Annotated in this window: 49 protein-coding genes and 1 pseudogene (1 of these 50 running past the window's edge); 27 read left to right on the forward strand and 23 right to left on the reverse strand. The window is 57.5% G+C overall.

Annotated features, from left to right (window positions below; translation table 11 throughout):
- Nucleotides 1-282 precede the first annotated feature (282 nt).
- The 3 genes from D9N14_RS04925 to D9N14_RS04935 all read left to right on the forward strand — a co-directional run bounded on the left by D9N14_RS04925 (nucleotide 283) and on the right by D9N14_RS04935 (nucleotide 2,999).
- Nucleotides 283-1,323, forward strand: coding sequence for a tyrosine-type recombinase/integrase (locus tag D9N14_RS04925; RefSeq protein ID WP_290577553.1), 1,041 nt, complete (start codon nucleotides 283-285; stop codon nucleotides 1,321-1,323).
- Entirely contained in the window at nucleotides 1,323-2,663 is a 1,341-nt protein-coding gene (locus D9N14_RS04930) for a hypothetical protein (protein ID WP_290577555.1), read from the forward strand. Before D9N14_RS04925 ends, D9N14_RS04930 begins: the two co-directional genes overlap by 1 nt.
- A 111-nt stretch (nucleotides 2,664-2,774) precedes the next feature.
- Nucleotides 2,775-2,999, forward strand: a complete 225-nt coding sequence (locus D9N14_RS04935; protein ID WP_290577557.1) for a hypothetical protein — start codon at nucleotides 2,775-2,777, stop codon at nucleotides 2,997-2,999.
- A 2,023-nt stretch (nucleotides 3,000-5,022) separates the two neighbouring features.
- Here the strand turns inward: D9N14_RS04935 and D9N14_RS04940 are convergent.
- Entirely contained in the window at nucleotides 5,023-5,913 is an 891-nt protein-coding gene (locus D9N14_RS04940) for a helix-turn-helix transcriptional regulator (protein WP_290577558.1), read from the reverse strand.
- Nucleotides 5,914-6,503: 590 nt separating this feature from the next.
- Here D9N14_RS04940 and D9N14_RS04945 point away from each other — a divergent pair.
- From D9N14_RS04945 to D9N14_RS04980, 8 genes are all read left to right on the forward strand, one after another.
- Nucleotides 6,504-8,945: a TonB-dependent receptor gene (locus tag D9N14_RS04945; RefSeq protein WP_290577560.1), complete on the forward strand. Its 2,442-nt coding sequence runs from the start codon at nucleotides 6,504-6,506 to the stop codon at nucleotides 8,943-8,945.
- Between the two features lie 48 nt (nucleotides 8,946-8,993).
- The gene (locus D9N14_RS04950; protein ID WP_290577561.1) at nucleotides 8,994-9,779 is read left to right on the forward strand and encodes a DUF3450 domain-containing protein; all 786 of its coding nucleotides are present in this window, start codon (nucleotides 8,994-8,996) and stop codon (nucleotides 9,777-9,779) included.
- Complete coding sequence (locus D9N14_RS04955) at nucleotides 9,776-11,152, forward strand: MotA/TolQ/ExbB proton channel family protein (RefSeq protein WP_290577563.1); 1,377 nt, start codon at nucleotides 9,776-9,778, stop codon at nucleotides 11,150-11,152. The genes D9N14_RS04950 and D9N14_RS04955 overlap by 4 nt, the downstream gene beginning before the upstream one ends.
- Entirely contained in the window at nucleotides 11,133-11,663 is a 531-nt protein-coding gene (locus D9N14_RS04960; protein WP_290577565.1) for a MotA/TolQ/ExbB proton channel family protein, read from the forward strand. Before D9N14_RS04955 ends, D9N14_RS04960 begins: the two co-directional genes overlap by 20 nt.
- Before the next feature lie 61 nt (nucleotides 11,664-11,724).
- Nucleotides 11,725-12,135, forward strand: coding sequence for an ExbD/TolR family protein (locus D9N14_RS04965; RefSeq protein WP_290577567.1), 411 nt, complete (start codon nucleotides 11,725-11,727; stop codon nucleotides 12,133-12,135).
- 12 nt (nucleotides 12,136-12,147) lie between these two features.
- Nucleotides 12,148-12,756, forward strand: a complete 609-nt coding sequence (locus tag D9N14_RS04970) for an energy transducer TonB (RefSeq protein WP_290577569.1) — start codon at nucleotides 12,148-12,150, stop codon at nucleotides 12,754-12,756.
- Nucleotides 12,757-12,824: 68 nt separating this feature from the next.
- Nucleotides 12,825-14,180, forward strand: a complete 1,356-nt coding sequence (locus D9N14_RS04975) for a tetratricopeptide repeat protein (protein ID WP_290577571.1) — start codon at nucleotides 12,825-12,827, stop codon at nucleotides 14,178-14,180.
- A gap of 68 nt (nucleotides 14,181-14,248) precedes the next feature.
- Nucleotides 14,249-15,325, forward strand: coding sequence for a hypothetical protein (locus tag D9N14_RS04980; RefSeq protein ID WP_290577573.1), 1,077 nt, complete (start codon nucleotides 14,249-14,251; stop codon nucleotides 15,323-15,325).
- A gap of 30 nt (nucleotides 15,326-15,355) precedes the next feature.
- On the opposite strand, the gene D9N14_RS04985 is transcribed toward D9N14_RS04980, so the two are convergent.
- Nucleotides 15,356-17,386, reverse strand: a complete 2,031-nt coding sequence (locus tag D9N14_RS04985; RefSeq protein WP_290577575.1) for a spermidine synthase — start codon at nucleotides 17,384-17,386, stop codon at nucleotides 15,356-15,358.
- A 54-nt stretch (nucleotides 17,387-17,440) separates the two neighbouring features.
- Nucleotides 17,441-17,743, reverse strand: a complete 303-nt coding sequence (locus D9N14_RS04990) for a hypothetical protein (RefSeq protein WP_290577577.1) — start codon at nucleotides 17,741-17,743, stop codon at nucleotides 17,441-17,443.
- A 238-nt stretch (nucleotides 17,744-17,981) separates the two neighbouring features.
- On the opposite strand from D9N14_RS04990, the gene D9N14_RS04995 reads away from it, so the two are divergent.
- Nucleotides 17,982-18,998 (forward strand): TAXI family TRAP transporter solute-binding subunit, encoded by a 1,017-nt coding sequence (locus D9N14_RS04995; RefSeq protein WP_317622575.1) that lies wholly within the window; start codon nucleotides 17,982-17,984, stop codon nucleotides 18,996-18,998.
- 22 nt (nucleotides 18,999-19,020) lie between these two features.
- Complete coding sequence (locus D9N14_RS05000) at nucleotides 19,021-21,048, forward strand: TRAP transporter permease (protein ID WP_290577579.1); 2,028 nt, start codon at nucleotides 19,021-19,023, stop codon at nucleotides 21,046-21,048.
- Here D9N14_RS05000 and D9N14_RS05005 read toward each other — a convergent pair whose 3' ends face one another.
- The 9 genes from D9N14_RS05005 to trxA all read right to left on the reverse strand — a co-directional run bounded on the left by D9N14_RS05005 (nucleotide 21,049) and on the right by trxA (nucleotide 29,355).
- Nucleotides 21,049-21,732 (reverse strand): Fe2+-dependent dioxygenase, encoded by a 684-nt coding sequence (locus tag D9N14_RS05005; protein ID WP_290577581.1) that lies wholly within the window; start codon nucleotides 21,730-21,732, stop codon nucleotides 21,049-21,051. It abuts the gene before it with no gap.
- A gap of 46 nt (nucleotides 21,733-21,778) precedes the next feature.
- The gene (locus D9N14_RS05010; RefSeq protein ID WP_290577583.1) at nucleotides 21,779-22,912 is read right to left on the reverse strand and encodes an alpha-hydroxy acid oxidase; all 1,134 of its coding nucleotides are present in this window, start codon (nucleotides 22,910-22,912) and stop codon (nucleotides 21,779-21,781) included.
- 53 nt (nucleotides 22,913-22,965) lie between these two features.
- Entirely contained in the window at nucleotides 22,966-25,308 is a 2,343-nt protein-coding gene (locus D9N14_RS05015; RefSeq protein WP_290577585.1) for a TonB-dependent receptor, read from the reverse strand.
- A gap of 20 nt (nucleotides 25,309-25,328) precedes the next feature.
- Nucleotides 25,329-26,150 (reverse strand): energy transducer TonB, encoded by an 822-nt coding sequence (locus tag D9N14_RS05020; RefSeq protein WP_290577587.1) that lies wholly within the window; start codon nucleotides 26,148-26,150, stop codon nucleotides 25,329-25,331.
- 13 nt (nucleotides 26,151-26,163) lie between these two features.
- Nucleotides 26,164-26,646, reverse strand: a complete 483-nt coding sequence (locus tag D9N14_RS05025; RefSeq protein ID WP_290577590.1) for an ExbD/TolR family protein — start codon at nucleotides 26,644-26,646, stop codon at nucleotides 26,164-26,166.
- Nucleotides 26,643-27,071 (reverse strand): ExbD/TolR family protein, encoded by a 429-nt coding sequence (locus tag D9N14_RS05030; RefSeq protein WP_290577593.1) that lies wholly within the window; start codon nucleotides 27,069-27,071, stop codon nucleotides 26,643-26,645. Before D9N14_RS05030 ends, D9N14_RS05025 begins: the two co-directional genes overlap by 4 nt.
- 3 nt (nucleotides 27,072-27,074) lie before the next feature.
- Entirely contained in the window at nucleotides 27,075-27,725 is a 651-nt protein-coding gene (locus tag D9N14_RS05035; protein ID WP_290577595.1) for a MotA/TolQ/ExbB proton channel family protein, read from the reverse strand.
- Between the two features lie 99 nt (nucleotides 27,726-27,824).
- On the reverse strand, nucleotides 27,825-28,790 hold the full coding sequence (locus D9N14_RS05040; RefSeq protein WP_317622580.1) for an extracellular solute-binding protein: 966 nt from the start codon (nucleotides 28,788-28,790) through the stop codon (nucleotides 27,825-27,827).
- A gap of 133 nt (nucleotides 28,791-28,923) precedes the next feature.
- Nucleotides 28,924-29,355 (reverse strand): thioredoxin, encoded by a 432-nt coding sequence (trxA, locus tag D9N14_RS05045; RefSeq protein ID WP_290577599.1) that lies wholly within the window; start codon nucleotides 29,353-29,355, stop codon nucleotides 28,924-28,926.
- Nucleotides 29,356-29,554: 199 nt separating this feature from the next.
- Between trxA and D9N14_RS05050 the strand changes: the two genes are divergently transcribed.
- Complete coding sequence (locus D9N14_RS05050) at nucleotides 29,555-31,690, forward strand: TonB-dependent receptor plug domain-containing protein (RefSeq protein ID WP_290577601.1); 2,136 nt, start codon at nucleotides 29,555-29,557, stop codon at nucleotides 31,688-31,690.
- 12 nt (nucleotides 31,691-31,702) lie between these two features.
- Here the strand turns inward: D9N14_RS05050 and D9N14_RS05055 are convergent, their stop codons facing one another.
- The 3 genes from D9N14_RS05055 to nudE all read right to left on the reverse strand — a co-directional run bounded on the left by D9N14_RS05055 (nucleotide 31,703) and on the right by nudE (nucleotide 33,827).
- The gene (locus D9N14_RS05055) at nucleotides 31,703-32,344 is read right to left on the reverse strand and encodes a glutathione S-transferase family protein (RefSeq protein ID WP_290577603.1); all 642 of its coding nucleotides are present in this window, start codon (nucleotides 32,342-32,344) and stop codon (nucleotides 31,703-31,705) included.
- Nucleotides 32,345-32,453: 109 nt separating this feature from the next.
- Entirely contained in the window at nucleotides 32,454-33,275 is an 822-nt protein-coding gene (gene cysQ / locus D9N14_RS05060; protein ID WP_290577605.1) for a 3'(2'),5'-bisphosphate nucleotidase CysQ, read from the reverse strand.
- A 3-nt stretch (nucleotides 33,276-33,278) separates the two neighbouring features.
- Nucleotides 33,279-33,827, reverse strand: coding sequence for an ADP compounds hydrolase NudE (gene nudE, locus D9N14_RS05065; RefSeq protein WP_290577607.1), 549 nt, complete (start codon nucleotides 33,825-33,827; stop codon nucleotides 33,279-33,281).
- Nucleotides 33,828-33,882: 55 nt separating this feature from the next.
- On the opposite strand from nudE, the gene yrfG reads away from it, so the two are divergent.
- The 5 genes and pseudogenes from yrfG (at nucleotide 33,883) to D9N14_RS05090 (ending at nucleotide 39,383) form a co-directional block, all read left to right on the forward strand.
- Nucleotides 33,883-34,545: a GMP/IMP nucleotidase gene (gene yrfG / locus D9N14_RS05070; protein ID WP_290577609.1), complete on the forward strand. Its 663-nt coding sequence runs from the start codon at nucleotides 33,883-33,885 to the stop codon at nucleotides 34,543-34,545.
- Between the two features lie 328 nt (nucleotides 34,546-34,873).
- Nucleotides 34,874-35,281, forward strand: a complete 408-nt coding sequence (gene hslR, locus D9N14_RS05075; RefSeq protein WP_290577611.1) for a ribosome-associated heat shock protein Hsp15 — start codon at nucleotides 34,874-34,876, stop codon at nucleotides 35,279-35,281.
- A gap of 1 nt (nucleotide 35,282) precedes the next feature.
- A complete protein-coding gene (gene hslO, locus D9N14_RS05080) occupies nucleotides 35,283-36,179 on the forward strand; it encodes an Hsp33 family molecular chaperone HslO (RefSeq protein ID WP_290577613.1) in 897 nt (298 codons plus the stop codon).
- Between the two features lie 383 nt (nucleotides 36,180-36,562).
- Nucleotides 36,563-38,119 (forward strand): annotated as a pseudogene (locus tag D9N14_RS05085) (phosphoenolpyruvate carboxykinase); the annotation flags it as partial.
- Nucleotides 38,120-38,261: 142 nt separating this feature from the next.
- The gene (locus D9N14_RS05090) at nucleotides 38,262-39,383 is read left to right on the forward strand and encodes a methyltransferase (RefSeq protein WP_290577615.1); all 1,122 of its coding nucleotides are present in this window, start codon (nucleotides 38,262-38,264) and stop codon (nucleotides 39,381-39,383) included.
- A 30-nt stretch (nucleotides 39,384-39,413) separates the two neighbouring features.
- On the opposite strand, the gene D9N14_RS05095 is transcribed toward D9N14_RS05090, so the two are convergent.
- The 3 genes from D9N14_RS05095 to D9N14_RS05105 form a co-directional block, all read right to left on the reverse strand.
- On the reverse strand, nucleotides 39,414-40,445 hold the full coding sequence (locus D9N14_RS05095) for an aspartyl/asparaginyl beta-hydroxylase domain-containing protein (protein ID WP_290577617.1): 1,032 nt from the start codon (nucleotides 40,443-40,445) through the stop codon (nucleotides 39,414-39,416).
- Nucleotides 40,446-40,507: 62 nt separating this feature from the next.
- The gene (locus D9N14_RS05100; protein WP_290577619.1) at nucleotides 40,508-41,737 is read right to left on the reverse strand and encodes a hypothetical protein; all 1,230 of its coding nucleotides are present in this window, start codon (nucleotides 41,735-41,737) and stop codon (nucleotides 40,508-40,510) included.
- Nucleotides 41,712-43,124, reverse strand: coding sequence for an MBOAT family O-acyltransferase (locus D9N14_RS05105; RefSeq protein ID WP_290577621.1), 1,413 nt, complete (start codon nucleotides 43,122-43,124; stop codon nucleotides 41,712-41,714). The genes D9N14_RS05100 and D9N14_RS05105 overlap by 26 nt, the downstream gene beginning before the upstream one ends.
- Before the next feature lie 261 nt (nucleotides 43,125-43,385).
- Here D9N14_RS05105 and D9N14_RS05110 point away from each other — a divergent pair, with 261 nt between their 5' ends.
- The 8 genes from D9N14_RS05110 (at nucleotide 43,386) to D9N14_RS05145 (ending at nucleotide 50,061) form a co-directional block, all read left to right on the forward strand.
- Nucleotides 43,386-44,255, forward strand: coding sequence for a metal-dependent hydrolase (locus D9N14_RS05110; RefSeq protein WP_290577623.1), 870 nt, complete (start codon nucleotides 43,386-43,388; stop codon nucleotides 44,253-44,255).
- A gap of 197 nt (nucleotides 44,256-44,452) precedes the next feature.
- Nucleotides 44,453-45,463 carry a class 1 fructose-bisphosphatase gene (fbp, locus tag D9N14_RS05115; RefSeq protein WP_290577625.1) on the forward strand — a complete coding sequence of 337 codons (1,011 nt, stop codon included), beginning with the start codon at nucleotides 44,453-44,455 and terminating at the stop codon, nucleotides 45,461-45,463.
- Between the two features lie 12 nt (nucleotides 45,464-45,475).
- A complete protein-coding gene (locus D9N14_RS05120) occupies nucleotides 45,476-46,603 on the forward strand; it encodes a PQQ-dependent sugar dehydrogenase (protein WP_290577627.1) in 1,128 nt (375 codons plus the stop codon).
- Complete coding sequence (locus D9N14_RS05125; RefSeq protein WP_290577629.1) at nucleotides 46,600-47,115, forward strand: GNAT family N-acetyltransferase; 516 nt, start codon at nucleotides 46,600-46,602, stop codon at nucleotides 47,113-47,115. The genes D9N14_RS05120 and D9N14_RS05125 overlap by 4 nt, the downstream gene beginning before the upstream one ends.
- Nucleotides 47,116-47,226: 111 nt before the next feature.
- Nucleotides 47,227-47,589 carry a hypothetical protein gene (locus D9N14_RS05130; RefSeq protein WP_290577631.1) on the forward strand — a complete coding sequence of 121 codons (363 nt, stop codon included), beginning with the start codon at nucleotides 47,227-47,229 and terminating at the stop codon, nucleotides 47,587-47,589.
- Complete coding sequence (locus tag D9N14_RS05135; protein WP_290577633.1) at nucleotides 47,565-48,032, forward strand: methyltransferase family protein; 468 nt, start codon at nucleotides 47,565-47,567, stop codon at nucleotides 48,030-48,032. The genes D9N14_RS05130 and D9N14_RS05135 overlap by 25 nt, the downstream gene beginning before the upstream one ends.
- 82 nt (nucleotides 48,033-48,114) lie before the next feature.
- A complete protein-coding gene (locus D9N14_RS05140) occupies nucleotides 48,115-49,005 on the forward strand; it encodes an oxygenase MpaB family protein (protein ID WP_290577635.1) in 891 nt (296 codons plus the stop codon).
- A 114-nt stretch (nucleotides 49,006-49,119) separates the two neighbouring features.
- On the forward strand, nucleotides 49,120-50,061 hold the full coding sequence (locus D9N14_RS05145) for an alpha/beta fold hydrolase (RefSeq protein WP_290577637.1): 942 nt from the start codon (nucleotides 49,120-49,122) through the stop codon (nucleotides 50,059-50,061).
- An 89-nt stretch (nucleotides 50,062-50,150) separates the two neighbouring features.
- Here the strand turns inward: D9N14_RS05145 and D9N14_RS05150 are convergent, their stop codons facing one another.
- The 5 genes from D9N14_RS05150 to D9N14_RS05170 form a co-directional block, all read right to left on the reverse strand.
- Entirely contained in the window at nucleotides 50,151-51,089 is a 939-nt protein-coding gene (locus D9N14_RS05150; protein WP_290577639.1) for an alpha/beta hydrolase family protein, read from the reverse strand.
- 242 nt (nucleotides 51,090-51,331) lie between these two features.
- Nucleotides 51,332-53,140 carry an IucA/IucC family protein gene (locus D9N14_RS05155; RefSeq protein ID WP_290577641.1) on the reverse strand — a complete coding sequence of 603 codons (1,809 nt, stop codon included), beginning with the start codon at nucleotides 53,138-53,140 and terminating at the stop codon, nucleotides 51,332-51,334.
- A 91-nt stretch (nucleotides 53,141-53,231) separates the two neighbouring features.
- Nucleotides 53,232-53,588 (reverse strand): DUF2149 domain-containing protein, encoded by a 357-nt coding sequence (locus tag D9N14_RS05160; RefSeq protein WP_290577643.1) that lies wholly within the window; start codon nucleotides 53,586-53,588, stop codon nucleotides 53,232-53,234.
- Nucleotides 53,581-54,018, reverse strand: coding sequence for a MotA/TolQ/ExbB proton channel family protein (locus tag D9N14_RS05165; RefSeq protein WP_290577645.1), 438 nt, complete (start codon nucleotides 54,016-54,018; stop codon nucleotides 53,581-53,583). Before D9N14_RS05165 ends, D9N14_RS05160 begins: the two co-directional genes overlap by 8 nt.
- A gap of 86 nt (nucleotides 54,019-54,104) precedes the next feature.
- Nucleotides 54,105-57,671 carry the 3' portion of a cobaltochelatase subunit CobN gene (locus D9N14_RS05170; protein WP_290577647.1) on the reverse strand. The gene runs 729 nt beyond the window's last position, so only the last 3,567 of its 4,296 coding nucleotides appear in the window; the start codon falls outside the window, past its right edge — the gene reads right to left on this strand; it ends in the stop codon at nucleotides 54,105-54,107.

Consider the following 57,671-nt stretch of genomic DNA (forward strand, 5'->3'; position numbering starts at 1 on the left):
GGAAGCACAGTATGTACCTAACTACTAGCGGAGCTGGTGGCGGCTGAAGGGCGCAACCTGCTAACACAGATACTTTAAAAGCGCAGGCTATTAGCCTGCGTTTTTTATTACCCCTAGTCATGCCAGTGCCTTATTTGTGACCCACCAAAGAACCAAGAATATAACCTATTGAATTTTCAAGAAATATATTTACCGACCGGTGATTATTAGTCCCCTGTTGCCGTTTATTGTCAATTGCTGTAACCTTTTGCTGTATATTTAAACAGTTTAAAGGTCTTCTACATGGCAACTATCCGGGAGCGCACAACAAGCAAGGGTGAAACCCGCTATCAAGCCATAGTCCGCCTTAAGGGCTTCCCACCTCAAACAGCCACCTTTAACAGAAAGACCGACGCCAAAAGATGGGTCACAAACACTGAAGCTGCCATACGTGAAGGAAGGCACTTCAAAACTACCGAATCAAAAAAGCATACCCTAAGCGACCTGATTGAACGCTACATAAAATACGTCTTACCCGCCAAACCCAAGAGCCAGCTTAAGCAGGCAGCTCAGTTACGATGGTGGCAATCTGAAATTGGCTACCTAACGCTTTCAGAAGTGACACCAGCTCGCTTAGGCGAAGCAAGAGACAAACTGCAAAGGGGTCGCCAACCTGCGACTGTGGTGAGGTATATGGCGGCCCTCTCCCATGCTTTCACTATTGCTTCAAACGAATGGGGATGGCTTGAAGATAATCCTCTGCGCAAGGTACGCAAACCAGTAGAACCAAGGGGTCGCGTGCGCTTTCTGGATGAAGACGAACGCTCAAGGCTGCTAGCAGCTTGCAAGCAGTCAGAATGCGAAGCCCTGTATCCTGTCGCCGTTCTGGCTTTATCTACTGGAATGCGACAAGGAGAAATCCTATCACTAGAATGGTCTCAGATTGATTTAGCAAGGGGTTATATCTATCTAACAGAAACCAAAAATGGCGAACGCCGAACAGTTCCACTCGTAAGTCATGCCAAACAGCTAATTACTGACTTATCAAAAGTGAGAAGGATCGACACTAACCTAGTGTTCCCTAGCACCATCAAACCAGAAGCTCCTATTGCAATTCGCCGCCCCTGGGGGGATGCTCTGAAAGCTGCTGAAATCCAGGATTTCAGATTCCATGATTTACGCCACACCGCAGCAAGTTATCTTGCAATGAATGGGGCTTCTTTAGCTGAAATAGCAGAAATATTGGGGCACAAAACTCTTCAGATGGTTAAGAGGTACGCCCACCTTTCCGAGCAACATACCAGTCGTGTTCTCGAATCCATGAACAGGAACATGTTCAGCTAATGGACAAAGAAAGCGAAGAACCCAAACATTACAGCTACTGTGACGCTGTAAACTTTCTGTTCGAAAAGGAATCTATTTCACCAATAACCCGAGAAGTAGAGTTCGATATATGGGCATATTTGGATTATAACAACGTCCAACCTTATTTAGACAAAGAGCTTACACAGAAAACCACAGCTAAAGAATGCAACTCTTCAGGCATAACACTTAGTGCCTGCTATTTCTCTCGTGACCAAATCAACTCATTTGACCCTGACTCCAATAACAACACCGGTCGTTGGATTACCTTTCAAGACTTATCACTACGCTGGCTTCGCATATCACAAAACAAGTCTCTCGAAGCAATAAACGATCTCATTGTCAGCACCCACAACAAAACCATAAACAACAATCGGTTTCTGTTGCATCCGGCTGCACCAGACGACGAGCTATTCGCAGTTGACCCAATAACCGATATAGCGAAGAAGCCACAAGAAGGGATGTTTCAACTAAGACAAGTCGAGCGATTTGAGAAACAATTTTTTTCTTCCAAATCTATGAATTTAACCCCACCTGAATCTATCGGTTATGAAGATGCCTTCCAATCATTACATGCTAACTACGAATGTTCACGAGAGGAGTTTACTGTATGGTGCCATTGGAACAGATGGGAACTATCCCCTTACTTAGACAGTGCTTTAACAAGACCTCTTTCCTTTTGGAAGGAGGAAGTAAACTCATTATCCACCTGCCTATTAGGAACTTACTTTAACAAAAAGCAAATAGAAACATTCACGCCTACAAACCGATATCTAACCTATGAAGAACTCGTAACCAGGATCGTAAATGTCAGCAATTATTCCCAAGAGGAAGCCAAGCAGTTAATTGCAAACAAGTTTAACTATGACAAAGGCAAAGAAGAGAAACCCGATGCTTTATCGGAATCGAACACACTAGGTATGGAATGGACCTTCCGCTTTAATAGCCCGTCTCCAGAAACAGCTGTATTCTGCGCAGACAAAGTCGAATCATTCATAAGCTCGTCATTTAATACCTCTTCCAGCCCGACTGACATGCTTACAACAGAACAATTTGTTTCACCCGATGACCCTCCACATGGCAAGCGTCAGGAACAACAGCGGGAGGCTATATTAGCAGGCATACGAGCAAGGGGGCTTGACCCCAAAAAACTCCCTATGGTGCCAAATGGGAACCCAAGCATCAAAGCCGACTTAAGGAAGGAGTTATCGAACCTTGCCATATTCTCTGCCCCAAGTAGCTTTAACAAAGCTTGGGAGCAGCTGTCACAATTTGAGGACATAGCCTTTAGCGAAAGCGAGCCACCCTTCCCCCCTAAATAAACATAAGGGAAGGCTTGCAGGGGGAAGGGTCCCCAAGCCCAAAATCACCGTCATTGGTAGCAACAGACCGCTATCAAAAATGAAAATCCACAACATCATACGGTGAACATCATGAACAACACCCCTAAGCCAAGACGGCTTGCAACAGTAAAAAATACGGCTCTCAAATATCCAGATGCAAACATAACTGAAAGCAGTTTGCGCTGGCTCATATTCAATGGACATGAAAATGGGTTTAACAAGTGCATAGTCCGAATTGGTCGAAAGATATTGATTGACCTGGAGCTCTTAGAACTTTGGATGGACGAACAAGCAGCAAATGGGGGTGCAGCATGACTCTCAATATCAGCTACCCCAAACCACAATGCTTATGTGCGCGATACTTGGCCCGATTCTTACAAGGCGAAACCCTGAAACATAGAGAGGCTGACAGCGCAACAGGGAGCTACAGACTCGCATCACACGTCCACTACCTTCAGGAAAAGCATGGCTGGCACATAGAGCGTAGGGAAGTTACTGAAGCTACCAGGGACCCCACAGGGAGAGCTGCTACCTTCATGGAGTATTGGTTAGCTACCAGCTTGATTGAGTGGGCAGGCTCCCAAGGTCAGGAATATGTTGAAAAGGTCTTGGAATTGGAAGCCATCAGAATAGCGGATAGGCTGGCGGCCACCAGCCCAACCGCAGATGACAATCCTATGGAGACTGACAAACCAAAGCCTAACATGGAATCAGTCTTATGTAACGACCATAACCATGGGCAGGAATAGAGAACGAACCAAAGGGCGCAAGGATGCGCCTGGAGGTTTTGCAGGCATTCCAAGGTATGTAATGGACCACCCTGACTACAAAAGCTTAAGCGGAAACGCGGTTAAGGTGCTTATGATGCTGGCCTATCAGTACAAGGGCAAGGGTAACGGAAATTTAACGGCAGCTTGGTCAATCGCCCAGAAACATGGTTTTCGGTCTGAACCCACCTTGAGCAGGGCCATAAGGGAATTAATGGCGAAACGGTTGATTATCCGAACCCGTGAGGGCCGATTTCTGAACCCTGGTGGCCAATGCGCCCTGTATGCATTGGCATGGAAACCCATAGATGAATGCCCCGGCAAACGCCTTGAAGTCGGGCCGACAACACGACCACCACGCCAATTCAGCATCAGAGACAAATAAGACAACCCGCTTTAGAAATGGATGCCAAAGGCTTTAGTTTTGGAAGCGACAAGGACGTCAAATCCACCTATTGATTCAATGTAAACGGTTCTATCACTTCCAATTCTGAAGCCATGGGAGCTTTTACTGCTTTCATATTTGGAAGCCTTCTTATATTACCAGGGGTTACGGAGATATCATTGATACATCAGTTTCAGATTTCTATCGAAATCATTAGGCAAATCGGGAGTTAAACCATGGGTGGCCTTGGAAGTGGAAACAGAAGTCGCATCAGCAACACCATGACAACCGAAGAGTACAAGAGAATCGACATTCGGTTTTTGAAGACTCTGAATATACTTGGCAAGTACCGTAGTGGCATCCTCACCTGGTCCTGTAATGGCTCTCAAACAGGATTTATCAACTATTCCATATCACCCAGCCAGTTGAACCTCGATTATCGTTTCCGAGCTTCTGGCGAAGACTGGCAGCCAGTTAAACAACAGATCGACCTAATCCAGACCAATTGCAACTATGGAGGTTCGAGGATGTGGTTTGCCTGCCCCAAGTGTAACCGGCGCTGTGGCGTTCTATACGCAGGAGGCCACTTATTCCTGTGCCGCGAGTGTTACCGGATTCCATATACCAGCCAAACCAAAGGACCAATCGACAGGTTAATTCATAAGCTGCACAAACTGGACGACAAGCTATTCGATGAAACAGGATATCGAAAAAGGAAAGGGATGCACTGGAGCACCTTTGATAGGCTTATAAATATCCGTGACGACCTGGAAGGTAGGATCGACCAACTAATATACGGTTTGCACCTTGAAGGCATTCCCAGGGGTGGATATACCAAATAGTCCAGGCACACTGCTGTCACACTAGGGGTTAACTAACCATCACCCCCAACAAGAACCGACAACAGCCATTGCAACCCTAACTGACTGATAATATTGTAATTTATTAGCGTGGATTGCTGTGCTTTGTGGACAAAAACCGATTGAAAATCCCCGTGTCGGTGGTTCGATTCCGCCTCCGGGCACCATATTAAAAAGCCTCGGTTTGATACCGGGGCTTTTTTGTTTGCGTGACACCCGTTTGCCTGCAACCGCAATCCCATCATTCTGCAGCGGCACAGCCGTACCTTCCCACAATACAGCCCCGCTATAATGCTCTAGTGCATGGCCACTTTGCCACACCGTCTTCACATAAAACGGTGTTCCAGTTCCATGCGCACTTCCAGATCCTGATTCACCGCCTGCTGTTTGAATTCGGAAGGGGTTTTACCGGTGAGGCGCTGGAACGCAGTTGAGAAGTATGCAGAACTTTTAAAGCCGAGGCGTTCGGCCACATCCTTGCAACTGAGGTGATCTTCGCCCAGCAAGCGCATGGCGGCCTGAATGCGTTCTTCCGCAATGAACTTATGGATGTGGCGCCCGGTGGCCTGCTTGAACGAACGCGACAAATGCCCCTGGCTGATGCCGCAGAGTTTGGCCAGTTCTTCCAGGTTGGGATACCCCAACTCCAGTGACACAGCAACCCGTTCCTGGATACGGGACAACTGCCAGGGTGCCAGTGCGGAACTGACCTGATCTTTGGCGGCCGCTATATCCAGTTGTTGTGCATGACGGGCCAGCTCCACCAGCATCAATTTGCACACGGCTTCAATCACCATGTGCTGACCAAAACCGGGCTGGTCCAGTTCGGCATACAGTTTTTGCATTAAAAACTCCATGCGTTGATTGCGCATGGCCAGCAACGCTGCCAGATGCTTTTGCCAGCTTTCCAGGTTGCGCTGGGTAATGTCTTCAAAAAAATTCCGATCAAAATCGCAATGCAAAAGGCGCAACGGCTTTTCGATGGGAAACAGTCGGGCGGAATAGCCCGGTGGCAAAAATACAACGGAGCGCGTGCGCGGAAACGTGTGCGGTGTGGAAAGCTTGCCGACGCGCAAAGGGGGATGATCTTCTGACAAACGTTGCGATAATTTATAACAGGTGTAGACCGGCGTTTCAGTAACATCAAACCATTGGACGGTGGCTACTTCGACACAGACATGGGGTAACTCAACTTGCCTTTCTATGATGAATTCCATGATTTTTTAAATGCTATAAACGTAGGCAAAGCAAAACGCACGTTTAAATTCGTTGTTGTTGTAATTGTCAATTCAGTTTTACTCGATCCCACCGCAAAAAGCCAGCCGATATAACACCGAATTGTCGGCTGATGACCATATTTTACAAACTAAAGAGTTTTTCTTAGGTAGACCCCCACCCCCTCTATTCAATATATACAAAGGCCTCCAGACCAATTCGATATATACAAAGTGTTCGCTTTTTTGTTCCCCATTCGCATTTCGAATTTTTGCGCAATTTCTGTTTTTCCAATACTAAGTAGACGCCCTCCCGGGGGATGCGTTTACACATTCACCAGCGAAAGCTAGATTGGAGTTCCCCCTATTTTAAGGGATAAAAAATTAACAGCGCGATGCACAGCGTTTGACGCGCCCCCAAACAAGAACAGACGTAAAGAACTCAACGTTCTTACAAACAAATAACTGATAACAAAAAATCGAAACAGGTAGTATGGAGATTGAATATGTGTGGAACCAGAACGCGCACTGCCGTTACACCCCCAACAGCACACACCCCACCCCAAACGCACGATCACTTCACCGCTGCCAGATTGCGTTTTAACGCAAACCTGCTGGCTGTGGCGGTCTCATCCATGATGTCCGCCGGCATCAGCACCTCGGTATTGGCCGAAGAGCCGCCGGCCGCAGAAAACAAAGGGCCGGCCCTGGAAGAAGTCACCGTTACGGCCCGCCGCCGGGAAGAAAACGCGCAGGAAGTGCCGATTGCGCTGAAAGTCATGGATGCTGAATACCTGGAAAAACAGAACATTGTCGAACTGGAAAGCCTGGCCACCGCGGTTCCCGCCGTCACCATTTCCAACACCGGCACATCCTCCAACGCGCCCATCGTGGCGGTGCGCGGACAACGCCCCACTGATACCACGTTATCGTTGGATCAATCCATCCCCATTTATTTTAATGAAGTGGTGATGACGCCGTCTCAGGGCACCAACCTGGCGTTCTACGACTTGTCAAATATTCAGGTGTTGAAAGGCCCCCAGGGCACACTTTTTGGCCGCAACACCACGGGGGGTGCATTACTGATTACACCCGCTGCCCCAACCCTGGAACAGGAAGGCTATGTTCAGATTAAAGCCGGTAACTATAACTTGTGGGGGCTGGAAGGCGCATTCAATATGCCGGTCAGCGACAACCTGCAATTCCGGGTTGCCGGGTTCACCACCAAACGGGATGGATACCAGGATGTGGTATCGGACAATGACCTGAAAGGCGAAGAACTGTGGGATGAAGATTCCCAGGGTTTGCGCATCGGCATGAATCTGGACTTCGACAACTTCTCGAACCTGACCATGCTGGCCTATGACGAGAACGATATGCTGTCACGGGCACCAGTGATCTCCGGCTATGCACCCATTCAATTGGGGGGCCTGATCGAAGCGGCCTATAACCAGAACGGTGAAATGGACGCTGCCCTGGCGCGACAGAAAAACCGCTCCGCCCACGATGTTGAGATTGATCTCTTGGGCAGGGAAACCGTCGAGAACTTCTTTGCGTCCAATACCACGCAGTTTGAAATTTCCGATTCACTGTCCATCAAAAACATTTTCGGTTACCGCACGGTGGAAACCACCCGTACCGTGGATGCTGATGGCACGGCATTCCCCATCTTTTCCAACGGGATCAGCGATTACGGCGCCGAGGTAACCCGTGATCCGGAAGGCGCTGAGGTCATCGATGCAGAGCAATTCAGCAACGAGTTCCAGCTGCTGGGCAGTACCGACAAGATTGAGTGGATCACCGGCCTGTACTGGTACAAGATGAACGCCTCCCAGGATGGTTTGACTCAGGTGTTCTCCGGCAACATCCCCACGCCGGCGCCGGGAATCTTTTTGCCCGCCTTTATTTATCAGGCATCACCGGTTGGAGACGTGAACAACGAAGCCTATGGTATCTTCGGTGAGGCCACCTACCATTTTGACGAAGAATGGGCGCTGACCCTGGGTTTGCGTCAAAGCTGGGATGAGCGCAGCGTCACCGTGAAAAACCAGAAGCAGGCGCCACCGACACCACCGCTGGAGTTCAACCTGGTCACCGACCCGCTGGAATGTGCGGTGAAGGACAAAAACGGTAATACCGAACCGGATTGTGCCCGCACCGAAAGCGAGACGTTCTCCTCACCCACCGGCCGCATCGTGGTGAGCTATACCCCGGATGACAGCACCCTGATTTACGGTAGTGTCTCCACCGGTTATCGCTCCGGCGGTTTCAACCTGCGCGCCGTTGACAACGAAACCCTGAAGCCGTTCGATGAGGAAACCGTAGTCACCTACGAAATCGGCCACAAAGCCGAATGGGATTCTGTGCGCACCGCGGTGGCAGCCTATGTACAGAAGTACGACGACATCCAGAAAACGGTGGCACTGTTTACCGGCAGCAACTTCGAGACCAGCACCATCAATGCGGCTTCCGCCACGATTCAAGGTTTTGAAGCCGACGTGATGTGGGCCGTCACCAACGACCTGGTGCTGACCCTGGGTTATGCCTATACCGACGCCAGCTACGACAAGTGGATCGCCGAAGTCAGAGACCCCGACACCAACACCATGGTGGAAGTGGATGCCTCTGATGATGACTTTGGCTTTACGCCGAAAAATACCGCCACGGTTTCTGCGTCCTACACATTGCCCACCAGCGCGGAGCTGGGCGAGATGACGTTGTCAGGTTCGGTTTACTGGCAGGATGAAATGGTTAACTTCGCCATTCCCTCTGAGTTCGAGGTGACGGTAACCGACGACGCTCTGCGTGAGGTTGCCTATGAGTCCATCAACGTGAAGTCCTATGCCGTGGCGAACTTGCGCTTCGACTGGCGCAACATGATGAACTCAGACTTCGACTCAGCCCTGACTGTCAGCAACGTCAACGACAAGGAATACGTGATCGGTGGCTTTAACCAGATTGATTCGTTAGGTTTGGTTGAATCAGCCTATGGGCCACCACGGACTATCATTGGCTCACTGCGCTATAACTTTTAATTCTTAAAACACAGATACAAACATTAGTTACAAAGAAGGGAAAGCTTCATGAGAAAATTCATTCCCCCTTTACTAGTTCGACATTCGGTTTTTCTGCTGTCTGCTAGCTTTCTTCTTTCAACCAACAGCATGGCCGCCAGCCTGGATAAAGCCGTTGGCGAAAACACCAGTGCCAATGTTTCTGCCCAGCAGTCACAGAAGAAAGTAGACGCACTGTCGCACCAGACCGATAAATTGTTTAACGAGTACAAGGTTGTCAGCAAAGAGATTGATGGCCTGCAGGTCTACAACACTCAACTGGAAAAGCAGATCGCCAACCAGTTGAAGGAAATGCAGTCCATCAACCACTCCATTGACCAGGTCACCGTGATAGAGCGCCAGATCATTCCCCTGATGCTGAGCATGATCGAAGGCCTGAAACAATTCGTCGTCCTGGATGTGCCGTTCCTGCAGGATGAACGCCAGGAACGCATCAGCAATCTGGATTATTTGATGGAACGCTCGGACGTCTCAGTAGCGGAGAAATTCCGCAAGGTGCTGGAAGCCTACCAGATTGAAAACGAATATGGCCGCACCATTGAAGCCTATCGGGGCACCCTGGACATCAACGGCAGCCAGCGCGAAGTGGACTTCCTGCGCATCGGCCGCATATCGCTGATGTACCAAACGGATGATTCCCAACTCTCCGGCATCTGGAACAAGAACAGCCAGCAGTGGGACCCGCTTTCCAACCAGTATCGCAGTGCCATCCGGGATGGCCTGCGCATCGCTCGCAAGGAAGTCGCGCCCAATCTTTTGAAACTACCGATTCCGGCGGCGGAGGCAGTACAATGAAAACCCGTGTGACCCTATCATCCCTGCTGCTGGGCCTGGCCCTAAGCAGCCCGTTACTGGCTGCGCCGGCGGCAAACCTGGATCAGTTGCTGGATCTGGTGAAACAGGGCCGGATTTCCGAAGCGCAGGAAAACCGCGCCCGGGAAGCCCGCTTTCAGTCAGAGAAGAGCAATCAGGAAAAGATTCTGGCGGAAGCCAAACAAGCCCGAACCAAGGAAGAGCAACGCAGCTCCGACCTGGAAGAAAAGTTCGAAAAAAATGAGCTGGAAACCGCCGCACTGCAGGAAGCCCTCAACAAGCGCCTGGGTTCCCTGAAAGAGCTGTTCGGTGTACTGCAACAGGTGGCCGGTGACACCACCAGCCAGTTCCAGACATCCCTCACCAGCAGCCAGTATGAGAATCGCGGTGAGTTTCTCACCCAACTGGCCAAAAAAATGGGCACCAGCTCCGAGCTGGCGTCCATTGAGGAAATTGAACGCCTGTGGTTCGAGCTGCAGCGGGAGATGACTGAATCCGGCAATGTCGTCAAGTTCAACCATGCCATCATTGATGCCACCGGCCAGGAAAAGCAGGCAGAGGTAATCCGGGTGGGCACCTTTAATCTGGTGGCAGACGGCAAATACCTGAAATACGACAGTGAAACCGGCAAGATCGCCGAACTGCTGCGGCAACCATCCACCCGTTTTGTGGAAACCGCTGCAGCCCTCAGCACGGCAGCGCCAGGGGAACTGGTGGAATTCGGCCTGGACCCTTCCCGCGGCACCCTGCTGTCAGCCCTGATCAAGGAACCCAATACCCGGGAACGGGTGGAACAAGGCGGACTGGTGGGCTACATCATCATCGGCGTTGGCGTTCTGTCCTGGCTGTTGGCATTGGAGCGGGTCATCACGCTGTCAATCACCCGGGCCAAAGTGCGTGCCCAGGCCAAGTCCGATGACGCCAAAACCTCCAACCCGCTGGGCCGCGTGCTGACGGTGTACCAGAACAATCCAAGCCTGGACCCGGACACCCTGGAGCTGAAGCTGGCAGAAGCCATTATCAAGGAAAAGCCCCGCCTGGAGCGCTTTATTCCCCTGCTGAAGATCATTGCAGTGGCAGCACCCCTGCTGGGGCTGTTGGGTACGGTAATCGGTATGATCGTCACCTTCCAGTCCATCACCCTGTTCGGTACCGGCGACCCCAAGCTGATGGCCGGTGGTATTTCCCAGGCGCTGGTTACCACGGTGCTGGGTCTGCTGGTGGCATTACCCACCCTCTTTTTCCACAGCGTAACCAATTCCATCGCCAAAAACGTGCTGCACATTCTGGAAGAACAAAGCGCCGGATTGATTGCTGTGCGAATGGAGCAGGAACATGTTTTACGCGCTGCATGATGTTTATGAATCCCTGCGGGTGTTCCTGGAAACCGGGGGCACCGTACTGCTGCTGATCGGGATCAACATCTTTGGCATGTGGACTCTGATCTTTGAGCGGATCTGGTTTTTCCAGATCCGCTACCGCAAGGACAAAACCAACACCCTGGACCAGTGGCACGCCCGTCGGGAACGGCAATCCTGGCCCGCCCAACAAATTCGTACGGCGCTGATTTCGCAAAGCCGGGAAGCACTCAACGACCGGCTGGCGCTGATCCAGACATTGGTGGCCATCTGCCCCCTGCTGGGGTTGCTGGGCACGGTGACCGGCATGATCGAGGTGTTCACTACGATGTCGTTCTTTGGCACCGGTAACGCCCGCAACATGGCTGCCGGGGTATCCAAAGCCACCATTCCCACCATGGCGGGGATGGTGGGGGCATTGTCCGGGCTCTTTGCCATTACCTATTTGAAGCGCTTTGCCCAACGGGAGAGCGAGCTGATTGAAGATGGGCTGACAACAGAACATTGAAGCGGGTGTGGATTACCAACCGGTACTCTGCACACCAGGCCCCATTATTGAGGTACGCATTATGAGAAGAGCATTATCCAAACTGAACACCGAAGAAGAAGATTCCGGCATTGACCTCACCCCCATGCTGGACGTGGTGTTCATCATGCTGATCTTTTTTATTGTCACGGCTTCCTTCGTCAAGGAATCCGGTATCGATGTCAACCGCCCAGATGCGGAAACAGCACAGAAGAAGGAGCGCGCCAATATTCTGGTGGCCATCGACGAACGCAATCAGATCTGGATCGACAAACGCCAGGTGGACCCTCGCGCCGTACGCGCCAACATTGAGCGACTGCATGCGGAGAATCCCCAGGGCTCTGTGGTGATCCAGGCAGACAAGAACTCCAAGAATGAACGCTTGGTACAGGTAATGGATGCAGCGCGCCAGGCCGGCGTCTATAACGTGTCCATCGCCGCCAATGAGAGTTGAGGCTGACTCAAGATGTACTCCAGAATCCTTTTCTCAACTGTTCCGGCGTTGGTCATCACCCTCGCTCTGTACCTGTTGATGATGTCACTGATTTCCACCGCCCGGCAAAAGCTGGGAGACGATGGCGAACGCTATGTGGTGGATTTCGTACGCCTGAAGCAGGAGGAAGCGGTTAAAACCAAAGACCGTCGCCCGGAAAAACCACCCCAGCCGGAAGCACCACCACCGACGACAGTACAGCCCGAGCTGGAAGCACCGGATATAGAGCAAAGCAGCCTTGCCATCGCCGCAGCACCCATCGACAAAACCCTCGACATCGCCACCGGGTTTGGCCTGGGTGCTGCCGACGGAGATTTGCTCCCCATCGTAAAAGTACAGCCGATCTACCCGCGCCGGGCATTGTCCCGTGGCATTGAAGGCTACGTGATCCTGGAATTTACCGTCACCAAAAACGGTTCGGTAAAAGATCCGGTGGTCATCGAATCGGATCCGGCCCGGATCTTTGATTCCGCTGCCATAAAGGCCGCCCTCAAGTTCAAGTACAAACCGCGTATTGTGGACGGTGAACCGGTTGACGTGGCAGGGGTACAGAACAAGCTGACGTTTCAGATTGAACAATGAACACAAGACTGTTGCTCAACGCCGAGCCAAGATTAACTCAAAACCAAACAAATTATGCCGGTATGAAGATGTTCCCAAACCAAGGCCTCAACCGAACAGCCCCCAGCCTCCGCCTGCGGCGCGCCACGCTTAGCCTGGCGTTGATCAGCTCGCTGGCTTTTATTCCCGCCACGTTGCTGAGCAGCGCCAGCCAGGCTGCTGAAACCCAGTCCACCCACGGGCAGCGACAAACGGTGAAGACACCGGCCCTGCGGGAGAAAATTTATAAAGTGCTGACAGAAGCCCAGGCCAAAGCGGAAGAAAACCAACCCGCTGAAGCGTTGAAAATTCTGGATGGACTGAAAAAAAGTTCCGGCCTGAACAGCTACGAAGCCGCCATGATGTGGAAGTTCTACGCCTACATCTATTATTCCCAGGACAACCACCAGCAGGCCATCCAGAGTTATGAAAACCTGCTGCGCCAGGAGGCCCTGCCCCGGGCATTGGAGCTGGAAGCCCTGTACAGCGCTGGTCAATTGTACTTTGCCCAGGAGAATTACAAAAAATCCATCGACTACCTGGACCGCTGGTTCGCCCTCACAGACACCCCTACTCCCCAGGCTTACATCATGCTGGGCCAGGCCTACTATCAACTCAACCAGATGAATAAGGCCTTGCCGCCCATCCGGTCTGCTATTGCCATGGCCGAACAGAGCGAGGGCCGCGCCAAGGAAAGCTGGTATCTGTTGTTACGAGCCCTGTATTTTGAGCAGAACAACTACCAGGCGGGTGCCGATGTGCTGGAGAAACTCATCCAGTATTACCCGAAAAAAGAATACTGGGTGCAGCTGTCCAGTGCCTATGGTGAATTGAAGCAGGAAAGCAAACAGTTGAGCACCCTCGAGATCGCCTATCGCCAGGGTCTGTTGGATCGGGAAAGCGAGTGGCTCACCCTGGCACAGCTGATGATCTTCAATGACATCCCCTACAAGGCCGCAAAGGTACTGGAAAAAGGCATCGACAAGGGCATCATCCGGCCGGAGAAAGACAACCTGAAGCTGTTGTCCTATGCCTGGTCCACCGCCCAGGAAGCCAAGAAAGCTCTGCCGGTGCTGGTGCAGGCCGCCGCAACATCCCAATCCGGGGAGATCGACATCCAGCTGGGCTCAACCTATTACCAGTTGGATGAGTGGAATCAGGCGGTGCGCTATCTGCGGGAGGGAATCAGCAAGGGCGATCTCAAACACAAAGGCAATGCCTACCTGTTGCTGGGCCTGTCCCTGTTCAATATGAATGAGTTTGAAGATGCGCGCTATGCCTTCAAGCAAGCGGCCACATTCGACGGCGCCAAAACCTCGGCAAACCAGTGGCTGAACTATGTGGATAACGAGATTCAGCGGCGGGATCTGTTGGCACAAACCCTGAAATCCATGGATACACCCTGAGCGGCCACCCACGGCCGCAGATTCCACCTATACTGAACACAATAACGTCTTTGCAACAGGTTTTCGCCATGCGTTTGTTCGTTGGCCTGCTGCTGGCACTGAGCTGTACATTGTGTTTCGCCCGCCAGCCCTACACCGTCATCAACCAGGTCACCATTCACACCGGTGACTGGTATCCACTTTCCACCCGGGACATGAAAGCGGCCGCAGTGGATACGGCCCTCAGTGAGTTCACCGGCACCGGGCAGTTTCGAATTCTACCTGCAACACCGCCCGCCGCAACGCCAACAGACGGTCGCCTGGATCTCGCGATCTCCCTGATCGGCCCAGCCGAGGTGTTGAAGCTGACCGCCGCATTGCATCTGCAGGATCAGCCCAGCTACGTGGCCAGCGTCTCCCTGGACATTCATGGCATGGATTACCAGGGCATTTACAATGCCTTTGAATTTGTCGGCCGCGAGACCGCCAAACGCCTCAACGCCAAATTACAGTTTGCGCAGGTGGCGCAGGCCCCCGCGCCGGACCGGGAGGCATCCGACCTGTTCAACCAGGCACAGACACTGAAGCGGGAAGGCCGTTACCATGAGGCACGGGCCCACTTTGAAGCCCTGGCAGAACGCACACCGGCCACCCAATGGAGCGCCCTGGCGGCGGATGAACTGCGCTACGGACTGCCCCTGTACGAGGCAGACAACATCCTTCCAGACCATGCCCTGCAGGCCTCGGACCGCCTGCTGGAGCAGATGACCAGCGTCAGCCATCTGTATCGGCAGATCCTGGCGGACAACGGGGATCAACCCCAACGGGTGGTGGACATTAACCAACGGCTGGACCAGGTAGCCTTGAGCCTGAAGCACCTGCGCAATGCCATCACCGCCAACGCCTTGAGCCGCGCCACCACCCTGCGCATCCTGGTATTGGAACAGCTGATGCAAACCGGCCAATGGCCCGCAGAGAAGCACATGCGCCAACTGCTGCAACAGCACGGCGATGAATATGAACTGGTGCGCTATGAGCACAGTGCAACAGAGGGCGATCTGGTGATCCGGGATCAGCGCTACGATGTGATGTTGCAGCTCAGTGGCGATGAGCGGGGAGTGACCCTGCAGCCACTCACCCGGCAGCCTGCAGCAAAACCCATTTAACCCCAGCAGCTCCCCCCATGCGGGCAATGGCTATTTGAGCACGGAAAACAGGCTGGTGTAGTCATCCGTCCAGGGGCGAATGGGCACAAACGGTGGCACCACTGCCACGGACTGAATCTGATCGGAAGTGAGCAAATCCCGGTTGTTGCTGACCAGCACCCAGTCCGACGAGTAGTAACGGTCTTCAGCATCGCCTTGGTCGGCAATGGTGAACACCTGCAGCTGGTTGTCCCGAGCCAGAGCGGTGATCACCGGCTCCAGATCCAGAAAGCGATTGCTGATATGAATCAGAATAGAACCGTCTTCCGCCAGATGACGCCGGTACTCGTCGAAGGCCTCTGCCGTTAGCAGATGCACCGGAATGGCATCACCGCTGAACGCATCCAGCACCAACACATCAAAGCCGTTGGCGGCCTCCTGCGCCAGGGACAGCCGACCATCACCCACCACAATATCGATGCGGTTAGGCTGATCCGCCAGATAGGTAAAATGCTGTAACGCGATGTCCACCACGTCCGGGTTGATCTCATACAGGCGGAAGCGGTCATCACCATTGCCATAGACCGTGAGCGTTCCCACCCCCAGGCCAATCAAACCCACATGGGCTGCACGCTCCCCGGTCACCTGTGAGAGCACCCGCCCCACCCCACTGGACGGCGCATAATAGGTGCCGGCGTAGATGCGCTTGTGCGGTTGCACGTACTGGTCACCGTGGGTGATGGCGCCGTGCACCAGACGTTTTTTCTCATCCGCCGTGCCCACAGCTTCCCGCTCCACCACCAGGGTGCCGTAAAAATTGCGACTGCGATGCAACGCCGTATCCTGATCAAAGCTCAGCAACGGCACGATCAGGTACAACAGAATGCCCACCTGCACCGCGTATTCCAGCTTGGGCATTCCCAAGCGCAATGCCCCGTTGTTCATCACGGCGGCGGACACCATGGACAACAACAACACTGCCGCCAGCCCCACATACACTTCATGCAGCCCGTTGAAGATCAACGGCGCCACCAGCGCCACGAACACACCGCCCAAGGCGCCCCCAAGGGACACCAGCAGATAGAAGCGGGTCAGGTAGGATTCGTGGGGCTTGAAAAACGCAAGCTCCCCATGACTCAACAGGCACAGGGCGAACAGGGACACGCAATACACCGCAATCTGCAACAAAATGCTGATGTCCGGGCCGATCAATTTGAACCAGAGTACGGCGGTGACCACCGGCAACAATAAAAATCGCAGCCAGCGGAGATAACCGGTGCCCACTCCACTGAATGCAATAATAAAGGTCAGCAGATAAATCGACATGGGCAGTACCCAGATAAACGGCACCGCCGCCATGTCCTGACTGAGCAGATTGGTAAACGACAACAGCAGGATCACCGGCACCGCAGACAAGCCCAGCCACAACAGTTGCGTGGTGGCCAGGGGTGCCGCCACTGTGGCCTGCGGCTTCACGTGCAGAGCCCCTTCCCTCTTTCCCTTTGCCCGCCACATCAGCAGCAGCGCGCAGGCCAGGGTCAACCCGCCAAACAGCAGGAACCCGGCGGACCAGCCCTGCGCCAGCAGCACCCGCGACCCATTGGGCTCAAACACAAAAGGAAAACTGAGCAGGGCCCCCATGGAACCCAGGTTGGAAAGCGCATAGAGCGGGTACGGTGAACGATGCGGATACAGCCGATTGAACCACACCTGCAACAATGGTGAAGAGGACGCCAGCACCAGATAGGGCAGACCGACGGTAAGCAACAGCAGCAACATCACCTGCCATTGCGGGGAATCGAGGCCCTGCACTGAACCGGACAAGCGAGGAATGATGGGTAGCTGAAGGGCCGCCAGCGCCACCAGGGCCAAATGCAGGATAACGTTGGTGCGCAACCTCAGCTTAGTGCTGAGATGCGCGTAGCCATACCCCACCAGTAACATCACCTGGAAGAACAGCATGCAGGTGGTCCAAACGGACGGGCTGCCCCCAAACCAGGGCAACAGGTATTTGGCGATTAACGGCTGAACCTGGAACAGCAGAAAGGCGCCTGTGAAAATCGAAACCGCATACAACCACACAGGCGTACCGTCAGAATCTAATGGTGAACTGGCCCACTGGGAATTCAGGGCAGATTAAGCGGCCTTGCTCTTGATAGAGAGCCGGCGCTCTCTGAACACTGCCACGATGCCCGCCATCAGGCTCAGCGCAATCAAACCGGAGGCAGCGTTCAATTCAGGTACGCTGGTGGTCTCGCCACAGAACTCCGATTTTTTACTGCAGGCTTTATCTTTACCTTTGCCTTTCGCGACCGGTGTTCGGTCAGGCAGGCTCTTTTCCGCTGCTTTCTTTTTGGCACCTTCGGTCGCCATAACACCGCCAGACATGGCCAGCATACAGCAGGCGCTTACCGCAACAATCCACTTACGTCCGTTCATATTGGATTCCCCAATGTGTAGATGTTCAGAAATGAATTACCCCAACGACACGACAAACCAAGCAAGAACTGTACAAAAACCTGTGGGAGGGCATTAACAATTGGACAACCACATGAAAAATAACCAATTAAACAACTATCCCCAATGTTCAGTTTGCTCAATCGTGTCCAGAGTGTGTGGTAAACTGCGCCGGAATGCAACAACAAGAACATTCATTGATCCATGGGGGAGCCTGCACGTGAAAGGCCGATTGTCTCACCGCCTCCGGGCACTGGTTATCATTTGTATCGCCTGCCTGAGCGGCAGCGCCTGGTCCGCAGAACGCTACATTCTGGCCACCGCCACCACCGGCGGCACCTATTACCCGGTGGGGGTTGCCCTGGCCACTCTCACCAAGGTGAAACTGGAACCCACCACCGGCATCGCGCTGTCGGCCATCAGCTCCGCCGGCTCGGCCGAAAATGTGAAATTGCTGAAGGACAACGAAGCCCAGTTTGCCATTCTGCAAGGGCTGTACGGAGCCTGGGCCTGGCAGGGCACAGGGGCCATGCAGGGTAGCGGTCCGCAGAAGCAACTGCGCTCGGTGACCATGCTGTGGCAGAACGTGGAACACTTCGCCATTTTCAGCCATTACGTACACAGCGGGAACATCAGCGACCTGCAGCTTATGGCCGGCAAAAAGTTTTCCATCGGGGTGCGCAATTCCGGCACCGAGGGCTCCGGGCGCTTCATTCTGGAAGGCCTGGGTTTCGACCCCGAGCACCAGCTGGATCTGGTGTATCTGGGCTATGGCCCCAGCGCCAACGCGATCCAGAACAACACCATTGAAGGCTTCAATATCCCCGCCGGTGTTCCGGTAGGGGCGGTCACCCAGGCCTATGCCGCCCTGGGTGAAAACCTGCGTATTCTGGATTTCACCCCCGAACAGATTGCCCGGGCCAATCAGGGCCTGGACCTGTGGACCCCCTACACCATTCCCGCCAACACCTATCCCAGCCAATTGAAGCCGGTGCACACCATGGCCCAGCCCAATTTTCTGGCGGTGCGCAGCGATATTCCCGAACAAACCGTATACGCCATCACCCAGGCCATCTATGAAAACCTTCCCTTCCTGAACGGCATTCACAAAGCCACCCGGGATATGGCGCTGGAACGGGCCATCGTGGGCTTGCCCATGCCGCTGCACCCCGGGGCCGCACGCTACTTCAAGGAGAAAGGACTGACGCTGCCCGCCAAGCTGATCGCCGGGGAGTAAGATGGGCCCTGGCCAACGACGGATGACGCAGATAGGCACCGTGCTGGGCGTGGTGCTCTCCCTCTGCCATCTCTACTTCAATACCCTGAGCACGTTTCCGGACCTGTGGGTGGCGCTGTTTCATTTTGCCGGCTTTGGCCTGCTGTGCAGCCTGACCCTTCCCGCCCGGCCCACTCCCCAGCGCACGCTGAACCTGCTGCTGGGCGTACTGGGCGTTGTCGCCTGTCTGTGGCTGGGCTGGCAGGAGGTGGCGCTGTATGAGCGCGGCGTGGCCTTGAGCCCGTGGGATCGTGCCGCCGCCATAGTCGTCATTATGCTGGCCCTGGAATGGACCCGGCGCACCCTGGGCTGGACCATTCCCATTCTCACCCTGGTGGCCCTGAGCTATGTGGTGTGGTGGGGGCAGTGGATCGACGGCCTGTTCCACTTCCCCGGCCTGTCCCTGGATACCCTGCTGTTCCGCAGCGTGTATGGGGGTGAGGGCATGTTCGGTTCCATTGCCCGCCTATCCTGGTCCTACGTCTTTATCTTCATTCTGTTCGGCGCCTTTCTGCTGCGCTCCGGCGCCGGTGACGTGATCATCGAGCTGGCCCGTTGCGCCGCCGGGCGCTGGACCGGAGGCCCCGGCCTGGTGGCGGTGGTAGCCTCCGGGTTGATGGGGTCGGTGTCCGGCTCCGCCGTGGCCAACACCGCCTCCACCGGCGTCATCACCATTCCGTTGATGCAGAAAGCCGGGTTTCCACCGCGCTTTGCCGCCGGCATTGAAGCCGCCGCCTCTACCGGCGGTCAGTTAATGCCCCCGGTAATGGGGGCCGGCGCCTTCATCATGGCCAACTACACCCAGGTGCCCTATCTGCAGATCATCGGCTACGCGGCCCTGCCGGCCCTGCTGTATTTTTTGTCCATCGGATTTTTTGTACGGGTGGAAGCCCGCCGCCTGAACCTGCCCCGCCAGTCCCTCAGCGAGCGCAGCATCAGCCAGGTATTGCAGCAGGGTTGGCCTTCACTGCTGCCCATACTGATTTTGGTGGGCGCCCTGGTGCTGGGCTTCACCCCCACCTACGCCGGCGGCATTGCCATCCTCGCGGTGGTGCTGGCCAGTTGGTGCTCCAGGCGCCCTATGACCCTGCGCGATATCGTGGCGGCCCTGCATCAGGGAGCGCTCAACATGACCTCCACCGCCTTGCTGCTGATTACGGTGGGATTGATCGTGAACGTGGTGACCACCACCGGGATTGGTAACACCTTTTCGCTGATGATCAGCCAATGGGCAGACGGCAGTTTACTGCTCAGCCTGGCGTTGGTGGCCCTGGCTTCACTGATTCTGGGGATGGGGTTGCCGGTGACCGCGTCCTACATTGTGCTGGCCACGCTGTCGGCACCGATCCTCTATCAGCTGATCGCCGAGCAGCACATCCTGGGGCTGATGCTGGCGGGTGAACTGCCGGAATCGGCCCGGGCATTGTTCCTGTTGACAGCCCCGGACGCCCTCTCCCAACTCAGCACGCCCATGAGCAGCGCCAGCGCCCAGGCCCTGCTGGGCACCTTGCCGGATGAGCTAAAGCCGATGTTGTTGGAGCAGGCTCTGTCTCCGGCCCTGATCAGCGCCGCCCTGGTGTCCGCTCACATGATCATTTTCTGGCTGTCCCAGGACAGTAATGTGACGCCACCGGTGTGCCTGACCGCGTTCGCCGCCGCCGCCATCGCCAAAACACCCCCCATGCAGACCGGGTTTGCCGCCTGGAAGCTGGCCAAGGGGCTCTACATTATTCCCCTGCTGTTTGCCTATACGCCGTTGATCGGCGGTGACAGCGGGCAGGCGCTGTGGATTTTCGTCAGCGCGGCACTGGGGTTGTATGCGTTGGTGGGGGCCCTGCAGGGCTATCTGGAAGCGGGCCTGGGCTGGTGGCAGCGGGGTTTACTGTTGGCCGGTGGCTGCCTGTTGCTGTGGCCTGCCACCCACCTCACCTGGCAGGGGATAGCAGGGCAGGCTATAGGCACGTTCATTTTGCTGGTGGTGTGGCAGTGGAGCCGGCGCCGCGCCGTTTAATCAGGTCTCAACCCATTGCCGCAACAGATTGTGGTAGATGCCGGTAAGGCGGCTGATTTCGTCGTGAGGCGTCCCGCCCGCCGCCCGCAGGGCCTGGATACTTTGGTCCAGGTCGTACAGCAGCTCACGCTGGCTGTCGTCCCGCACCAGGCTTTGAATCCAGAAGAAGGAACAGACCCGGGCGCCCTCCGTTACCGGCAACACCTGATGCAGGCTTGAGGAAGGATACAGCACCATGTCCCCCGCATTCAGTTTCACCGCCTGGGCGCCGAACTGACCTTCGATCATCAACTCCCCACCGTCGTAGTCCTCGGGTGCGGACAGAAACACCGTGGCAGACAGATCCGTGCGCAGGCTGTCACGCCGACCGGGCAACTGCATCACCGCGCTGTCCACATGCACGCCATAGTGGCCACCGTCGGCGTAGCGATTGAATTTGGGTGGATAAATGGTTTTGGGTAAGGCCGCCGACACAAACTGGGGGTGCTGCGCCAGGGCACGCAACAGGTGATTGCCCAGAGCGATGGCCAGCTCACCTTCATCCGGCAATTGCAGGTTGGACTTCACCGCGCGGGCCACTTCGCCGGCGCTGTGACTGCCCGCCTCCCATTGAGCCTGATCCAGGTGCTGGCGAAACCGGGTCACTTCCTCCGCCGACAACAGGTTTTCAATCACAATCAACATAGGGCTCTCCTGGGTCTCAGCAATTTGGGCCTTAACCGATAGCGTTTCAATCCAATCGGAATACAGAATCCGGGCCGATATCCGCCACCGTCGGCGTGCCCGCCAACGCCATGCACAGCTCCAGTTCATCCCGCAGCAGGCGCAGTACGTGGGCCACCCCCAGGGCACCGGCCACCGCCAGACCGTACAGGAACGGCCGGCCAATTAACACGGCATCGGCGCCCAGGGCCAGGGCTTTGAACACGTCGTACCCGGAACGGATGCCGCTGTCCAGCAGGATGGGCACCTGCTTGCCCAGCGCCTGTCTCAGCTGCGGCAACACCCGCAGGGGCGCCGGCATACCGTCCAAAGCGCGCCCACCATGGTTGGACGCCACTAGGCCCTGCACGCCCAGACGCAGCAACCGTTCCGCGTCCGCCACGCGCTGCACGCCTTTCACCAGCACCGGCAAGTCGGTATTGTCCAGCAGCCATTCCAGATCCTGCCAGGTGGGAGCCTCCGCCATGGCGCCCTGCAAAATCACACTCTGCTCCGGCGTCAACGCCACCTGGGGCGGGGCGGCATAGCCTTGCAGGTTGACCGCACTCACCCCCTTGGGAAAAGCAAAGCCGGCCCGTTGGGCGCGCCGACTGGAGGCCTGCACAGTGGCATCCAGGGTCACCACGATGGCGCTATAACCGGCGGCCTGGGCCCGCCGCACCAGATCCAGGGTGTGCGCTCTTTGTGGCTGGAAATACAGTTGAAACCAACGCATGCCCTGATGTTGCGCGGCGATGTCCTCCAGGGAACAGGACGACAACGTGCTGGTGACCCAGCCCGCTTCCAAGGCATCGGCACCCCGGGCTGCTTCCAACTCGCCCTCTGGGTGCGCCAACCTCTGATACGCCACTGGCGCCAACAGGATAGGATGGCGCAGTCGGTGTTGTAATAAGGTAGTGTGCGTACCGCCCTGGGAAACGTCCGCCAACAGTCGGTTTTGCACATAGCATTCATCGAACACCCGCAGGTTGTCACGCAGGCTTTGCTCGTTGCCGCTGCCGCCCTGCAGGTATTCAAAAATCGGATGGTCCACGAATTCCGCCGCCAGGCGCTCATAGTCCGCCACGCAGGCAAGCGCGGCCGGAACTCCCTGTAACTTGGGTCGGGTGCTGCCGTTTATATTGGAATCCGGGTTACTCATTTCATTCGCCCCAAAGCACAGGAGGCATCCGTTTGGATGCCTCCTGGTTCAGCTTACATCTGGTAAGTGAAGGTGAGCACTGCGCGACGGGCATCCCCTATGTAGGTGAAAGCACCGCTGCGATAGGCCGCCAGGTAGTAATCCTTGTCCGTCACGTTGGTCACGTTCAAACGGGCATTCAGATCGTCCGTGATGTCGTATTCGGCGAACACGTCAAACACGGTATAGCTGGGCACAGTATAAGAGTAATCGTCGATGCTGTCGTTCCAGCCGGCAGCGGTGTCTGGCTGACCGGCGTACATCTCACTCTTGTACGTGGCGGTACCACCAAAGGCAAACTGATCCAGCAATTGATAGCGCAGCTGCAGGAAAGCACTGTCATCGGCAAAGTTGCTGAGCGCACGCCCAACATTGTCCTCGTTGACGGACTCCAGCACTTCAGACTTCATGACAGCCACACCGAACTGACCGCTCAGTTTTTCAGTGATATTACCCACGAATGATGCTTCCACACCACGAACCCGGTTAGCCGCCGTATTGGAAGAGGCATCTTCGGCACCGTAGCCGCCGCCCTCCATCACGTTGTCTTTTTCAATGCGGAAGACCGCCAGGGTCGCCAGGAGTTTCTGGTCGAACAGGTTCCACTTGGTGCCCAACTCCCAGTTGGTGACATCTTCCGGTTCGCCGATGCCACAGAAGCCACCGTAGCCGCAGTTGTTGCCCACGTCGGATTCACCGCCGCTGATGTTGGTGGCGGTGCTCCAGGTCAGATAAACGTTGCCGTTCTCCGCCACGTCGTACACCAGGCCTACGTGACCGTTCCAGAAGCCATCGTCATAACGAATCGGTGTCACCACCTTTTTGTCGTCCTGGATGGTCTGGAGGTCCAGGCTGTAGTCAAACAGATCGTAGCGCACGCCCAGGAACATGCTGAAATTGGTGCTGAAGTCGATGGTATCCATTACGGAAGCCGAGATTGTTTCGATATTCCAGTCGGAATCCCAGCGATCTTTATTGATGTCACGCTGCATCAGATCGGACGGGTTACTGACCCAGTCACCATTGGGGTCCATGATACAGTGGTTCGGGCGCGCACCACCGCGACCACTGGTAACGCAGTTGGTGGCTCCCAGATTATTCACCTCATAAATGCCGTTCAACACTTTATAGTCGGAATACTCCAGGCCAAAAATAAAGCTGTGGGCGATACCGGAGGCTTCGACGGTATCAAAGTAAAAATTCAGCTGGTCCACAAAATATTCCGCTTCCTGCCAGCCCTGGTGGGTGGAAAGACCAACCGTATAGGCACCCGGAGCATCCGGGTCAGTAGTATCCCGGTTAGTGCCTCGCGCACCCGTGGTCACATAGCCATTGTCCGTGGTGCCGTAACGCAGGGCGTTGGTCACGCGGAGCTGATCATTGATGTCGTAGCCCAGCCGCAGGGTGAAGGCGTTGATTTCAGAATCCTGAAAATCCTCTTCCTGGGCATAGGCCGGGATATCCTTCACCGGCTTGCCGCCATTGGGCATGATGTAAGTGCCCAGGTCCGGACGATCCTGCGCTTTCAGATAGTAGTAATCCGCAATCACGTTCAGCTTATCGGTGGCCTGGAATGAGGCGGACAGGGCCGCACCGGTACGCTCCCGGTCTGCAGGTGCACGATCAGGCACATCTTCAGCCGTCTGCAGCAGGTTGGCACGCACAGCCACGGTATCGCTCAGCACCAGGTTGGAGTCCACGGTGCCACGGTAGTAATTGTCGGTGCCCACACCCCCGGACAGTTCCGTGAAATTATATTCGGTGCTGGCCTGCTTGGTGATGCTGTTCACCGCACCGCCGGTGGTACCGCGGCCGCCGAACGTGGAGCTGGGGCCCTTGGTGATTTCCACCTGTTCAGTGGCAAAGCTTTCCCGGGTGGTCATGCCCGGATCACGCAAGCCATCCACGAACACGTCGCTGCGGGCCTCGTGACCGCGAATGATGTAGCGATCACCAAATGCGTTGCCGTTTTCCCCGGTGCCGATGGTCACACCGGGCTGGGCTTGCAGAATTTCTTTCAGGTCGGTGCGACCGGATTCTTCGATCATGGTGCCGGTCAACACGTTGATGGTCTGGGGGGTTTCCGCCAGAGGTTTAACGTGGCGCTGATCACCGGACACTTTGGCCTTGTAAGGAGCACCGGGCTCCGCATAGGGGTTGGTGTCGATGGTGCTGTCTTCGATCTGCAGGGTGTCCAGATCCACCGCCTCTTCTTCTTCCTGGGCCAGGGCCACCGGATTGAACATCAGGGCACTGATGCCCAGGGCAAGTGTGGTTTTACGGGTATTCAACCCTCCGAATGCGGAAGGCTGGCGCAGGCTCAGGGGGAGCTGTGCTTTACGTGAGGAAACAGGCATGCAATTACTCCTAGCAATCATTACTTGGTGTTAAGCGTATATTCAACGGGGATATTCAACAGCAGCCGGTCACGGCCCATGTCGTCCGGAATCGGCGGCACCGGATTGGCCAGGGCCAACATGTCCAACGCCGCCTGATCCAACTGCGGAAACCCTGAGCTGGTTTTGATTTTGGCTGAGGTGATTTCCCCTGATCGATTAATGGAAAAGGTCAACACCACAACGCCCTGCTGTTTTTCTTTTTTCAGTTCCGGCGGGTAGTCCTTGTGTTGATTCAACCATGCCTTCAACTCTGCGAAATAGCTCTTGGCGTTGCCTTTGCGCCCGCCGGACCGCTGTTGCTGCTGGGTGCCGGTGGTCTGACGCTTGGCGTCGCGGTTGCTATCCGCCTCGATGAGGGCGGCGGTTGCCTTTTCATTGCGGGTGGCCGGGGTCGACTCCTCGGGCGCCGTTTCCGGCTCCTTGGGTGTGTCCGCCACCGGTTCCTGAGCGGTCGCCGGTTCCGGTTCTTTGACCGTTAGGGCTTCCGGGGGTGGTACGTCCGTTTGCACGGTTTCAAGCACCGGCTTGGGCTCTGCCTTGACCGGTTGCGGTTTGGAAACAGGTGGCGGTTCCGGCAGCGGCTCCGGTTCAATGACGTCCACTGGCGGTTTCGGTTTTCGGGTTTCCAGCTGGTCCTGATAGGAGGACCCCAACTGGCCCAGCCCCACCTCCAAGCCCTGGTCACCATCCACTGCGGAGGAATACGCCCCCAAATTCTGTGCCCGCGGAAACCCCACCAATAACGAACCATGAATACCCAGCGCCAGCAGGAACGCGATGCCCCAATGCCAATACTTCATCGCAGCCGCCCTCTCATGGCTGCGCAGGGCCAGGGGCAGAATTCGCCACCGGCACAGTCAACAGCGTGACCGTTAATGCGCCGGCCGAGCGCACCGCCTGCAGCACCTCATCCATGTCACCGGCCTGCAGGGAACGATCCAGCTTGATGGCCAGTTTCCTGGTGGGTGCGGGGGTGGCCCGGGTCGACGGATCTGAAGCGACCGCCGGCCGGGATGATCCCGACATCGCCATCAGGTGGGTGGTCAATGCGTCCAGCGCCACGGCCTCACCGTTGAGTCGCAACTGGCGCTTGGCGTCCACCTCCAACAACCATTGCGGGTTGCGCAGGGTGGGCTCGGCAACGGACTGCGGCGCCTGAATACGGGTGTTCTGCTGCTGGGTCACCTGGCCGGCAATCAGAAAAAAGATCAGCAGCAAAAAGACAATATTGATCAGCGGAATCAGGCGATCATCCAGGCTGGTGGAGCGTCGCGGTGGCAGCAGGGGTGCGCTCATGGTTGCGAGGCTCCATCGGCATCACCCAGTCGCACTACGCCACCATAGTTGACGCTGGGCACGCCCAGGCTGCGTATCCGGTCCAGCAATTCGATCACGTCCTGCACCGGTACCGCCGCTTCCGGCAGCACGATCACCGCCTGCTGCGGATCGAACCAGTCCTGGTGCTGACTATCCAGCAGACGAAAATCCGCCAGTCGCCGCCCCTGCCCATTCAGGGCGAGGGCACCGTGCTCGCTCAATGTCACCAGCAACGGCTCCGATGGCGCCTCGCTGGGACTGGACACCACCGGCTGCAGGCTGAGGGTGCCCCATTGTTGAAAGCTGGAAGTGAGCATGAAGAACATGAGCAAAATGAACACGACGTCGATCAATGCCGTCAGGTTGATGGCCCGCCGCCGTGGTCGATACAAGAGATCGGTCATGGCTCAGGCGGCTCGGGAAGAAGCCAGCTGCGCTGCCACCGGCTGTGACAACTGCTGGGTAATGAGTTGTTCGATGGCGTCCTGCAGGCGGTGGGCCTGGACTTCCGCCCGGCGTTCAAACCAGCTGTGGGTCATGGACACCGGAATCGCCACTGCCAGCCCGACGGCGGTGGTGAGCAGCGCCACCCAGATGCCACCGGACAGGACCGCAGGGTCCACCTGGGAGCCGGCGGCTTCCATGGCGCGGAAGGCTTCAATCATCCCCAGCACCGTGCCGAACAGACCCAGCAAGGGCGCAATATTGGCCACCACTTCCAGAATCCGCAGGTGGCCGGTGAGCTGGCCCAGTGCCTGCTGAGCCCAGCGCCGGGACTCCGCCCGCAGCCGGTCGCTTTCCTCGCGGATGCCCACGGGCAGCCCTGCCATATGCCGTAACAGGCCCGCCACCGGGTCCCGAGAGCCTTGCAGCTCTGCAGGGAATTGCCCGCGCAGCGCCCCCGTCAGCGCCGACTGGTAAGCCGCCTCTGGCAGGTTGCGCAAGCGCAGATACTCCCAGCCTTTCACCAGAATCACGGTCAAGGCGATCACCGACAGACCGATCAGGATACTGACCACTGCGCCGCCCTGGCCCAGTAACACCGCTAAGTCACTCATACCGCCCCCATAAGTTCAAAAATTAGCCTAACGGGAGCAATATACTCAAATGATAATTATTAGCAATAATATTTTCATGAAGATTTGCTAATGATGCGGTTACGGATACCCCGCCCGATCCATCAACATGATGGCTTCCTGCTGCCGCTGACCGGCAATAGACAGGTTGAGCTTGTCTGCCTTGAACTCACCCCAGGCTTTCACCACCGGATCCCAGCGGGTGGCCGAGTTCACCGGGTACTCCATATTGATGCCTGCAAACGCTTCCTGGGCGGAACGCTTGGCCAGCCATTCCAGCAGGGCCTGGGCGGCTTTCGGGCTCTTGGCGTGGGTGGTGATGCCCGCCCCGGACAGGTTCACATGGACGCCGGTAGTGGACTGATTGGCCCAGAACAAGGCCACCGGCAGGGTCGGGTTCTGCTGCTGCAGACGGCCCAGGTAATAGGTATTGACGATGCCCACGTCACACTGACCGGCGGCAATAGCCTCGATCAGCGCCGTGTCATTGGCAAACACCGGTGCCGCCAGGTTAGCCACCCACCCCTTCAGCATTTGTTCGGTTTTATCCGCCCCGTTGTGCTCCAGCAGCATGGCCACCAGTGATTGGTTATAGACTTTTTTCGAGGTGCGCAGACACAACCGCCCTTTCCAGCGGGGCTCAGCCAGTGCTTCGTAGGTGCTGAGTTCAGCGGGTTTGACCCGCTCGGTGGAATACACCATGGTCCGCGCCCGCAACGACAGGCCGAACCAGCGGTTATCCTCATCCTGATATTGGTCCGGCACCACCGCTTCCAACACCCGGGATTTGACCGGCCGCAGCAAACCTTTGTCGGCCGCCTGCCACAGATTGCCGGCATCCACTGTGATCAGCATATCGGCGGGGGTGCGCGCGCCCTCCGATTGCAGCCGGGCAATCAACGGGCCGGCCTCACCGGTGAGGTACACCACCTTGACCCCGGTCTGCTCGGTGTACAAATCAAAAATGGGCTTGATCAGGCTTTCACCGCGGGTGGAGTACACCACCACTTCCGGGCCGGCCAGCAAGGGAGAGGAAAAGGAGGCCATGAATCCCAACAAAGCAATCCATCGCGCCAGAAAACGAACCATAGTACGAGCTCCACCAGATAGTTTTGCTAATACTAATCATTATCATTTTTAATGTGAACAAAAAAGAATCGAACCACTCCTGAAACCGGTATCAGCCGCTGATGAACTGGTTCACCAACTGTTGAATCTGAGTCGCCGACAGCGCCCCGGCCTGATCAAAGCGGAGCTCACCCTTCTGGAACAGTTTGAAATTGGGAATGCTGCGAATGCCAAAACGGGCGGCCAACTGGGGCTCAGTCTCCGTGTTCACTTTCAGCAGCACGGCTTTACCCGCCAGTAGCTGGGCAGCCTTGGCAAACTCCGGCGCCGTCATTTTGCAGGGGCCACACCATTCCGCCCAGAAGTCCACCAACACCGGAACCGGTGTGTGGGAGATGATATCGTCAAAGCTGGCGGCATCCACCTCAATGGGCGTGGACTGGGGCGGCAGGGGTTGCTTACATTGCCCACACTTCCCCGTGGCCGCCAGGTAACGGGCCGGAATGCGGTTGTTGGTGTGGCAATGACTACAGGTTCGGATCATGACTCAGACTCGGTTGCACTGGACTCGTTACGACTTCAATTCGGTTTATATGGGGCCCGTCATCCGGTTTTTAAAGCCCGCTGCCCATTAACACCAAACCGCAGAACCCTTGACAAGCCCGGCTCATCCAACAACCCTTACGGGAGCCCTTAGCGGTTCAAGCACATGGATAGCAGCACAACCACAACACGGACTTATTTTGACACAGCGGATCAGATTAACCCTGCTGGTGGCCTGCCTGAGTGCAGCCAACCCGTGCCACGCAGCACAACCGGGCAGCGGCCGTGACCTCTTTGCCCTGCCCCTGGAGGACCTGCTGAGCGTCCGGATTTCCGGTGTCGGCAGCCTCACCGAGACCCAGTGGCGGCACAAACCCGCCAGTGTCACCCGTATTACCCGCCAGGATATCGAACGTTCCGGTGCCCGCAGCCTGGATGAACTGCTGGAAACCTATGTGCCCGGCTTTCAGGTCTGGTTGAAAACCAACGGCAACCCCATGGGATTACGGGGCATCATCAGCGACCGCAATACCAAGATGCTGCTGCTGGTCAACGGCCGCCTGATGAATGAGCACACCTCCCTGGGCATCATCAGCGAGCGCTATCTTTCCCTGCTGGGGGACATCCAGTCCATCGACGTCACCCGGGGTCCGGGTTCCAGCGTGTACGGTCCCGGTGCCATCGCCGGTGTCATCAACATCAAAACTCTGAACGGTGACGGTTTCGAAGGCCAGGATATTCGTGTGCGTGCCGGCGGGGCGGAAGAGTTTTACAGTGTCGAGCTCAGATCCGGCACGCACTTTGAGTCCGGCGGCTCCCTGTTTGCCTATTATGGCATCGACCAGTACAAAGGGGCCGATCACGACGATGCCGAAATGCAATTCAGCCTGGACTTCACCAACGCCATCAACGGGCAGAGCGTGCCGGCTCATCAACCGGTGCCCTTCGGCGTTACCCCCTATAACGGTGCCCACCGAGACCTTCCGCGCCATAAGCTGCACCTGGAATACCAACAGGATGCGCTCACCGCCTGGGCCCGTTACACCCGGGGCGGCATAGCACGGGATCTGTCGCTGAGTTCCTATACCAACGTCGACCCCGCCGAACTGCTGGACGAAAGTTTTGGTTACCAGCAGGGCACCCTTACCCTGGCTTACCAACCGCAGGTAAGCCCGGATCTGCGACTGGATGCCCGCCTCAGTGCCGACGTGCTGGACATCGAATACGGCGACCGCAATTACCGCGAGGATGAATGGATGGGCCGCCTGCTGGCCCACTGGCAAGCGGCTGCGTCACACCAGCTTTCCGGCGGCGTGGAATACAGCGTGGAAACCTTCGGCAAGAAAAGTCTGGGCTATCCGCATAGCGATCCTTTCATCAGCAATTCCCTCACCGCTCTGGACAGCGGAACATGGCGCACCGACATGCTGAGCCTGTTGCTGGACTATCAATGGCACCTGAACAACCTGTGGACCCTGTTCGCCGGCGGGCGTTCGGATCGCCACGCCTACACCGACTGGATGCATTCCCCGCGTCTGGGCCTGGTGTATGAACCCGATCCGGACAACCAGTACAAACTGTTGTTGAACCGTTCCGTGCGCCGGGCGGACGATGACAACCTGCGGGAATACTACCTGAGCACCGGGCGCCGGGATGGCCGCACCGAAACCATGAACGCCCTGGAGCTGGCCTGGGAACACCAGTGGGCCGGTCGCCACCGTTCCCTGGCCAGTCTGTTCTTCAACGATTACGACCTGGTGGGGTGGGATTCCAGCGTCATGCAGATCAATCGCATCGGCACTTTGAAAACCCTGGGTCTGGAGCTGGAATTACACTGGCAGTGGCAACAACAAAGCCTGGCGCTGATGTACAGTTACGTGGCGGAGCAGGATTTCAAACTGGACCAGGCCAACAGTGGGCAGTTCATCAGCGCCTCGGTCTACGGCTACGGCGACGACCTGGCCAACTGGGCCAACCACAGTTTGAAACTGACCTATACACGACGTCTGACCAGCGCCTGGGAAGGTTTCACCTCCCTGCGCTATCTCACCGGTCTGGACGGTTCGGAAGCCATGGCGGATTACAATCGCATTGAAAACAACAACAGCGTCTCCAGCCTGCCGCGCACGGACGGCAGCGGCAAAGCCTATGCAGATCGCGCCTTCTGGACCCTGGGGCTGCGCTACAACCGGGACGACCTCACACTGAGCCTGCATGGCTACAACCTGCTGGGCCTGTTCGACTCGGACTGGAACCGCCGCAACGCCTTTGGCCGCAGCGATCAGTACCGGCTGGAGGCACCCGCCTTCGCCGTCAGCGCCGGCTATCGTTTTTAGCGATTGCCCCGCTTAACGATCACCCATCACTGCATTGATGTAGGGTTCCGCCTCCTGTTTCAGGCGCAGAAAACAGGGCCGTTGGGAGACTTCTTCCCAGTAGCGGTAGATGTTGTCAAAGCCGCCGAAGGGCGCAAAGGAGTTCGCGTAGAACAGCACCGGCATGGCAGCGCAATCCGCCATGGTAAAGGTATCCCCCGCCAGATAGCCGGTCTTGCCGAGCTGGTCATCCATAAAACGGTACATGATGCCGATGCGCTCACTGCTTTTGCTGATCAGCCCCTGATCCCGCTCCGCCTCCGGTTTCCAGCTTTCAAAAATCAGGCTCACCACAGGATCATTCAGGTACAGGTCGCACATACGATCCATGAAACGGGTGCGCCGACCCAGTTCGGTATCGCGGGGAATCAACACCGGACCCTGCTCAAACGCAGCATCAATGTATTCCAGAATAATGGTGGATTCGGGGATCATGCGGCCATCGTCACGAATCAGTAACGGCACTTTGCCGAACGGATACAGCTTGCGATATTCCTCCCGGTCCTGCTCATCGGTGAGGTCTACAAGATGCGCGGTGAAGGCCACGTCTTTCTCGTACAGGCCCAGCAGAACCTTTTGGGAATAGGTGGATAGATAGGAAAAGTACAGATCCATGGAGCGGCTCCTCTTGGTCAATGGGGCAAGTGTTGTTGTTATCCTGCGCTGCCTTAACTGTATAGAGTAGCCGCATCTGGGGCATTAGCCCAATGGCCATTGCAATTGCCTAGGCTTTGAGCAAGCGCTCCCAGTCCACCGCGGGATCACCCAGGGCATAGAATTCCGGATTCAGCACACTCTCTTCACGATTGTAGGTCAGTGGCGCAAAATCGGTGTTCAGCACCCGGCCGCCCGCTTCCATCAGCACCGCCTGGGCCGCTGCCGTATCCCACTCACTGGTGGGTGCCAGGCGGGGATACAGGTCTGCCTTGCCTTCGGCGATCAAACAGAACTTGAGAGAACTGCCCATGCTGGTCATCTCAGAGCTATAGCCTTCCTGCTCCATCGCTGCCAACAGCGCGTTGAGTTTTTCAGCGCCATGACGACGGCTGCCCACCACCACCAACTCCCGGTTGGCCACCGTGCGCACGGCAATCTTCTGCCACTGGCCATGCTCCACCTTGAAGGCACCTACGCCCTGGCCGCCCACATAGGCCTGGTCTTTCATGGGTACCGTGACCACCCCCAGCACCGGTTCATGGTGCTCGATCAGGGCAATGTTGACGGTGAACTCACCGGTGCGGTTAATGAATTCCTTGGTGCCGTCCAGCGGGTCCACCAGCCAGTAGCGGCTCCACTGCTGGCGCTGGGCGTAGGGGATCTGATCGGATTCCTCCGAAAACACCGGAATTTCCGGCGTCAGGCGATTCAGCTCTGCCACGATCACGTGGTGGGCGGCGTGGTCCGCTTCCGTCACCGGGCTGTCATCGGCTTTGCGGATCACCTCCACGGCTTCCTTGCGGTCATACACAACCTTGATGGCGTCCCCCGCCTGCTCGGCAATGGCCAGCACATTCTCGATCAATTCTTTGGTTACCAGATCACTCATTACTTACTTCCTGTTTCTCATGATGTCGCGGACCATGTATAACGCCGCCAGGGATCGCGCTTCGGTAAAATCGTCCATCAACAGCAGACTGTCGATGTCTTCCAGGGGGTGCTCCACCCGCTCCAGGGGTTCCGGCTCATCGCCGGACAGGGTTTTCTCGTACAGGTCTTCCGCCAAAACCACATGGATCATATGCCCCATATAGCCGGGCGACATGGAGAGCGCCTTCAACTCGGTAAAGGCCCGGGCACCATAGCCCGCCTCCTCCATCAGCTCCCGGTTGGCGGCCTCGAACACCGTCTCGTGCCCATCCATGGCGCCTTTGGGCAGAGCCAGTTGGTAGTTATGGGTGCCGCAGGCGTATTCCCGCACCAACAGCACGTTGCCGTTGTCTTTCACCGCCACCACCAGCACGGCGGGAATCCGGGGCGTGCGCAGGCGTTCGTAGACCCGTTCCTCCCCGTTACTGAACCGCAGCTGCAATCGCTCAATGCCGAACAGGCGACTTTCCGCCACTAATTGATGGTCGAGTATGGTAGGCTTTTGCGGCATGATTATGGCTCAACTTTAGCTAAACTTTGGCTCAACTACGGGAGTATTCGCATTCATGATTTGCTGGGATCACATCGATACCGTGCTGCTGGACATGGATGGAACCCTGCTGGATCTGTATTTCGACAATTACTTCTGGATGGAGTTTTTACCCCTGCGCTTTGCCGAGGCGAACCATATTAGCCTTGATGACGCCAAAACCCAACTCTTCACCCGCTTCGGCGAACATCGTGGCACCCTCAACTGGTATTGCCTGGATTTCTGGAGCCGGGAAACCGGGCTGGACATCGTCGCTATGAAAGAAGAGGTCAAGGACCGCATCGGTCTGCGTCCCAATGCCATCACCTTTCTGGAGAAGGTCAAGGCATCCGGTCGCAAAGCGGTGCTGGTGACCAACGCTCACCGCGGCAGCCTGGACCTGAAAATGCGCGAAATCCCCCTGCATCCCCACTTCGATGGCATCTTCAGTTCCCATGATTTCGGCCTGCCCAAGGAGGACCCGCAATTGTGGAGCCGCCTGCAGGAAGTGATGCACTACGAACCAGCCCGCACCCTGCTCATCGATGACAGCCTGGCAGTCCTGCGCTCCGCCCGGCGCGCCGGCATTGCCCATACCCTCGGGGTGCTCCAGCCGGACAGCCGCCAACAGGCCATGGACACCGAGGAGTTCATCGGCCTGGACTGCTTCAGCCAGATATACCCCCCGATCGCAGAGTAAAGGGTCAACGGGTAAACACCCACCGCAACACTGTCGACAGGACAAAGCGCCATGGCTTGTGGTCCAAGTTTCCTGACAGGTTTAGGCAACCGGTGCGTCATTTCTTAATATCGCCTCAACGCTGTGCACTCAGCGTTAGCGTAAAGCCCATCATGTAAGTGAAGCATTTGAGTTGTGTAGTCGATACTTTGGCGCCAATGCGGCGCCTTTTTTTTGCCTGCGGCCACCCCCACAATTCCCATTCCCCCCACAATACCCTTTATAATGCAGCGTTACGCTGATCAGAAAACAGCATCACCACACTCGCTTCATCATGGGTTCGCTTCAGATGGGACAGGACGCCAAATCCGATTCAAAAATCCGCCTCGACAAATGGTTATGGGCCGCCCGGTTCTACAAAACCCGCTCCATTGCCAAAGACATGATCGAAGGCGGCAAAGTGCACTATGAAGGCCACCGGGTAAAAGCCAGTAAAGAGGTGACCCTGGGGGCCCAGATTCGACTGCGCCAGGGTTTTGATGAAAAGACGGTGGTGGTGATGGGCCTCAGTGACCGGCGGGGCAATGCCGTGGCGGCCGCGGCCCTGTACGAGGAAACCGCGGCCAGTATCGAACTGCGACAACGGGCAGCAGCCCAACGCAAGGCCATGAGCGCCGCCCACCCGGGAAGCGACAACCGCCCCAACAAGAAGCAGCGCCGCCAGATCATCCAGTTCCGCCATCAACAGAGCGAGTAGTATGAACAACACCGACATCAGCCACCGATTCATCATCAACGACAGCGGCGTACGCGGCCAATGGACTCTGTTGGATGCCAGTTACCAGACGGTACTGGCCAAACACGATTACCCCCTGGAGGTGCAATCCGTGCTGGGGGAGATGATGGCCGCCGCCATCCTGCTCAGCGCCACCCTCAAGTTCGAGGGCAGCATGATCATCCAGGCCCGGGGCGAGCACGTGGTGAGCCTGCTCTCGGTGGAATGCACCCACGATCACAAGCTGCGGGCCATCGCTCGCTGGGATGGCGATACCCAGGGCATGGATTTCCGCACCATGCTGGGGAACGCCACCCTGGCCATCACCATCACCCCGCTGCAGGGGGAACGCTACCAGGGCATCGTGCCCCTGGACGGCACCACCCTGTCCGAGTGCCTGGAGCATTATTTCCAGCGCTCTGAACAATTGCGCACCCAGATTCAGCTGTTCCACGGCAATAACCGGGCCGGAGGCCTGTTGGTACAGGTATTGCCTGCTCATTCCCGTATCAAGGTCGATCCCCAGCAACAGCTGGAGGAATGGGAGCGCATCACCACCCTGGCACGCACCCTGACCGCGGAAGAATTACTGAACCTGGACTGCGCCACGGTATTGCGGCGACTGTTTCACGAGGAATCGGTGGAGTTGTTTCCCGCCGAGGCCGTGGCCTTTGAATGTAGCTGCAGCCGCCAGCGCACGGCGGATGCACTGGCCCAGATTGGTCGGGGCGAGCTGGAGGAGATCATTGCCGAACAGGGCAGGATCGAAGTAACCTGCCAATATTGCAACGAGCTGTATCGCTTTGACGCAGTGGATGTGGCCATGCTGTTCACTCATGGTGCAACTGACAGCGATGGGGAAAGCAAGACCATAAACTGATCAAAAGCACTGTCATGGCGGTCACTTAACCGCCGAAAAGGCCCGGTTTGTAAGTGGTTACTTCTAGTAAAAATCACGCATGACAACAGCGCTTCCATTCGGGGCCCACTGGCCCCCATCTGGGGCGCCGCCGAAAGGCTTAGCGTTTTTCTGTTAAATTTGCCATAATGCGCGGCTCGAATTCGGGCTGGCGTTAAGCCGAGCAGGTTCCGCGACAGCAACCCCTGGATTTCATCGGTCTGTCACGGATACAGCCCAGTATGCTCAACCTGCTTGCGAGAAGCTCCCGCCGAGGCACTGCCTGCGGAACCGCTATCTCATGACGATAGCCAACAGCTTTTATTTTCAACTGTTAGTAAAGCTCGGCCAAAAGCCGAAATAGTGAGGTCATAGGAAACATGTCAACTCCCCAGATTATTACCGATCCGAGCAGCACGTTATTGATTGAAGAAGCCATCAAGCGTGGAGAAGGTGAGCTGGCCCATAACGGTGCCTTCGTCGCCAAAACCGGTGCCCGTACCGGCCGCTCCCCCATGGATCGTTTCATTGTGGACGAACCCAGCACCAGCGAATCCATTCACTGGGGCCCGGTAAACCGCCCTTTCCCCGCCGACAAATTTGACGCACTGTGGGACCGGGTGGCTGATCATGTTGCCAAGGATGACCAGTTCATTTCCCACCTGCACGTGGGCGCAGACCCTGATCATTACATTGCAGTGAAGGTGACCACCCAGACCGCCTGGCACAATCTGTTTGCCCACTGCCTGTTCATCACCCCCGAAAAATTCAATCCCAAGTCCAAAGAAGGCTGGGAAATCCTGCACGCACCGTCTTTCGAGTGCCAGCCGGAACGTGACGGCACCAACAGCGACGGCTGTGTGATCCTGAACTTCGCGGCCCGCAAAGTGCTGATCGCTGGCATGCGCTACGCCGGTGAAATGAAAAAAGCCATGTTCTCGGTGCAGAACTTCCTGTTGCCTGAAAAATCCGTGCTGCCCATGCACTGCTCTGCCAATGTGGGTGAAGACGGCGGCGTAGCCCTGTTCTTCGGCCTGTCCGGCACCGGCAAAACCACCCTGTCCGCCGATCCCGACCGTTACCTGATCGGCGACGACGAGCACGGCTGGGCCAAGGGCGCAGTATTCAACATGGAAGGCGGCTGCTATGCCAAGTGTATCGACCTGAGCCAGAAGAACGAGCCTGTGATCTGGGACGCCATCCGTTTCGGTGCCGTACTGGAAAACGTCGTGCTGGACGAAAACCGCAATCCGGATTACACCGACTGCACCCTGACCCAGAACACCCGTGCCGCCTACCCCCTGGAAAACATCGAAAAGCGTGTCCTGGAAAACCGTGCGGGCGAGCCCAAGCACGTCATCTTCCTGACCTGCGACCTGAACGGCGTGATTCCTCCGGTTTCCCGACTGACAAACGAAGCGGCAGCGTATCACTTCCTGAGCGGTTACACCGCCCTGGTTGGCTCCACCGAAATGGGTTCTGACGCGGGCATCAAAACCACCTTCTCCACCTGCTTTGGTGCACCATTCTTCCCCCGTCAGGCTGGCGAATACGCGGAACTGCTGATCAAGCGCATCAAGGAATTCGATTCCAAAGTGTATCTGGTGAACACCGGCTGGACCGGTGGCCCCTACGGCGAAGGCAAGCGCTTCGACATCCCCACCACCCGTGGTGTGATCACCGCCATTCTGAGTGGTGCCCTGGACGACGTGGCCACCCAGCACATCGACATCCTGAACCTGGATGTACCGGTGGATGTACCGGGGGTTGACCCCAACCTGCTGATTCCACAGAACACCTGGTCACACAAGGATGCCTACGTGGCCCGCGCCCAGCACCTGGCTGAGCTGTTCACTGAGAACTTCAAGAAGTACAGCGACGTCTCTGACGAGATCCGCAACGCCGGTCCCCAGGCAGGTTAATCCCGCCGGGCACCCGCACCGAAAAAACCGCCGGCCTGTCCGGCGGTTTTTTTATGGGGATTTCCCCCAGCACTTGGGTTGTGCTGGATTTAGGTGAAATATTGCGTATAGTGGCGCCCACACTGATCACCGGGCTTTCGCTATGGACCTGTTCGACTCCCCCTTCGGCCAATTCAAACTGCTGCCGCTGCATTACCACCCCAAATCCCCGCAACAGGCCTGGAGCGCAGCGGATACCCTGCTGCTGAAAGAAATTGCACAAGCCGAACCGGCACCGGAGCGCATTCTGCTGGTGAATGACCTGCACGGCGCACTGGGTACCTGCCTGCATCATCGCCGCCCGTTCAGCTGGAACGACAGTTTCAGCAGCAAACTGGCCCTGCAGCAGAACCTGCGACGCAATCAGCTGAGCTTTGCGCCGGACCATTTTCTGGAATCCACCGAGCAGCCCCAGGGCCAGTTTGACGCGGTGCTGATCCGCCTGCCCAAAACCCTGTCCCTGCTGGAGTACCAACTCACCCGGTTGCGGCCACTGCTCACGCCGCAAACCCGCCTGATCGGGGCCGGCATGGTGAAACACCTGAGCAAATCCATGGTGCAATGCTTTGAGCGCATCATCGGGCCGGCCAGCACCTCTCTGGCGTCCCAAAAAGCACGCCTGGTATTCGCCCAACTGGACCCGGCGTTACAACCGCCCACACCCCAGCCGGTGCGTTACGGTATTCCCGGCACCGAATTGCAACTGTTGAACTACGCCAACGTGTTCTCCCAACAACAATTGGATATGGGCACCCGCTTTCTGCTGGAACACTTCCCTGATGTCAGCGCCGCCCAACACGTTCTGGATCTGGGCTGCGGTAACGGTGCATTGGCCTGCTTTGCCGGGCACAAAAATCCCGCTGCAATGCTGAGCCTGCTGGACGACTCCTGGCTGGCCTTGCAGAGTGCCCGGGAATCAATCGAGTTGAACGGCCTGAAGAACCCCTGTGAATACCTGGCTGCAGACGGGCTGGACGGATTTGAGGATCGGGTGGACCTGATCCTGTGTAATCCGCCGTTTCATGACGGCAGTCGCCTGGATTCCAACATCGCCCTGCGCATGTTCAAGGGCTCCAAACGCTGCCTGAAAGAGGATGGCAAACTGGTGGTGGTGGGCAACCGGCATCTGAATTATCACCAGACCCTGAAGCCCCATTTCAAGGACGTGGAGCTGACCGCCAGCAATCCCAAATTTGTGATTCTGACCGCCAGCCGACCACGTTAGGCCCATCTAGTAGCAGTAGGCCAGGCAGGATTACCCCACCTGTTCGGTAACGTGCTTGCTGCCGGACAGGGCACGCTTGATTTTCAGTACACCAAAGTAGGCGCCCCACACACCACCCACCAACAGGCGCTGCACCCACGAGAACAGGCGCACCCCCATGGGCTGATGTTTATAGACTGTCACCTCCTGGGATTTGCCGTTTTTGTAATCCTTGCCGATTACCAGACTGGCGTCCTGCTGATCCGGGCTCTTTGCCCAGGTCAGCTCGTAGGTGTTGCATTGGAAGGTGTTATCGCCGGTGGGGGTGAAGTGATACAGAATGGGCAGGCCACGGATCTTCACCGCCAGCATGCCGTCGTCCACCGTCACGTCCGCAGAGATGGGCACGGTCATCCCCAGTAACGGCCCCCGTACCACCAGGGTACCGCAATAGCCCCGCAGGGTGGCTTCGTCCAGCTCCACCGGATTGAGCTGGAGAATATTGGTTTCTGATCGCACCTGCTCCACAAAGTCTGCCGGGAACAGCTGCAGGGTTTGCGCGGTGATGGGACAGTCCATCACCAGATGCACCCGGGTAATATCACTTTTGTTGCGCAGGGAATGGGGCTTGCTGAAATCACCGAACCAGAATTCACCGGGCTTCCAGTACACGTCCTCATCGCCGATGCTGAATTCCACCCGCGGGTCGGTGACGATGGGGATGTGCAGACGCACCATGCCATAGTTCCAACCGAAACCGGCGTCGGTATGTTCACCGATGACTTTGCCCGGCGGTAAAAACAGAATACGGGCGACGTACACCGGGCAGCCGATGCCATCGAGGATTTCCTTGAAATAGGGGCAATGGGCCATCACTGCCGTATCTTTGCTGTGACCGGTGTGCGCCGCCAGGGTGTTGCCGTGATCACCGGAAAAATTACGCAAGCCGATGCCGGTCCAGCTGCCGTCATGGTATTTGCCCACCTGGGGCGCCGATTGGAATTGCGCGGTGGCGGTCTCCAGGTCCGCCCGCAGGCGCTCCACATCAAAGCTGCCCTTCAACTGTACGCTGGTGGTCTTCATGTCACACTCCTGTCACTTTATTCTTGTTTGAGGCCTGCTGTGCTGACGTTCGTTTTGAGCGCCTATTCTAACGTCTCAAACGTCGCTGCCAGATCCCTGGCCAATACACTGGAAAACAGCGGCCGCCCCTTGTCCATGGAAAGATGGGATACATCATAAAAATCGCTGCCATCAAACGCCCCATGCTCCTGATAGTTGCGGATGGTCACCCCGGTGCGTTGCTGTAACTGCTGCAACAACGCCTGCAAACGCGCCTGCCCTGCCGGGGATAATTGCACCCACTGGCGATTACGCGGCAACAGCACGATTTCAACCCGATCCGAAAAGCGGCGGGCGCTGTCTACGGTATCAAGAAACTCGCCGACAAGCTTGTCATTGAAGGTCAGGTTTTCAATATCACAACATTGTATCCGGCTCTGTAAATCCATCGCCATGGCCTTCGGGTGACGCATCTGGCGGGAGATTTCAGCAGCCACTTCCTGGGCCTGGGGCGACAGGTCCATCATGTCGATCAGCCCGCCCTGGGTGACCGGATTCCAGACATGGGATTTTCCGCTGATGGGCTGCTCCTCCCGAATATACTGGTTCAGGCGACTGCGGAACTCCGCCAGCTGCTGCAGGTGATTCAGTTGATCCTCGGTGAGTTGCGCCATCAGCGGCGCCTGGGCCTGGGCCTGCCCCACCAGAAAGCGCAAACCGCCCGTAATGGCCTCTGCCGAAACGCCATGGCGCAGGTATTTGATGCTGACCAGGCGGGCGAACCGTTCCGGGTCCTGCCAGAAAGTGGCGCCCACCTGTTGAGGCGACATCAGCATGGCCTGCACCTGCTCGGTCATAAACGGCCGGAACTGTTCCCGTGCCTGGGTCACCAGAAAGGGATTGAATTCCAGCAGCACCACGTCGGCCCGGCGCCCCTGGGCGGCATAGGTGTCCGCGATGCGCTGCACCAGAAGTTTCAGGTAGGAAGGCTTCATGTTACCCATGCCCACATTGAAACTGGTCACCTCCTTGTTTGCCACGGATTGCACGGTGGCATCAAAAATACGGGGGGAAAACCCGTCCTTTACCAACGAGGAGCCGATGAACAACAGGGTATTACCCTCGGTTGCCGCCATGTAATCGAGGGAGTCGATTACTGAGCGGATGCGCTGGATGCCAAAGATGTCCCCGGCACCGGCCTCCGCAGAACGGGTCAGCCAGTTCACCAACCCCATGGCCGGCAACAGGGTCACCGCGGCGATGAGCATGGTATAGAGGGCCATCCGCCTAGAACTGGAAGTAGATGAACTCATAGCCCGGCTCTCCGATCAGAATGGTGAAGGTCAGCCCCAGAATCAGCAGTGGCACAAAACGGGGATAGCGCCGGGTAATCAGCTCCCGGCGGTGCACAATCCCGTAGTCGATGCAGTGAATCAACAGAATCACCAGGGCCACCATGGCCAGCACCGCACCGGCATAGGGTTGCGACTCGATGGAGGAGGCCGGGTTGTGCAGGGCGCCCAGGATGGCAAAGGCATCCCCCATGCTTTCGGCGCGAAAGAACACCCAGCCGATGCACACCAGATAGAAGGTGAACAACCACTGCAACCAGCGGAACGCGCTCAATTCAATACCGGCCAGCCATTGGCCCAGGCGGGTACGGCGCAGTAAATGGGTCAACGAAATGATGGTGCCGTGATACGCCCCCCACCAGACAAAGGTCCAGGCAGCACCGTGCCACAGGCCTCCCAGTAACATGGTAATGAACACGTTGCGGATCTGGCGGCCGTTACGGTTGCCCCCCAGGGCGATGTATAGGTAGTCCCGCAGCCAGCTGGAAAGGGAGATGTGCCAGCGCTTCCAGAAATCCACCGGCGACAGGGCAAAATAGGGGGTGTTGAAATTCAAGGGAATCTGTATGCCCAGCAGCAGGGCAATGCCGATGGCGATGTCGCTGTAGCCGGAAAAATCCCCATAGATCTGCCCCGCAAACGCCAGCACGCCGGTCACCGTCTCCAGCCAACTGAGGGGAGCATCACTATTGAACAGGGTCTGCGCCGGTGCCGCCAGCAGGTCGGCAATGGTCTTCTTGAACAACCCCATGGTAATCAGCACAAAGCCGAACTTCACATCGTCTGGCGTTACCTGGGGGAAGCGCTCGATCTGGGGCAGGATCTGCTTGGCCCGCAGAATGGGGCCCGCCACCAGCTGGGGGAAAAACGAGAGCGTGGCGAAGAAGGGCACGAAATTACGGCGGGCGCGGGTTTCGCCCCGATACACATCAATGGTGTAACTCATGCTCTGGAAGGTGTAGAACGAAATGCCCACCGGCAACACCACTTCCAGCGTTCCCAGTGACACCGGCATGCCGAAGAAACTGAGGGTGTCCTGTACCGAGTCGATCATGAAGTTGGAGTATTTGAAGATCCCCAGGATACCCAGGTTGGTGACGATGGACACCAGCAGCCAGCGTTTGCGGGCGCGCTGTTCCGTATGGCCCTCAATCTGCTGGGCAACAAAAAAATCCACCACGCCGCTGAACACCAGCAAGGGCACAAAGCGGTAATCCCACCCGGCGTAGAACACCAGGCTGGCCACCACCAGAAACAGCGCCCGCCCCCGTGGCTGGGTAAAGACAAAGCAGTACAGCAGGAAGAACAGGGCAAAGAAGCCGAGGAACAGTGGCGTATTAAACAGCATTGGGAGATTCTTGGCGTTTATTATTATTCGTTCGACTGCCCCCATTGGAGAAGGCAGCTACGTTCGCAGTCGGTATTTTCCGGCTCTCGCCGGTTGACGTCAAATGTTGTCAGATGGTCGGTTGTGAATTTTCAACCCACTTCACAGGCACATGGCCCAATATGACCATTAATTAGCACCGGCAGACTGTGAGACTGGGCCCGGCTTTCCCTATACTGAGATCATATTGGTACCAAAGCACCAGATTTCCGGAGGAGCACCATGACCGCAGCCGCCACCGCCGCCAAGCGCATCGGCACCGACGCCATCCCCGTCCGCCAGATGGACTTTGAGTTCGATGAGGCCATCTCCACCTTCTGGTTTGATGGTGACCCCCTGCGCACCATGATCCTGACTGCCCTCTCCGGCACCTTTCCGGAAGGGGAGCGTATGTTCATGCGTTCCGTCCGCCATTACCAGAGCAACCTCAAAGACCCGGAGCTGCGGCAGCGGGTGAAGGCTTTCATCGGCCAGGAGGCTCACCACGGCAAGGAACACCAGACCTTCAACGACATGATGACCCGCAAGGGCATCCCCGTGGACAAGATCGACGCCTACACCAAAATGGGGCTGAAGCGGATCGAGCGCTTTTATTCCCCCGGCCGGGTGCTGGCCAAGACCTGCGCCCTGGAACATTTCACCGCCCTGTTCGCGGAATTGTTGCTGGCCCACCCGGAGCTGATTGACGGCGTGGATGAGCCCCTCAAACCCCTCTGGATCTGGCACGCCATCGAAGAAAGCGAGCACAAGTCGGTGGCCTACGACGTGTATCAGGAGCAGGTTGGCGGGTATTGGCTGCGGGTCAGCGAGATGGCCATCACCACCGTGATGTTCAGTTTCTTTTCCGCCCTGCACACGGCCCAGTTGCTGCAGGCCGCCAAGGACCAGCCCCGCACCAGGCGTTGGCGCCTGAAAGACCGCGTGCAGGGCATGTGGCGGCACCGGGAAGTTCTGGCGGAACTGGGCAAGCACTACCTGACCTATTACAAGCCGGATTTCCATCCTTCCCAGAAGGACAGTCGCGCCCTGCGGGATCGCGGGCTGGCGTTATTGACCGCCTACGTGGGAGACAAGGCCCACATTTCCGCCTGAGCGATCCCTTCGCACCACCGCTTTCTACCCTACTCCGGTCCGACACCCAGCGGGTGAAGGGCCGGTCTTTTCCCGCGCTGGTTTAGCCTTCCTGAAACCGGTATGATTTAGAACCACTAGCGCTCTGCATTGCACTCGTTTCCACTGCCGTTTTGGCTCTTACTAGACCTTGCTCAAGACATTAAGGGACCGCATTCATGGAAATCATTAAAACCCTCGGCGAATTCATCATCGACAACCAGAAGGAATACCCGGAAGCCAGCGGCGAGCTGACCTCCCTGTTTTCCTCCATCCGGCTGGCCGCCAAAATCCTGCACCGGGAAATCAACAAGGCCGGTCTTGCGGACATCACCGGTGCCCACGGTGACCAGAACGTGCAGGGGGAAGAGCAGCAGAAACTGGACGTCTACGCCAACGAGCGTTTCAAGAATGCACTGGCACAACGGGGTGTGGTGTGCGGTATCGCCTCTGAGGAAGAGGAAGAGTTCGTCAAGTTCGAGGAAACCAAAAACTGCGACGGCAAATACGTGGTATTGATCGATCCCCTGGACGGTTCCTCCAACATCGACGTGAACGTGTCCGTGGGCACTATTTTCAGCGTCTACAAGCGCGTGTCTCCGGTGGGCTCCCAAGTCACCGAGGCCGATTTCCTGCAGCCAGGCAGCAAGCAGATCGCAGCCGGATATGTGATTTACGGTTCCTCCACCATGCTGGTCTATTCCACCGGCAATGGCGTCAACGGTTTCACCTACGATCCCACCATCGGGGTATTCTGCCTGTCCCACCCCAATTTCCAGATCCCCAAAACCGGCACCATCTATTCCATCAATGAAGGCAACTACGTGCACTTCCCGGAAGGGGTGAAAAAGTACATCAAGTACTGCCAGGAGGAGGACAAAGACACCAAGCGCCCATACACCTCCCGCTACATTGGCTCCCTGGTTTCGGATTTCCACCGCAACCTGATCAAGGGTGGCATCTATCTGTACCCCACCTCCAGCCGTTATCCGGAAGGCAAGCTGCGCCTGCTGTACGAATGCAACCCCATGGCGTTTCTGATTGAACAGGCGGGCGGGATCGCCACCGCCGGGCCCGGCAAACGCATCCTGGACATCGAGCCCACCTCCCTGCATCAGCGTTGCCCGCTGTTCGTGGGTTCACCGGATATGGTGAACCAGCTCAACAAGTTCATTGCTGAATTCGGCTGATTCACCACCGCCATGCGCACCCTGATTCTGCTGGCGGGCCTCTGGCTTCCCTGCCTCCTGTGGGCGGTGGAATCCCAGCAGGCCCGCTTTCAGGTGGAAGTGGTGGCGCAGGGCCTGGACCACCCCTGGGGCCTGGACTTTCTGGCAGACGGCCGCCTGCTGGTGAGCGAGCGTTCCGGCCAGTTGCGTACGGTCACTGTTGCCCCTGTGGCTGGCAACAACACCGACAACAAAGCGCCCGCCACGCTCAGCGACCCGATTCAGGGGCTGCCGGACATCTGGACCGGAGGCCAGGGCGGCCTGCTGGATGTGGCCCGTTATCAGGATTGGATCTATTTCAGTTATGCCGAACCCGGTAGCCTGCCGCTGACCAACTCCACCGCAGTGGCCCGGGCCAAACTGCAGGCCAATCGCCTTACCGATCTGCAGGTGGTGTTCCGCCAGCAACCCAAATACGTATCCCGGGCCCATTTCGGTTCACGGCTGGTGTTCGATCAGGCAGGCCATCTGTATATCACCCTGGGGGATCGTTACCTGCCCCGGGACGACGCCCAGACCCTGGACAATCACCACGGCAAGATCATTCGCCTGTGGGCCGATGGACGGGTGCCTGAAGATAACCCCTTCGTGGCAACCCGGGGCGCGCTGCCCGAGATCTGGTCCCTTGGCCACCGCAACAGCCAGGGGGCAACCCTGCACCCGGTGACCGGCGAATTATGGACGCACGAACACGGTCCCCGCGGCGGCGACGAGATCAACCTGATCCAGCCCGGGCATAATTACGGCTGGCCGGTGATCACCTATGGCGAAGAGTACAGCGGCGGCAAAATCGGTGAAGGCACCCACAAAGCAGGGCTGGAACAACCGCTGCACTACTGGGTGCCCTCCATCGCACCGTCGGGCATGACCTTCTACAGCGGAGACGCCTTCCCCGCCTGGCAAGGGGATCTGTTTGTGGGCTCCCTGAAGTTTCGCCAGTTGGTGCGCCTGGAGCTGGATGGCCACAAGGTGGTGGGGGAAGAACGCCTGCTGGAACAGGAGGTGGGCGAACGGATTCGGGATGTGGTGCAGGGGCCCGACGGGTTCCTGTATTTGCTCACGGACCAGAGCAACGGCAAGATTCTCAGGCTGAGACCATGAGCCCAAAAGCGCCTTATCAAGAACCGCATAATATTGAAACCCTGCTGGTGGATTACCACGATCCACAGCAGGCCCGGCATCTGGTGCAGTTGCTGGATCACTATGCCCGTGACCCCATGGGCGGCGGTGAACCCCTGGCCGACGCGGTGCAGGCCAATCTGGTGACGGGGCTGGCCCAACGCCCGTTTGCCTTCAGCCTGATGTGCTATGTGAACGGCCAGCCGGCCGCCCTGACCAACTGTTTTGAGGGCTTTTCCACCTTTGCCGCCAAACCCCTGATCAACGTCCACGACATTGTGGTCCATCGGGATTACCGCGGCCTGGGCCTCAGTCAGATCCTGCTGAACAAGGTGGAAACGCTGGCGCGGGAGCGTGGCTGCTGCAAGATCACCCTGGAAGTGCTGTCCGGCAATACCACCGCACAGGGTGCCTACCGCAAGTTCGGCTTTGAGCAATACCAGTTAGACCCAAACGCCGGCCAGGCACAGTTCTGGCAAAAGCCGCTCCACTGAAGCCTCTACAATAACCTCTATGCACTAAAACCCATTGCCAGATTGTGGCTTTCGGTATATTAGTGGGCTCTCCACCCCATTCTGTCCATCCACATCAGCCGGGAAGTCGTTATGGAACCACTGGAAGAGGCTTTACGCACCACCGCCCTGGAATTCGGAGCCCGCATTGTGGCCCGGGAATTCGAGTCCGCCCATCAGCTGCTGGCACCACAACTGGCCGCCGATATCAGCCCCGGCGACCTGGAACACGAATTCGATGAAATGATCGTGCACTTTGATACCGAAGATGCCGCCCCGGTGCCGGATGCGCTGCAGCAGGTGGACGAAGACGATTTCGGCCAATGGATCTACATGCCCATAGAAGGGGATGGCGAATTGGAGGCCATCACCCTGGCCCTGCAAAAGGTGGATGGCCACTACCGGATCACGGACATTGAATGGGGTAAGCAATGGAAAGGCGTGGACTCGAACTGAAAATACCGCCCCTGGCCCTGGTCCCCCTGTTTGGCATTCTGATGGCCGTGCTGGCCTGGCTGACACCCGAAATGGGGCTGCCCGCCCCCTGGCGCGGGTGGAATGCAGGCATCCTCACACTGGCCGGATTCCTGATAGCCCTCGCCGGGGTGATCGGTTTCCGCCGTGCCCGCACCACAGTAAATCCCCTGCAGCCGGACAGCAGTTCCGCCCTGGTGAATACCGGTATCTACCGCTTCAGCCGTAACCCTATGTATGTGGGGTTCCTGTGCTGGATACTGGCCTGGGGACTGTTTCTGGACAGCCCGGCCGCCCTCCTGCTGGGGTTGGGCTTCATACCCTATCTGAACCGCTTCCAGATCCTCCCCGAGGAGCAGGCTCTGAACCAATTGTTCGGTGAGCACTACCGCAACTACTGTAAACAGGTACGACGCTGGCTGTAACCCCCTTTACTTTGAGACAGAAACAAGAGTATTGTCTCAGACCATAAGACACTCATTTATCCTGACTGAGACGGGTTGAGTCATGAGTACAGCACCAGCAATAAAAACAAAGCCCATTCCCCAAGCCCTGGGGCCCGACAGCCTGGCCTGGCAACACGCCGGTGACAACCTGCAACTGCTGATTGCGGGCACCACCCTGTTGTTGCAGGTATCCCATCCGGTGGTGGGGGCCGGCGTCGGCGATCATTCCGTTTTCAAGAAAGACCCCTGGGGTCGCCTCAAGCGCACCACCGAGTGGGGTTTGCGCCTGTTGTACGGCGGCCCGGAGGGTTCACCCCAGGCCGGTCGTGATTTGCGGGAACTGCATCGCGGCATCAAGGGTTCCGACGACAAAGGCCGCCGTTACTTTGCCCTGGACCCGGAAGCCTACACCTGGGTGCACATGACCACCTATTACACCCTGGTGAACACCCAGAAATACTTTGGTGATACCCCCTTCACCCCCGAGCAGGAAGCCCAGCTCTATGACGAGTGGGTGCAACAGGGCCGGGTTTTAGGCATTCGCGACGAAGACATGCCCCAGGACGTGAACAGTTTCTGGGAGTATTTCGAGCACATGGTGAGCAACCGCCTGGAAGTCACCGACACCGGCCGCTACCTGTTGGACGTGAGCCTCAGCGCCATGAAAAAGCCACCGGCGTTGAAGCTGGTTCCCAACCGGGTCTGGCGTTCGTTTTACCGCAGTGCCGGCAACTATGCGCTGCTCAACACCGTCGCCACCTTGCCACCCACCCTGCGCATACGCTACGGCCTGAGCTGGGACGCGCGCCAGCAAAAACGCTTCCGCCGTTGGGCGCGGGTGTTGCGCCTGGCGCTGCCGCTGGTGCCTGCCAAAGTCCGCTATATGCCCCCGGTCTACCACACGCTGAAAGGCGATTACCAAACCCCTGAGCAACGGGCCGCGTCGGCCTGAAGATTTAACCCCTTGCCCGGATTCCACAACCCGGGCACCATTGACAACGGATGCAGTAGAACCCACCGCATCCGTTTTTTTTGCGCGTCACAATCAGAACAGGGAGTGTAAAAAGTGAAGTTTCTATTGAAGTTGATCAGCGGATTGATCGTGATGGTTGTGTTATTGAGTGCCGCTCTGGTGGCGTTCACCTGGGAGCCGGATCGCTCGGTGGAAGAATTGGCCGCACGCTGGGCGCCAGCCCCCTCCCAGTTTATTGATGTCAACGGTCAGCAAGTGCACCTGCGGGACGAAGGCCCACGGGACGACCCAAGCCCCATCGTCTTATTGCACGGTACCTCCGCCAGCCTGCACACCTGGGACGGCTGGGTGGCGGAACTGGCACAAAGCCGCCGCGTGATCCGGTTTGACCTGCCCGGCTTTGGGCTCACCGGCCCCAACCAGACGGGCGACTATCGCATGGATACCTATGTGGCCTTTGTCATGGACGTGATGGACAGCCTGCAGGTGCCGCACTTTGTACTGGGTGGGAATTCCCTGGGGGGAGCCATCGCCTGGCGTACTGCCGCCGCCCATCCGCAACGGGTGGACAAACTGATTCTGGTGGATGCCGGCGGATATCCCTACGAACCGGAAAGCTGGCCCCTGGCGTTTGTGATCTCCCAAACTCCACTGCTGAACCAGGTAATGGAATACACACTGCCGCGTTCTGCGGTGGAAGCCAGTGTGCGCGATGTGTACGGTGACCCGTCGAAGATCACACCGGAACTGATCGACCGCTATTTTGACCTGGCGTTGCGGGCCGGCAACCGCGGTGCCCTGCGGGAACGATTTGCCCAGAACAAACAGGACGACCGCAGTGCGCTGGTGAAAAACCTGCAGCAACCCACGCTGGTGTTATGGGGATCGGAGGATCACCTGATTCCCGCCAGCATCGCCTATCGCTTTGAGGCCGATCTGCCCAATGGCAGACTGGTGATGTTCGAGGGACTCGGACACGTTCCCCACGAAGAAGACCCCATCACCACAGTGGCGGAAGTGAATCGTTTTTTATAACGGCTAGTCGGCTTTTAGAGTCTCAATCCTGAACACAAAAAGCCCATCCCGGCACCGGGGATGGGCTTTTTTCTTGGTAATGACGGGTATCAGTAATTGCAGGTGTCGCGGTACTCGGATATATCCCACTCTGCTTCGTGGTTGGGGCCACACAGGAATGCATCGTAGCGCCGGTCGTCGTCGATAAAGCGCTTCATCCACGCCACACCGTACTTGCCCAGAATGTCTTCATCGGGATAACCACTGTTGGCACAGAAGTGGTCACCGTTGCGGATTTCCAAAAACGCTTTGGCTGTGGAGTTGGGGATCTCGTTGTAAAACGGCGAGGCGTGCTGCGCCACCGGGGCCACTGCATCCAACTGACAGGCAATGATCAGTGTGGGCGTGGTGATTTCATCAAACGGATTGAAGCCACTGTACCACGGCGCTTGCGGAATAGCGGCCTTCAGGTAACGGTCGGTGGATAATTTCAAGGTACCGCCACCGCCCATGGACCAGCCAATGGCACCCAGGCGATTGGGGTCCACCATACCCTGGATGGCACTGCGGCTGGAGTTGCTTTGCGCAATCACGTAATCCAGGGCGGCACTCAACTGATTGGCACGGCTGTCGGGCTGGTCATAGATGCTGTTGGTGTCGATGGTGATCACCACAAAGCCCCAGGATGCCAGCCGGCCGCCCCACCACTCGATGGAGTTTTCATAGGACACATAGCCCGGGATCACGGCGATGGCGCCCATGGTGCCCTGGGTGCCCACCGGATAGTGAATGGTGCCGCCGCCAAAACCGGACACCCAGGAAGACACATTGATGGTGCGCACGCTGTAGGGGCCACGGTCCGCCTCCAATGCGGCCACGGTGGGGTCCGGCCCGCGCTGATAACAATCACCGCACCCGCCCGGCGGTTCCGGTTCGGGCTCAGGCGTGGGGGTGGGCGTGGTGGCGAACACCTGGAGGGAAAACACCGCCGCCAACAAAAACGTGAGAGGGTTACGCAGATCCTTTTTTATGCGCAGTTCAGTATTCATAATCGGGCCTTTTATTGTTGTATCGATGTTAGGCTTTAGCCGACAGGGCCCGGGCGGGCCACAGCCGATACTGCAAAGTCGTCAGAAGAAATGAATATCCATTTCGGGGCCGAATACTGACATGGAAAAAAGCGGGGTCGCGCTTTGGTTATCCCCGTTGACCCTTTTGCTGTGCATTTTGGCCGTCAGGGTTGGCGGGGGTTTTCTAGTATTAGTTTGGGAAAATCGGCGTCGAATTTGCCTCAACAAATGAGGGTCGCCTGCAACAACGGCGCTTCCTGCTGCGGACAGAGCGGGTTTTCCATGGATTGAAACAGGGCCAGCGGTTCGGCCAGGGTGTTTTCATCCAGGTCTGCCAGTGAGCAGTTGAAATTGCCTTTCTGCCACAAAATTGCAGACTCCAGCAGCGTGCCCATCACACTCCGGTCCCGTCGCAGTTGCGTTTGATGCTGCAGCAGGAACGCGCGCAGCTGCGCCACCAGTACGCCTTCCTCAATCACGGCATCGGCACCCAGGGCACTGATCACTCCGAAGGTGGCATTGATGATGAGATAGTACGCAAACAGTGCTTGCCCGTGCCCGCTTTCCATGTGGTTGTGGGTAGAGGCTCCCGGCTGCGCGCGATCCAGTTTGAATAATCGCAACCCCACCTCACTGAAACCGGAAGCCTCGCAATCCCGGAAATAACTGTGCACCGGTAATCCATCGCGCAAGCCCAGCACGATGTTCTGTTGGTGGGCCCCCAGCAACAGGCCATAATCCGCCTGCGCCAGCAGCAATGGCTTGATGGCCACGTCCAGAAACGCGGCGAACCACACCAGCGCCGCCTGCGCCAGATCCAGGCGCTGCTGCAGAGCCACCTCCTGCACCAGGGAGGTGAGCCGACAGGGCTCCCCCATGGGGTGATCCTGGGTCAATGCCGCCAGCACATTGTATTGCCGGTCCGCTTGCTCCCGGATCAGGTTTTCCCGAAACACCAGCATGCTTTCCGCCAGCGGTTCACCGGCATCATCCAGCAGGCAGACGTGGGCCGGCTCCTGCAGGATGTCGAACTGGGAAAAACGGCGCAGGAACTGCTGACCGGTGGCCGTGGCCAATGCCTTGCTGATCAGCACACCGCGGGCCGCCTGTTGCGGCTGCAGGTGGCGGACTGAGTTGGTGAGCCGCACACTGAGGGAGAACTTCAGCATATAGGGCGCCGCCTCCGCATAGAGCGAACGCATGGACGAGGTGGCATGCCAGCGTCGCCCCTGGGGCGGCAGGGCAATGATGTGATGGTCGGCGAACGCCTGTTGCAGGGCCGGGAGGGAACGCAGCCGCGCCAGTTGCCAGGGGTGGGCGGGGATCAGGGTATAACCATCCGGCACATCGTTGTAATCGGCGCTGAGCAGATCATCGGATTCGATCAGTTGCTGCACCCGCTGGCTCAGGGTCACCCCGTCGGCGCTGTGGTAATGCACACGCTCATGCCGCACCAGCATCCAGGCCAGGGCGAACCCCGCCCCCCCTTCCGGGCCGTACTGGACCGCTTCGGTCAAGGTCATGGGCTGGCGCACCTTCGGGGCCGGGTGCACAGCGTGCCCCGCCAACAGCGCCTGCTCCGCTTCCACAAAAGACAACGGCTGGCGGTAGAGTTTGTCCATCTCAACATCCCGCAACGCCAGCAGCATTTCCAGGTTACGGTGACTTTCGATGATGCGTTCCAGAAAACGGGCCATGGCGCCGATACTGCCGTTGGTCTGCAGGGACGCATTTTCCACCAGCATTTTGGCCAGACACAAAAACTTAACCCGTCGGCAATGGCCGTTGTCCACGAACTCGCAACGGGCCGGCATGACAAAGCGGTGACGACCGCAGCTGGACCAGTAGTCCACTCCCACCCACAGAGTCTGGCGCCCCATGGGGATCACCAGGACCTGTTCCGGGAAGCCCCCCAACTGCCATTCCCGCGGACTGGTCGCGAGGCGCCAGTCATCGAACTCACGCAGGTAGGCGTTTATGAAGCCGTTGGCAGAGAGGTAGTCTGCCGCGTCTGAGATAGAGGTATCCATGGCATGAGGTCCGTCAAGTGATCTGTCGGTTACGGGTAAGACCACACCATATCGCGCCCTTTGCCCAAATGCAAACGATTATCATTTATATTTATTGGCCAATGAGAATCAGCTTGCCGGTTTTGGCATCCCGATAGACCGTGCCAACGCTCTCCATGCCCTGGCCGGATGCCGCCTGCCCCTGCAGGGACTCCGGCAGCTCCACCAGTTCCTGCCCGCTACTCACTTCCACCGGCTCCAGTTTGAAGTGCTGACGCAGCGTCTGGTTTTGGGCGATCAGGGCGATCAACAAGCCCAGGGCAAACACCAGCATCACATCCATGATGTTGGCGAAACCGGACAGGGGGTCGGTGTCTTCCTGCTGGAAACGCCCCCCCGGGCGCAGTCGAGTGGATGCGCTGGAACGGGGCTTTTTTGCAGGGACGATCTCAGCCTTTGTCTCAGCCATAGCGACGCCCCTGCTCCAGCTGCTGCAGACAGGTTTCGTACCATCGCCGCCGCACCCGGCCCAGGCCATAACCCACCAATCCGATCAGCAAGCCCAGCACAGTGGTGTCGAAGGCCACGGTCATGGCGGTGGCCAGAATATCGATGTCGCCGCTGCCCAGGGCAGACAGCCCCGGCCCGAGGGGAATCAGGGTGCCCATCAGGCCCAGGATGGGGCCGCAACGGGCCAGCAAATCCACCCGTTCCAGGCGGCCCAGGGCATAACGTTCAAAACCTTCCACCCCACGGCCCTGCAGACGTTGCAACGCGCCGAACTTTTCCCCCAGGGCAGCGCCGGTTTCCCATAACACCGCCAGCAGACACACCGCCAGCGCCCCCAGAACCGGATACAGCAGCCAACTGACGAGATGGTGCAAAATGCCCAATGCCATTCCGTGAACCATGGTTTACCTCACTTGTGATTGTCTTGTTGATTGTCTTGGTGGTTATCAAGGCGATCGCCTCTGCGTATCTACGGTTACACCCGCCAACTGCGGCGGAAGCCCATCACCATCACGCCGATCATCAGCAGGGCCAACGCCATCAAAACCGCCCGCACCGGCGCTGAGGAAAGCGCTTCTTCCACCTGACTTGCCGACCCGGCATCGACGTTGGCATCCGCCGCCGTATCCAGCGTGATCTCGGTGACGCGGTGGATTTCCGCCGGCACTGGTTGCTGCAGGCGCGCGGCCTCCACTACGGCGTTGAATTCCTGCCATTGCTCCGGTGCCAGGAACCTTTCCAGCCAGGGCAGCATGGGGTGATCGGGATCGGTATGCCCGCTGCCCGGCAACCCGTTCGCCACCACCAGGCGGGCAAAGTCCCGGGCCAGCTGCTGTACCGTGGTGTCTTCCGCCTGCCAGAAGCCCTTGTTCACCGCCACCAGCATGATGGCCAGCATGTTGGATTTGACATGGGCGTTGTGCCCCTGCTCCAGAAACTGATCCAGCCCCAGATCATAGCGGTCGTCCAGATACACCTCTTTCACTTCCTGCCAGGCCCAGTCCCCCACCAGGGTGGGGTTGGTCACCTGCCAGCCCCACAGGTACTCCAGGAACTCATTGCCCATGGTTCTGGCGCCGGCGTAGCCATGATCCATCAGGCCGGTGAGCCATTGTGGATTGAGGAAACGCCCCCGCAGTTCCTGTCGCAATGCCACCCCCAGGGGCTGGGTGACCACCCGCTCCGGGTCCGCGTGGTTGATGACGAAATTATTGGGGGCGGTGCCGGTGAGGGTTTCTACCGCCAGGCTCAAGCCCCCCAGATAATCAAACGCATCGTTGTTGTCGATCAAGCCGTACAGATTGCTGGAACGACCGAAATAGGTATTTTCCACGTCCGCCAGCACATGCCGGAACGCGCCCTGGGCGGCGGTGCCAAAATGCTGCTGGTTAAAACCGTGGCCCAGGCGCCGCAGGTACACATCCGCCAGTTGTTGCCGTTGCTGCCAGGCACCGGAACGCTCCACCAGTCGGTTAATGCCGGCACCGTAACTGCCCGGGGCATCCCCGAACACCCGCAGGGTGGACAGCAGCGCCGCCTGCTCGGGGGTACGGCCCCGGGCCAGCCACTCACGGCTGTCTTTCACCCAGTGCGCCGCCAGCTGATTCTGCTGCAGGGACTCATTGCCGGGTTGTCGCAGCTTACCCAGGGGTTCCAGTGCCAGCTGCAGGGTTTGGGTCAGGGCCGGATGCTCCGCCACTATGCGCTGTGCTGACGCATCCAGCGCCATCAGCACGGCCTGGTCCAGCAACCGCATCTGGCGCGCGTACAGATCCCGAAACAAACCGGACGTGGTGAACACCATATCGCGCCGCACCCGGTCCGCTGCCAGGGTTTGCAGGCGCAGGCCTTCCACCAGCCCCCGGCTGTTCCACACCGGTTCCACTCCCAGCATGTCCAGGGCGAAGGCAATCATCACCCCTTCATCCCGCACCACATCCGACGCCCACAGCACTTGCGCCTCGCGCTTGTCCGGCTGCTGGGAATGGTTGGCGCGGGCATCCCGGGCCATGCCCTGCCCCAGTTCCCAGGCTACCGGGCTCGGTATCAGGCTGTTGTCCAGCGCGTAAAAGTTGCGGCCAGTGGGCAGGCTTTCGGGGCTGCGTATAGGATCGTTGCCCTTGCCGGGCTGCACATAGCGACCGTTCAACCCATTTAAAAAGGCACTCAATTCGTTGGCGGGAGATTGTTGCAGCAGGCGTTGCCAATCCTGTTTTTCATCCGCTGTGGACGGCGCCATGGAAGTAAGCATCATGTCCAACGCCGGCGCTTTCCAATCGCGGCCGAACACGTGCAATCCCATGGGCATAAAACGCTCCTGCAGATCCGTGAGGTAGTGGCCCACCTCATGCACCAGCATGTCATCGTCCACCTCATCGAAACCGATGCCCATCACCGACAATTCTGCCGACATGGCCTGGGCCAACTCATCCTTTAATTCCAACGCGTCCACCTTCTGGCGGATCTGCTGCACCAGGCGTTGGGTCAGCGCCTCGTTGTCGCTGCCGTGATGGGCTTCAAAACTCTCCACCAATTGCCGCAGTTGCAGCAGCTCGTCATACAACGGAGTGCTCTGCAGAGGGGGTGTCAAATGATCCACCATCACCGCCAAGCCACGACGCTTGGCCTGGATGCCCTCGCCCACACCGTCAACAATATAGGGATAAACCCCGGGAATATCCGCCGCGATCAGGCGGGAATAATCGTCCGTTGCCAAGCCCACGGAACGACGGGGCAGAAATTCGTAAGTGGAGTGACGTCCCACATGGACGATCACATCCGCTTTGAAGTGGTCCCGCAGGTAATGGTAATAGGCCAGGTATTGATGGGGCGGCGGAAACGCCAGGTTGGCGTGCAGCAGTTCTTCATTGATTTCCCAGCCCCGGGGCGGTTGCGGGCTGATGAAGACATTGCCGTACTGCAGACCGGGCAACAGGATTTCGCCCTGGTAAACCATCACGTTGCCGGGGGCGTTGCCCCAACCACCCAGCCCTTCAATGCCGGTTTGCTGCAGTGCCAGCATGATTTTTTCCGCCTGCGCCCAACAGTGTGTGGCGGCGTCATCGATGCTGCGCTGGTAGCAATCCTCCAGCTGACCCAACAAATCCAGGGCCCGCGCGCGGCCCTGGTGATCCACCCCTTCCAGCAGGTGCCGCATTTCCTCCAATGTGTGATCCAGATTGGCCTGGGCCAGTTGCGGTTGACCGGCGGCCAGTGCAGCCCGCAACTGTTCGTGCAACAGGCCGAACGGCCCGTGGATCATCTCTTTTTTCACGGTGTCCGGCAGGCTGTCGAAATAGCGTTGATATTGCTCCGGAGCCAGGCGCGTGATGTGCCCGCTCATCTTGCGCAATGCGCTGGCGTCGTTCGGCAGATTCACCCCGCGGGCCTGCATGTCGTCCAATAATGCAGCCTGTGACGGCGGCAGGGTACCGGTGTGGTAACCGGCCTGTTGCATGGCATTGAGCAGATGCCAAAGTGTGGCGGGCACATCCAGATTGTCGGCACCGATGTTGTGGCGCCCGGGCGGATGGTTGTAATACACGATGGCCACCCGCTTTTCCCCGTTGGCCAGTGACTGCAGGCGCTGCCAGCGGGCAACCCTGGCCATCAGCGTGGTGATACCATCCTGGTCGCTGGCCAGGGGTTGGATGCGAATCCCGCTCACCGGATCGGCCTGTTGCTGGCCGGCGGTGGCCACCACCAGCGGCTGGCTCGCCCCCTGCATTTCCGGCATGGAAACCTGGTAATACACTTTGTCCGCCGCCAGGCCATCCGCCGACAACTGCCACTGGGTCTGGGTGCGGTCACGCAACTTGATGGCCTTCATCACCGGAATGTTCAAGGCACTCAACCGGTTCGTGGCCTGCTCACGACCTTCGCCGCCGCCCATGACAAAATCCTGCAACATCACCAGCGCCACCAGCTGCGAGGCCACGCCCTGCAACTGCTCCAGCGCGGTGACACTGGCCTCTCCCCAGGCCGCCAGCCCCACCAGGCATTGCAGCTCACCCTGGCTTTCTGCTGCTTCACACAACGTGCG

Source organism: Ketobacter sp. (genome assembly GCF_003671495.1).
Classification (GTDB): domain Bacteria; phylum Pseudomonadota; class Gammaproteobacteria; order Pseudomonadales; family Ketobacteraceae; genus Ketobacter.

Coding starts and splice junctions, on each gene's coding strand:
- D9N14_RS04925 (WP_290577553.1), top strand. CDS start 283: ATGGCAACTATCCGGGAGCGCACAACAAGCAAGGGTGAAACCCGCTAT.
- D9N14_RS04930 (WP_290577555.1), top strand. CDS start 1,323: ATGGACAAAGAAAGCGAAGAACCCAAACATTACAGCTACTGTGACGCT.
- D9N14_RS04935 (WP_290577557.1), top strand. CDS start 2,775: ATGAACAACACCCCTAAGCCAAGACGGCTTGCAACAGTAAAAAATACG.
- D9N14_RS04940 (WP_290577558.1), bottom strand. CDS start 5,913: ATGGAATTCATCATAGAAAGGCAAGTTGAGTTACCCCATGTCTGTGTC.
- D9N14_RS04950 (WP_290577561.1), top strand. CDS start 8,994: ATGAGAAAATTCATTCCCCCTTTACTAGTTCGACATTCGGTTTTTCTG.
- D9N14_RS04955 (WP_290577563.1), top strand. CDS start 9,776: ATGAAAACCCGTGTGACCCTATCATCCCTGCTGCTGGGCCTGGCCCTA.
- D9N14_RS04960 (WP_290577565.1), top strand. CDS start 11,133: ATGTTTTACGCGCTGCATGATGTTTATGAATCCCTGCGGGTGTTCCTG.
- D9N14_RS04965 (WP_290577567.1), top strand. CDS start 11,725: ATGAGAAGAGCATTATCCAAACTGAACACCGAAGAAGAAGATTCCGGC.
- D9N14_RS04970 (WP_290577569.1), top strand. CDS start 12,148: ATGTACTCCAGAATCCTTTTCTCAACTGTTCCGGCGTTGGTCATCACC.
- D9N14_RS04975 (WP_290577571.1), top strand. CDS start 12,825: ATGTTCCCAAACCAAGGCCTCAACCGAACAGCCCCCAGCCTCCGCCTG.
- D9N14_RS04980 (WP_290577573.1), top strand. CDS start 14,249: ATGCGTTTGTTCGTTGGCCTGCTGCTGGCACTGAGCTGTACATTGTGT.
- D9N14_RS04990 (WP_290577577.1), bottom strand. CDS start 17,743: ATGAACGGACGTAAGTGGATTGTTGCGGTAAGCGCCTGCTGTATGCTG.
- D9N14_RS05000 (WP_290577579.1), top strand. CDS start 19,021: ATGACGCAGATAGGCACCGTGCTGGGCGTGGTGCTCTCCCTCTGCCAT.
- D9N14_RS05005 (WP_290577581.1), bottom strand. CDS start 21,732: ATGTTGATTGTGATTGAAAACCTGTTGTCGGCGGAGGAAGTGACCCGG.
- D9N14_RS05010 (WP_290577583.1), bottom strand. CDS start 22,912: ATGAGTAACCCGGATTCCAATATAAACGGCAGCACCCGACCCAAGTTA.
- D9N14_RS05015 (WP_290577585.1), bottom strand. CDS start 25,308: ATGCCTGTTTCCTCACGTAAAGCACAGCTCCCCCTGAGCCTGCGCCAG.
- D9N14_RS05020 (WP_290577587.1), bottom strand. CDS start 26,150: ATGAAGTATTGGCATTGGGGCATCGCGTTCCTGCTGGCGCTGGGTATT.
- D9N14_RS05025 (WP_290577590.1), bottom strand. CDS start 26,646: ATGAGCGCACCCCTGCTGCCACCGCGACGCTCCACCAGCCTGGATGAT.
- D9N14_RS05030 (WP_290577593.1), bottom strand. CDS start 27,071: ATGACCGATCTCTTGTATCGACCACGGCGGCGGGCCATCAACCTGACG.
- D9N14_RS05035 (WP_290577595.1), bottom strand. CDS start 27,725: ATGAGTGACTTAGCGGTGTTACTGGGCCAGGGCGGCGCAGTGGTCAGT.
- D9N14_RS05040 (WP_317622580.1), bottom strand. CDS start 28,790: ATGGCCTCCTTTTCCTCTCCCTTGCTGGCCGGCCCGGAAGTGGTGGTG.
- trxA (WP_290577599.1), bottom strand. CDS start 29,355: ATGATCCGAACCTGTAGTCATTGCCACACCAACAACCGCATTCCGGCC.
- D9N14_RS05055 (WP_290577603.1), bottom strand. CDS start 32,344: ATGGATCTGTACTTTTCCTATCTATCCACCTATTCCCAAAAGGTTCTG.
- cysQ (WP_290577605.1), bottom strand. CDS start 33,275: ATGAGTGATCTGGTAACCAAAGAATTGATCGAGAATGTGCTGGCCATT.
- nudE (WP_290577607.1), bottom strand. CDS start 33,827: ATGCCGCAAAAGCCTACCATACTCGACCATCAATTAGTGGCGGAAAGT.
- yrfG (WP_290577609.1), top strand. CDS start 33,883: ATGATTTGCTGGGATCACATCGATACCGTGCTGCTGGACATGGATGGA.
- hslR (WP_290577611.1), top strand. CDS start 34,874: ATGGGACAGGACGCCAAATCCGATTCAAAAATCCGCCTCGACAAATGG.
- hslO (WP_290577613.1), top strand. CDS start 35,283: ATGAACAACACCGACATCAGCCACCGATTCATCATCAACGACAGCGGC.
- D9N14_RS05090 (WP_290577615.1), top strand. CDS start 38,262: ATGGACCTGTTCGACTCCCCCTTCGGCCAATTCAAACTGCTGCCGCTG.
- D9N14_RS05095 (WP_290577617.1), bottom strand. CDS start 40,445: ATGAAGACCACCAGCGTACAGTTGAAGGGCAGCTTTGATGTGGAGCGC.
- D9N14_RS05100 (WP_290577619.1), bottom strand. CDS start 41,737: ATGAGTTCATCTACTTCCAGTTCTAGGCGGATGGCCCTCTATACCATG.
- D9N14_RS05105 (WP_290577621.1), bottom strand. CDS start 43,124: ATGCTGTTTAATACGCCACTGTTCCTCGGCTTCTTTGCCCTGTTCTTC.
- D9N14_RS05110 (WP_290577623.1), top strand. CDS start 43,386: ATGACCGCAGCCGCCACCGCCGCCAAGCGCATCGGCACCGACGCCATC.
- fbp (WP_290577625.1), top strand. CDS start 44,453: ATGGAAATCATTAAAACCCTCGGCGAATTCATCATCGACAACCAGAAG.
- D9N14_RS05120 (WP_290577627.1), top strand. CDS start 45,476: ATGCGCACCCTGATTCTGCTGGCGGGCCTCTGGCTTCCCTGCCTCCTG.
- D9N14_RS05125 (WP_290577629.1), top strand. CDS start 46,600: ATGAGCCCAAAAGCGCCTTATCAAGAACCGCATAATATTGAAACCCTG.
- D9N14_RS05130 (WP_290577631.1), top strand. CDS start 47,227: ATGGAACCACTGGAAGAGGCTTTACGCACCACCGCCCTGGAATTCGGA.
- D9N14_RS05135 (WP_290577633.1), top strand. CDS start 47,565: ATGGAAAGGCGTGGACTCGAACTGAAAATACCGCCCCTGGCCCTGGTC.
- D9N14_RS05140 (WP_290577635.1), top strand. CDS start 48,115: ATGAGTACAGCACCAGCAATAAAAACAAAGCCCATTCCCCAAGCCCTG.
- D9N14_RS05150 (WP_290577639.1), bottom strand. CDS start 51,089: ATGAATACTGAACTGCGCATAAAAAAGGATCTGCGTAACCCTCTCACG.
- D9N14_RS05155 (WP_290577641.1), bottom strand. CDS start 53,140: ATGGATACCTCTATCTCAGACGCGGCAGACTACCTCTCTGCCAACGGC.
- D9N14_RS05160 (WP_290577643.1), bottom strand. CDS start 53,588: ATGGCTGAGACAAAGGCTGAGATCGTCCCTGCAAAAAAGCCCCGTTCC.
- D9N14_RS05165 (WP_290577645.1), bottom strand. CDS start 54,018: ATGGCATTGGGCATTTTGCACCATCTCGTCAGTTGGCTGCTGTATCCG.